Below are 57,671 nucleotides of genomic sequence, written 5' to 3'. Positions count from 1 at the left end.
AATGACAATGCAGCTTCGTGAAGAGATCGCAGAGCAACACCGTGCTCTAGGTCAAATCAAAGAAATGGCTGCAAAATACGGTTGTGATATTTCTCGTCCTGCTGAAACTGCGCAAGAAGCTATTCAGTGGACTTACTTCGGTTACCTAGCTGCTGTTAAATCTCAAAACGGTGCGGCTATGTCTCTAGGTCGTACTTCTACGTTCCTAGACATCTTCATCGAACGTGATATCGCGGCTGGTAAGCTAACTGAAGAACAAGCTCAGGAAATGATCGACCACTTCGTAATGAAACTACGTATGGTTCGTTTCCTACGTACTCCTGAGTACGATGATCTATTCTCTGGCGACCCTATCTGGGCAACTGAGTCTATGGGTGGTATGGGTCTTGACGGTCGTACGCTAGTTACTCGTACAAACTTCCGTTTCCTAAACTCACTATACACTATGGGTCCTTCTCCAGAGCCAAACATCACTGTTCTTTGGTCTGAGCAACTACCTGAAGGCTTCAAGAAGTTCTGTGCGAAAGTATCTATCGATACTTCTTCTATTCAGTACGAAAATGACGACCTAATGCGTCCAGACATGAACTCTGACGACTACGCGATCGCATGTTGTGTATCTCCAATGGTTGTTGGTAAGCAAATGCAGTTCTTCGGTGCTCGTGCGAACCTTGCGAAAACAATGCTTTACACCATCAACGGTGGTGTGGATGAGAAGCTAAAAATCCAAGTTGGCCCGCAAATGCCTAAGATCGAAGGCGATGTTCTTAACTACGATGAACTGTGGGAGAAAATGGACCACTTCATGGATTGGCTAGCGAAACAATATGTGACTGCACTAAACGCTATCCACTTCATGCACGATAAGTACAGCTACGAAGCGGCACTAATGGCTCTACACGACCGTGACGTTAAACGTACTATGGCTTGTGGTATTGCTGGTCTATCTGTTGCGGCTGACTCACTATCTGCAATTAAATACGCAAAAGTTAAGCCAATTCGTGACGAAGACGGTCTAGCAATCGACTTCGAAATCGAAGGCGATTACCCTAAATTCGGTAACAACGACCCACGCGTTGATGACATTGCATGTGAACTTGTTTCTGTATTTATGGGCAAAATCCGTAAGCTTAAGACTTACCGTGATGCAATCCCTACTCAGTCAATTCTTACTATCACTTCAAACGTGGTTTACGGTAAGAAAACTGGTAACACGCCTGACGGTCGTCGTGCTGGTGCTCCATTTGCTCCAGGTGCAAACCCAATGCACGGTCGTGACGAGAAAGGTGCTGTAGCATCACTAACTTCAGTTGCTAAACTGCCGTTTGCTGACGCACAAGATGGTATCTCTTACACATTCTCTATCGTACCTAACGCACTAGGTAAAGATGAGGGTTCACAACGCGCTAACCTTGCTGGTCTTATGGATGGTTACTTCCACCACGAAGCGGGTATCGAAGGTGGTCAACACCTAAACGTGAACGTTCTTAACCGTGAAACTCTAGAAGACGCAGTTAAGCACCCAGAGAAATACCCTCAGCTAACAATCCGTGTATCTGGTTACGCTGTTCGCTTCAACTCTCTAACTGCAGAGCAACAAGCTGACGTAATCGCGCGTACATTCACTGAGTCTCTATAAGACTATAGCGAAATAACGTTCTAGTAATACAACAAAGGCTGATGCTAAGTAGCATCAGCCTTTTTTTATTTCTTGAATGAAAGTTGTGATATCGCGAAAGACTTTTGCCCGCATTCTTACGTATGATGCGAAAAAAGTTAGCAAATAAAGTCTATGAGATTTAGTAAATTAATTATTCTTACCCTTCTTTCTCCAGTTGCAATAGCATCCACTAAGTCTACGGTTTCTTTTACCATCGACAACGATGGTATTTTTGGCGTCGATCAAGACTATACGAATGGTGTTTTCCTTTCTTACGCGACAGACCAACTGACACAAGAAAGCCAATGGAAATGGCTGAGTCTAGCTAACTCAGAGCACGCCAATATCGATAAAATAGAGTTGGTTCTTGGCCACAAGATGTGGACTCCAAGCGACATTGAAGCCGATTATCCACTAATCAATGATCGCCCATATGCCGGTTACCTACACACCGAAATCAACTACCTTTCCCTAACGAGTGACAAAGCTGTACGGTACAATTTCACCATAGGAACTACGGGTGAAAGTTCGCTATCAGAAAAGGCGCAAGAAATCGTTCACGGCATAACAGGATCGACGGACCCTCAAGGTTGGGATTACCAGATTGAAGATAAAGTGGCGTTCAGCCTTGGTTACCGCGTATTTAACAAATTGATGCGCAGCGAAGAACAAAAAACACAATGGGAGATCACCAACATTAACGACATCAATGCGGGTAACTTCCGTAGTGATGTCTCTCAAGGCGTCATGTTTCGTTGGGGTACAAACCTAGCGAATAGCATCGGAGCCGCCAATATCAGTGTCGAAAGCCCTTTCTCAGCAAGTATGATCGCTCAGAACACGTCGAGTTGGTTCTTGTTCACCGGGTTTGAAGGTCGTTACCGCTTTAATGACATGACTATCGAAGGAGATCGTCCTGGCATTCCTGAACCGTCAGCGCCATACGACGTCACACTGCAAAATTGGCAAGCAAGTGCCGTCGCGGGAGTATCTTGGTACAACCAAAATTACGGTGCAAGCATCACCTTTACAATTAAAACACCGGATTATGAAGAAGCCCAAACCGATGTTTATGGGACAGGCTCGTTCTCCGTGTTCGCCTTTTTCTAAAAACTGGATTATCCCAGCATCGAAGTCAATCTAGATACACGGCAAGTTCTCGGGGTAGGTATTAACCACCTCGTGTTCAAGCGTTTATGCAGATTGGCTCCATCTATTTTCTTTCTTCAAATAACCTTGCCTTTAGTACCGACAAAGCTGTTTTAACCCTGCTTTTTGTAATAAAATAACAGCTAGAATTTACTAGTAATGAGAGCAAAAGATGTCAACAGCTGGTCGTATTCACTCATTTGAGTCATGTGGTACCGTAGACGGACCTGGTATTCGATTTATCGTCTTCTTGCAAGGTTGTTTAATGCGCTGTAAGTATTGCCATAACCGCGATACTTGGGACACGCATGATGGCAAAGAAGTCACGGTTGAAGAAATCATTTCCGAAGCGAAAAGTTACCGCCACTTCATGAATGCATCAGGTGGTGGCGTTACTTGTTCTGGCGGCGAAGCGATGCTTCAACCGGAATTCGTACGTGATTTTTTCCGCGCAGCTAAAACCGAAGGCATTCATACATGTCTAGATACTAACGGTTATGTTCGTAAGCACACTGATGTTATCGATGAAGTACTGGATGCAACAGACTTAGTCATGCTTGACATCAAACACATGAAAGACGAAGTGCACCAAGATCTCATCGGTGTATCCAACCGACGCACATTGGACTTTGCTCGTTACTTGCAAAAAATCGGAAAGAAAACATGGATTCGCTATGTCGTCGTGCCTGGTTACACAGATGACCCAGAAGCAGCACACATGCTTGGTGAATTTATTAAAGACATGGATAACATCGAAAAGGTCGAGTTACTTCCTTACCACAAATTAGGGGCTCATAAGTGGGAAGCGTTAGGCTTAGAATACCCACTCGAAGGCGTAAGCCCGCCACCGAAAGAAACCATGGATGAAATTCAATCCATTCTTGCTCAATACAACGATAACGTAAAATACTAAGTGAACCGCAAGACTAACCTCTTTAAAATACCAGCTTATTGCTGGTATTTTTTTGATTATATCTAAGCCTTATCAGTGAGTTTCTCTGCGGTCATTTAGGTATAAAAAGAACGATAGAAATGATTGCGTCATGTTCGCATAGGAAGGAAGTAACATGGATTTGTTTAACTTAGGCTCTCTTGTTGTCTCAATTTGGATAGTAGTAGTCTACTGCCTACCAGATTGGAAAAAAGTCGTTTGGCTCAAACTGGAAAAAGAGAAAGGATTTCAGCACCTCGTTTTTGCAACGCTCTTCTTTTTCAGTATTTTATGGGCCGCTCAAGCAGGTGTAAAAGAAGGATTACAGATTCATTTTCTTGCACTAACAACGCTGACGATGATGTATGGTTGGCGCATGGCATTTCTACTCAGCATTCCCGCTATGTTGGTCAACCACCTACTACATGATGTGTCCTTGCTACTCTTACCCACGTCGTTAGTTCTATCTGCCCTAATTCCGATTTTCATTAGTTACTTAGTGTTTCTTCTGAGTTACCACTACTTACCACGAAACATTTTTGTTTTCATCTTCGTTGCTGGATTTTTCAATGGCGCGATAACAGGAAGTCTGCACCTCATCATTAACTCTTTTTATCACCTATCAGTTGGTCACTACGATTGGGAAACCATTCAACATAACTACTTTGTTTTTGTGCCGTTGCTCGCCTTTCCAGAAGGTCTATTAAATGGTATGGCACTGGCGGTTTTAACCGTATTCAAGCCAGAGTGGCTGAGAGTATTTTCAGACCGAGACTACATATACAATCATTACCATAAATAAGTGTTTTCAAACTGGTCAAAAGTGACAGTTCTTGCCATTTTTTAGTATTAAATATGTGTTGAGATCATGTTTCACTCATGTCTTAAGCGTTAACCTAAGCACATTAAAAATGTATTAGATATCTAGTGAGGTCACCATGGAAATGTCAAACGCTCAACGTTTGATTCTATCAAACCAATACAACCTTATGTCTCAACTTGATCCAAGTAATGCAGCCAAATACAAACGCTTACAAACGATCGTTGAACGTGGTTATGAACTACAAATGCGAGAGTTGAACAAAGATTTCGGCTGCCTCTCAGAAGCAGAATGTCGTGAGATCATCGACGTTATGGAGATGTATCATGCGATGCAAGAATCTTACAACATGCTAGACGATGAAGACCGCAGCAACGTAGATCAGCGCCGCTTGAAGTTTTTGGGATTTGATATCGCTTCAGAAGCGCAACAAGTACATTACGTACGTTTTCTCATCGATTCTGAAGGTTTGTACCCTCAGTTTGACAAGGCAGATCATCACTTTAACAGCCAAATGCCGATGCTAGATAAATACCGCCGCATGCTGCAAACTTGGCGTAACTGCCCTCGTCAGTATCATTTATGTGAAAACGAACTAGCGCAAATCTTAAGCGCATAAAATGGTCGTCTAAGAATGAGGAGAGCGCCCGCTCTCCTTGTTATTTACCCTGTCACAAACTTATCTAAGACTTTGCTCTCTTCCTACCTCTTTCACTTACCTTGCTCAATGTAGAACAACGAATCACTGAGACTCTTCTGTCTTTGCCAAATATTTGAATTTCTATTGCACCTATTCACGACATAAATTCGTCCTTAATAAAAGAGTGATTCAAATGTCACTTTTACAATAAATTCATAATTGTTAAGCAAAATTGCAAATCCCCGACTAGGCTTAAGTAGAGAAAGGCTGTGATTGAAAAATTCATATCCACCGCTCACCGTTGTAACGAAAAAACCGTCCATAAAGCAAAGTCTTTGGTGTCGCCAATCTTACATTCTGTACGAACCAAATGTGATAACAGGACGTATATTCAAACAACAACGAGCATAACTGTTGGTGGAAAGCCTGAATCAACGTTCGTCGGTAGACTGACTATTAAAGGGGAAAGCGACATGAGTATTTTCGACCACTATCAATCAAGATATGAAGCTGCAAAAGATGAAGAGATGTCGTTACAGGAGTTTTTAGCCCTGTGTAAAGATGACAAAAGCGCTTATGCTAATGCAGCAGAACGCCTACTGATGGCGATTGGTGAACCAGAGATAATCGATACGGCAAAGGATCCGAGACTAAGCCGAATCTTCTCGAATCGTGTTATCTCTCGTTATGAAACCTTTAAAGACTTTTATGGCATGGAAGATGCCATAGAACAAATTGTGTCTTACCTAAAACATGCGGCGCAAGGCCTAGAAGAGCGTAAGCAGATTCTTTACCTACTCGGCCCTGTAGGTGGCGGTAAGTCTTCGCTTGCAGAAAAGCTTAAGGCTCTGATGGAACAGATGCCTATTTATGTTCTTACTGCTAACGGCGAACGCAGCCCAGTGAATGACCATCCATTCTGCCTATTCAAAGCCACAGAAGATGGCGATATTTTGAAAAAAGAGTATGGCATCGAGCACCGTTATCTTCGCTCGATCATGTCTCCTTGGGCCGCTAAACGTCTTCACGAGTTTGGTGGTGATATCACCAAATTTAAAGTAGTGAAAGTACGCCCTTCTATCCTTGACCAAATCGGTATTGCCAAAACTGAACCAGGCGATGAAAACAACCAAGATATCTCATCATTGGTTGGTAAAGTCGATATTCGTAAGCTTGAACACTATTCGCAAGACGATCCAGACGCTTACAGCTACTCCGGTGCGCTGTGTAAAGCAAACCAAGGTTTAATGGAATTCGTTGAGATGTTCAAAGCACCAATCAAAGTGCTTCACCCGCTGTTAACAGCAACGCAAGAAGGCAACTTCAACGGTACAGAAGGCCTTTCTGCGATTCCATTCGACGGTATGATTCTGGCTCACTCAAACGAATCTGAGTGGCAGACCTTCCGTAACAACAAGAACAATGAAGCGTTCTTGGACCGTGTTTATATTGTGAAAGTACCTTACTGTCTACGTGTTTCAGAAGAAGTCAAAATCTACCAAAAACTTCTTGAAAACAGTGAGTTGTCTCAAGCCCCTTGTTCACCAAGCACGCTCGAGACTCTGGCACAATTCAGTATTCTTTCTCGACTTAAAGAGCCTGAAAACTCGTCCATCTTCTCTAAGATGCGCGTATACGACGGTGAAACGCTGAAAGATACGGATCCAAAGGCAAAAAGCTATCAAGAGTATCGTGATTATGCTGGTGTCGATGAAGGCATGAACGGTCTCTCAACACGTTTTGCCTTTAAGATTTTGTCACGCGTATTTAACTTCGACCAAACCGAAGTGGCAGCCAACCCTGTACATCTATTCTATGTGATTGAACAACAGGTTGAGCGCGAACAGTTCCCTGCTGAAACAGCAGAGAAATATCTCGAGTTCTTGAAAGGCTACCTAGTACCTCGATACGTTGAATTTATCGGTAAAGAGATTCAGACCGCTTATCTTGAGTCTTACTCTGAATACGGCCAAAACATCTTCGACCGATATGTCACCTATGCAGACTTCTGGATTCAAGACCAAGAGTACCGAGATCCAGAAACCGGTCAGCTATTTGATCGCTCTTCACTGAATGCTGAGCTAGAAAAGATCGAAAAAACAGCTGGTATTTCTAACCCGAAAGATTTCCGAAACGAGATCGTTAACTTTGTGCTTCGTGCGAAAGCGAATAACAATGGTCAAAACCCGGTTTGGACCAGCTACGAAAAACTGCGCACAGTAATCGAGAAGAAAATGTTCTCCAATACCGAAGAGCTACTTCCGGTTATCTCATTTAATGCGAAAACCTCTTCTGAAGATCAGAAGAAGCACGACGACTTTGTCGCTCGCATGATGGAAAAAGGCTATACCGAGAAACAGGTTCGCCTACTTTCTGAGTGGTACCTACGAGTACGTAAGTCATCCTAACCCAGTATTGAGTTAGGTCGCTTGTGAAACATGAAGAGGGCTATTTCATGGCGCAATTTATAGACCGAAGGCTCAATGGCAAGAACAAGAGCGCTGTTAATCGACAGCGCTTCTTGAAGCGCCACAAAGAGCAAATAAAAGAGTCGGTAGCAGACGCAGTGAATCGACGCTCGATTACGAATACGGAAACGGGCGAAGACGTCTCTATCCCTCACAAAGACATCAATGAGCCTATATTTCATCAAGGCAAAGGTGGTGTTCGCGAACGAGTTCATCCCGGTAACGATCAATTCATTACTGGTGATAAAATTGAGCGTCCCAAAGGTGGCGGTCAAGGTAGCGGCTCTGGAGAAGGGAACGCCAGTCCAGATGGAGAAGGCCAAGACGAATTTGTATTCCAAATATCAAAAGATGAGTACCTCGATATTTTGTTCGAAGATCTCGAGCTGCCTAATCTAGAAAAAAACCAAATTGCCAAAATCACAGAATGGAAAACGCACCGTGCAGGCTTTCAAACTGCCGGTATCCCTTCCAATATCGCCGTAGTACGCTCTCTGCAACAATCTCTTGCGCGCCGTACTGCAATGACTGCTGGTAAGAAACGACTTCTCAAAGAGCTAGAAGACGAACTTGCTCGCATCAAAAATATTGAGCCTGCTCAGCAGTTTGAAGAGAACCGCTTGAAGGCTGAAATTGAAGAACTGCGCAAGAAAATCGAAAGCGTGCCGTTCATCGATACCTTCGACTTACGCTTCAAGAACTATGAGAAACGCCCTGTACCATCGAGCCAAGCGGTCATGTTCTGTCTAATGGACGTATCCGGTTCTATGGATCAGGCAACGAAAGACATCGCAAAACGCTTCTATGTTCTTTTGTACTTGTTCTTAACTCGTACCTACGAGAATGTCGAAGTCGTCTTTATCCGCCACCATACCCAAGCGAAGGAAGTGGACGAGCACGAATTTTTCTACTCACAAGAAACCGGGGGTACCATTGTATCTAGCGCGCTCAAGTTAATGGATGAAATAGTAAAAGAGCGATACCCGATTGGTCAGTGGAACATATATGCAGCTCAAGCATCCGACGGTGACAACTGGGCAGATGATTCGCCAAGATGCCGGGATCTGTTAGTGAACAAATTACTTCCAAACTGTCAGTACTACTCTTACATAGAGATCACGCGGCGCTCGCATCAAACTCTATGGCATGAGTACGAAAAACTCACTGAAGAGTTTCCTAATTTCGCAATGAAAAACATTCGCTCTGTGGAGGATATTTTCCCAGTCTTTCGTGAACTATTCCAAAAAGAAACGGCGTAAGGAGGCTAGCGATGAATACCGCAACGAGAAACCTCTCAGAAGAGGCGCCTAAGAAGCGTAACAGTAAAGTGTTGCCAGATGGACCAGATTGGACATTTGAGCTGTTAGAGCGATACCACAAAGAAATTAAGCGTGTCGCGGAGCATTATCGCCTAGACACTTACCCTAACCAAATAGAAGTGATTACTTCAGAACAGATGATGGATGCCTATTCAAGTATCGGCATGCCAATCAATTACAATCACTGGTCATTTGGTAAAAAATTCATTCAAACAGAGCAGAACTATAAACATGGTCAAATGGGGCTAGCCTACGAGATTGTAATTAACTCCGACCCTTGTATTGCTTATTTGATGGAAGAAAATACGGTAACAATGCAAGCACTCGTTATAGCGCACGCGTGTTACGGCCATAACTCTTTTTTCAAAGGTAATTACCTATTCCAAACGTGGACTGACGCCAGTTCTATTATCGACTATCTGCTGTTCGCCAAAAAGTATTTAGCCGAGTGTGAAGAACGATATGGCGTAAAAGAAGTGGAAAAACTGCTCGACTCTTGTCACGCGTTAATGAACTTTGGTGTAGACCGCTACAAGCGTCCAGAGAAAATCTCAATTACAGAGGAAAAAGCAAGACAAGAAGAACGCGAAGCATACCTACAATCTCAAGTTAATGAGCTTTGGCGCACGGTACCAACAGCCAAGACGAAAGAGGAAGACATTAAAGAGCGATTCCCAAGCGAGCCTCAGGAAAACTTGCTCTACTTCTTCGAAAAACATGCGCCGTTGCTAGAGCCGTGGCAACGTGAAGTTGTTCGGATCGTCCGTAAGATCAGTCAGTATTTTTATCCGCAAAAACAAACGCAAGTCATGAATGAGGGCTGGGCAACGTTCTGGCACTATACCATACTCAACCATCTTTATGATGAGGGCTTGGTGTCTGAAAAGTTCATTCTAGAGTTCTTACATAGCCACACCAGTGTCGTGGCTCAGCCGCCTTATAACAGTCCTTACTTTAATGGCATTAACCCCTACGCGTTAGGCTTTGCCATGTTCCGAGATATTAAGCGTATCTGCGAAGAACCAACTGATGAGGACAAGGAGTGGTTTCCAGACCTAGCAGGAACCGACTGGTTAGATGCAGTGCATTTCGCGATGCATAATTTCAAAGATGAAAGCTTTATTAGCCAATACCTTTCTCCGAAATTAATGCGTGATTTCAAGCTGTTTGCGATAAACGATGATGATCATAAGAACTTTATTGAAGTCGCTGCGATACACGATGAGATGGGTTATAAACGCATTAGAGAAACCTTAGCCGCTCAGTATAACTTATCTAATCTTGAACCAAACATTCAGGTGTTTAATGTCGATGTCCGTGGTGATCGCTCACTTACGTTGCAGTACGTTCCTCACAACCGCATCCCACTTGATGATAGTTACGAAGAAGTTCTAAAGCACGTGTACCGATTATGGGGCTTTGATGTCATTCTCCAAGAAGTGAAAGACACCGGTCACCGAGAGGTGTTAGCGACCTGCCCTAAACGGAACCAATACGACACTAACATTTAACTAATACCGCGATACGAGTAAAACAAAAAAGGCTCCTAATTCAGGAGCCTTGTTTATTCTTAAATCTATATGAGCATTTGTTACGCTTGCTTTGCAACAATCGCGCGCACGGCTTCTAGGTCTTCGGGCGTATCAACCCCTGCCGCTGGTGCTTCTTTCGCTACCGCCACATGAATTTTTTCACCGTACCAAAGCACTCGCAGTTGCTCAAGACACTCAATCTGCTCTAATGCACTTGGTGCCCAGTTGACATACGTATTAATGAAACCAGCTCGATAAGCATAAATACCAATATGACGCATTAATGGGTTGGCAATAGTTTTGTCTTGTTTAGCAAAGTTATCGCGATCCCAAGGGATGGTTGCTCGACTAAAGTACAACGCATAGCCTTGCTCATCTGCGACAACTTTAACAGCGTTCGGGTTGAACACTTCCTCTTCCGAGTCTATTTCTACAGCTAACGTCGCCATCGGGGCTTCACACCCAGATAAGTTATCAGCAACCTGACGAATGATGGACGGCGGAATCAAAGGCTCATCCCCTTGCACATTAACAATAATGTGGTCTGACGGAATAGCCATCTTTTCAACAACTTCGGCAAGACGCTCCGTACCTGATTCGTGGTGGGGAGAGGTCATACAAACTTTACCACCAAATGACGAAACCGCTTTCGCAACACGCTCGTCATCAGTTGCAACGATGACATCTTCCGCACCCGCTTGTAGCGCTTGTTCATAAACCCACTGAACCATAGGCTTACCACCAATATCCGCTAGCGGTTTACCAGGCAAACGGCTCGATGCGTAGCGCGAAGGGATGACAACCGTAAAAGACATTAGCGTCCCTCATCCATGCTCATAGTGCGAGCTTCAGGCTCTAGCAGAACTGGAATACCCTCTTTGATCGGGTAAGCAAGGCGATCCAATTTGCAGATCAACTCTTGATTATCTTTATCGTACGTCAGCTTACCTTTGCAAACAGGGCAAGCTACAATCTCAAGTAGACGGTGATCCATAAGCCGCTTTAACCTCTTTTATTCTATTTAAAATTTGCTCTGCATCGTTTGATTCAAACTGGGCAGATACAGGCAGATACCACCAATTATCTTGCGCATAATGGCTGCACTTGACGGCATCTTTCTCGGTCATAATCACATTGGTCCCTTGTTGAGCCAATGCTTCTAATTCTTGTTGATCAAAGTCTTGATGGTCAGCAAAACCTTTTGTGACTTTAACATCTGCGTTCATCGAGTTTAGTGTATGAAAAAAACGCGGAGGATGCCCAATGCCCGCAAATGCGACGAGATCTTTCAACTCCGAGACATCCACATGTTGCTTAGTCTTAAGATTAATAGCTTTAGAGGGTGCTAAAGCCATTGCGATTTCGCCCGTATGCGCTTGACCGCCATTGGTGATGATAAAGTCGACTTCTTTAAGTCGCTCAATACCTTCACGTAAAGGACCTAATGGAATCAGGCTTTCATTCCCAAACCGGCGATTCCCATCCACAATCACTAACTCAATATCACGGCCTAACGCATAATGTTGTAATCCATCATCCGTAATTATGATATCCACATCCAAATCTAGCAGTGCTTTCACTGCATTTGAACGCACAGGATCTACCGCAACAGGTGCTCCTGTACGGCGATGAATCAACTTAGGTTCATCGCCACAATGCTTCGCTGGCGTATCTTCTTTTAGCACTAACGGATAGGCAGGAGCCTTTGCCCCATAACCACGAGAAACAACCCCCGGCTTAAAGCCCATTTGCTGTAGTTGCTCAACAAGCCACACAACAACTGGTGTTTTACCATTGCCACCAGCAGTGATATTGCCAACCACAACAACAGGTATAGGCGCATTATAAGCTTGCTTGCGGCCAGTTTGGTATTGCTTTCGCTTTGACTTGCTTATCGCTCCAAATAATAAACTCAGTGGCCACAAAAGCGGCCACAAGAGATATTTTATTGGATGGCTTTCAAACCAGATTTTTTCAATCACCGCGCTTATTCACCAAACTGAATACGGTGCAATTGTGCATACGCACCATTTTTCTCAATAAGCTCAGCGTGGTTGCCACGTTCAATGATGGCACCATCATCAACCACAAGAATTTCATCGGCTTTCTCGATTGTGGATAAGCGGTGCGCTATTACAAGTACCGTTTTGTCTTTTTGCAGCTCATCAAGTGCAGCTTGAATAGCTCGCTCGGATTCGGTATCCAAAGCCGAAGTTGCCTCATCAAGAATCAGCACTGGAGCATCACGCAATAGAGCTCGCGCAATCGCAACACGTTGGCGTTGACCACCAGACAAGCTAGCACCATTTTCACCAATCATGGTATCAAGTCCATCATCCATTTTGCCGATGAACTCCATCGCATGCGCGAGTGTTGCCGCTTTCTCGATATCACTGCGCTCGTATTGGCCATCCGTTGCGTACGCAATATTGTTTGCTATCGTGTCATTAAACAAATGAACATTTTGCGATACTAGTGCAAATTGCTGACGTAAATTCTTTAGCTCGTAATCACGAATATCATGCCCATCTAATGTGATAGATCCACTGTCAACATCATAGAAGCGGTTGAACAAGTTCGCGATGGTACTTTTACCTGAGCCAGAACGGCCAACTAGCGCCACCGTTTTTCCTCTTGGAATATCGAAGCTGACATTTTCCAATGCTGGTTTTTCTGCACCAGTGTAAGTAAAGCTTACGTTTTTAACTGAAACATCGCCATTTGCGCGTTCAACTGTCAACTTACCTTCGTTTTTCTCAGGCTCGAGGTCAATTAACGCGAAGAGCGTTTGGCTCGCGGCCATACCACGTTGGAACTGAGAAGTAACGTTAGTCAGCGCTTTAAGTGGGCGCATCAGACCAAACATTGCAGAGAACACAACAGTAAATGTACCTGGAGTCAGTTGCTCTTTAATCGAATCAATACTTGCTAAATAAAGAACGGCAACAATTGCAAGTGATGCAATCATTTGGATGATAGGGTTAGCCGCCGCTTGAGCCGTCACCAACTTCATGCTTTGTTGACGCATTTGGTTGCTGACTTTTTCAAATCGTTTACGTTCGATGTCTTGGCCGCCATAGCTCAACACAACTTTATGGCCTTTCAGCATCTGCTCTGCTGATGCAGTTACGTTACCCATCATGGTCTGCATATTTTTGGATATTTTTCTAAAACGTTTAGAAACAACACCAATACCCCATGCCACAACGGGAGCAACAGCAAACAGCACTAGCGACAATTGCCAGCTGTTGTAAAACATCAAGACTAACAGACCAATGATACTTGCGCCTTCACGCACAATGCTCACCAACGCTTGGCTAGTTGCCGCTGATACTTGCTCTGAGTCGTAGGTTATACGCGACAATAAGTTGCCCGTCTTTTCCTTATCAAAGTAAGACACTGGCATATGCATAAAGTGATTGAACACCATGCGACGGACTTGCATAACTACGTTGCCAGATACCCAGCTCAAACAGTAGGTGGAGACAAATCCACTTATGCCACGGATGAACATCATGGCAAAAATAATCAATGGAAGCGTGCGTAAAAAATCAGATTCAGCGTTCCCAAAACCTTCATCGAGTAGTGGTTTTAGCAGGGAAATCATATAGGTATCTGATATAGCATTAATAACTAATGCAATGACTGCAACGACAAGACCTGACTTATAAAGGCGAATAAATTGCCATAGACGCTTAAACGTCTGCCAAGTCGTTTCATCAGTATTTATCGACATAGAAGTGCTTTATTTTCTTACATTAAGACTCTCATTCTACTCCCTTACGCAGCATCTGCCTATACCAAGGCTCAAATGTATCGCTACGTTTGGTTTCTGAGCGCCAATTATCACGGTGAATAAAGAAGCTTACCTGACCACCCTCACCAGTATCAAGCCAAGTAACGCCAAGCTTTCGGTATGAAGCAACGACATTTTCCGCTGGCATTCCCCATCGATTGTTTTTTGCTAAAGAAGCAACCGCCACACTCGGGCTCACCGCCTCGATAAATCGAGGATTCGATGAACTTTTACTCCCGTGGTGAGGGACTAGCATCACATCGCTTTGTAACTTTCCGGGTTCTCTAAGCAAAATCCACTCGCTAATGGCCTCAATATCACCAGTAAAAAGCATACTAAAGTTAGAAATAGGGTCAGTAAGTCGTAATACACAGGAGTGCGGATTATACGCACGTTGAACAAGTGCAGGAGGCCAGAGCACTTCCATGTTTAATCCTTGCCATTTCCATTGGTCGCCTCTAGTGCAAGGCTCATATTCGATAAAGAATTGACTACTAAGTTTACGCTGTGGAGAAAAGGCATCTTCAATGAAAAAGCGGCCGCCTGCGTGATCATTATCGGAATGGCTTAGAATCAGTGTATCTATGCTTTCATAACCTCGTTGATGCAAAACCGGAGTGACGACCTGCTCTGCGATACTGCCGCTTTGCCATGCTTTACCAGTGTCATACAGCAACACCTTGTCGTCTTTTTCTACAACCACTGCAAGGCCATGACCTACATCTAATACATCGATACGCCAATGCGGTTCATACTCCGCTGCAAACTTGATACTAATAACGATGCCGAGTAACAAATACCACGCGTACTGAGACATGAACCGTTGAAATATTAAGCAAACCACTATCACCATAACCAGCATTGTCATTTCCATGCTAATGGGTTGCCAAGAACCTACTGCGTACTGTATTGACGTGCTCAATGGCTGTAATGACCAGTCCACCAAATGCCACAGAGGCTTCGCTATCATTTCAAGAAACAAAGATGAGAACAGGGCTAGAAACATCAAAGGTACAACGATAAATCCGAACCAAGGAATAAATACCAAGTTGTAGGCTATTGAGGACAAACTAAAACCGGAGAAGAAATGGCCACTAACAGGTACGATTAAAGCGCTCAACATCAATTGAGTAAGCAATAACGCTTTTAATCGCGCTTTCCAACCTCCCCTTTGATGTCGAATCAAATTAATTGCGAACAATACCGCACAAACGGAGAGGTACGATAACCAAAAGCTCATACTGTAGGATGCAAAAGGTTGGACAAGCAGTTGTAGAGATACTGCAAGCAAAAGAACTCGCCAAGAAGTCCAGTGCACCAGAGTATACTTCAGGAGAACGTAAACAACGCATACCGACACTGCTCGCGTAGTAGGCAGAGAGAAATCCGCTAACCAAGCGTAGGCAACAGCGAAGATCAGCCCATATAAGCTAGGTAACAACTGGTATTGGGGTAATAGATAACGAACGGTACCGCCCACGACTAGCCCAAAAGTAAACGCCATACCAATATGTAAACCAGAAATGGAGACCAAATGCAGTAAACCACTGTCCCTGAGCGCTTGCCAATCTTCCTTAGACAACCAAGAACGGTCAGCAAAAACTAACGCACTTATTAACGAGAAATGATGAAGGGAAGACACATCATCAGCGACATCGGCAATAATGGATTGACGCAGAGATACATTAGAACGAACAATCCACTTAGCATCTTTGTTAACAACCGCTCGGGCGATAATATTTTTACCCATCGCGTGCTTTTCAGCATCAAAGCCAGCTTCGTTGCGTAGACCTGTAATCGGCTTTAACGAGATGGATGTCGTAAACTCACTGTTAACATCGAGTGGAAAAGGCGTAATAAGACGGATTTTAGGTTTAAGAAAAGGTAACAGAGTTTGAGAATTTACCGCTTCTATAGCGACAATACCTTCATAACCGTGACTTATTTGCGTAAAAGGGCTGTCAACTTTACCAATTATGGTAATATTCTCCCCTGCTTGAAAAAGGGCTTGTCTCTGAGACTCCAATACATTGCCGTGGACGATGACAACCATAAAGCCCGCAATTGCGCCTATGCTAATTAAGCCACGACGTAATTTGATTATTGAGCCAGTGGTTATTATTCCCAGCAGCAACCAACGCCAATCTGGTATTGTCGGCCACCAAGCTGACGAGATTACGCTCGCTACAAATAACGCCAAGGTCCAACTTTTTTCTGAGAGAGTCATGCTGTCCTATGCCTAGAAAGCTGATAAAACGCTTCATGCCAGATCATGAATTGATCAAACGCCAAAAAGCATTGAAGGTCTTCGGCAATGTGTTGTACAACCCAAACTTGTGGTGCTTAAACCGCCGCTCGGCATCAGGGGCTTTTGCTGTCGGGTTATTTATGGCTTTTGTTCCGCTGCCGAGCCAAATGATCATGGCCGCTGGTTTGGCCATTATGTTGGGTGTCAATCTGCCCCTCTCCGTCGCTTTGGTATGGATCAGCAATCCTATCACTATGCCTGTGCTATTTTACTTTGCGTACAAGCTAGGTGCTCTAGTGATGCGTCTTCCCCCGCAACCTTTTCACTTTGAACTATCGTGGGAATTCATCATGCAGCAAATGAGCACCATTGGACCTCCATTTCTATTGGGCTGCGCAATTTGTGGGGTTGTATCCGCGATTATTGGCTACTTCGGAATTCGAGGGCTTTGGCGCTACTCGGTGGTACGGAGCTGGCAAAAACGCAAAATAAGATAAGACCTTACTGCGTAAAAATCAGCATTTGAGCTATCAGTTGAGGGGCATCTAACAGTTAGAATGAAACGCGATGTTACTCAAGTCGGATAAATACAAAAAAGGACCGAATTCGGTCCTTTTTGTTTTTCGCATATTGTAAAATAATCAGCTATTTAGAACTCAGTACAGCCGCCGGATTCAACCTTGCGGCACGAGAAGCAGGATACCACGTCGCAAGTAAACTAAGCACTATCGCCGTCACTGACACCAATGCGACATCTGGCCAGTGTAGTTGTGATGGTAAGAAGTCAACAAAGTAAATATCACCCGATAAAAACTGATGACCGATTAAGCTCTCTAGCCCTTTAATTAACGGAGTCAGGTTTAACGCTACTAAGACACCGATAACACTGCCGACGAGACTACCAAATACACCAGAGAATACACCTTGCCAAACAAAGATCCGTTTGATTAGGCTATCTTTTGCTCCCATTGTTCGCAAAATTGCAATTTCCGCCGCTCGGTCTTTCACTGCCATCATCAACGTAGACACAATATTAAAACATGCCACGCCAATCACCAGTACCATCACCAAGTACATAATGGTGCGCACGAGCTGAATATCGCGATACAAAAAACCAAACTTTTGCTGCCAGCTTTTCAAATACACGTAAACATCAACCATGCTACCAACCTCGCGAACAATAGAAGGCGCATTGAGAACATCGTCCGTTTTTAGTGAGATGCCAGTGACCCCTTCCCCTAACCTCGCGTATTGCTGAGCATCCGCTAATGGTACTAACGCTAGAGAGTGGTCGATTTGGCCATTCAACGTTAAGAACCCTGACACTTTCACGCGCACACGCTTAGGAGCCTGCACTTTATTTGCGCCGCCTGTTTGCGGAATCATCAACGTAACGTAATCCCCCACGGCGACATTTAGCTCGTTTGCTACACCTCGGCCTAAGATCACTTGCTGCTGACCAGCATAAAAGTTTTGCCAAGCAGCTTGGTCAATAAAATTCGACAAGCTCGACACCGCTTGCTCGAAAGTAGGCTCTACACCACGAACTTCTATCGCTTTTAGCTTACTGCCTTTTTCTGCCAAACCCGTAAAACGAACATACGGTGCTGCCGCAACAACATGTTCATGTTTTAGAGCTTGATTCATCGTTTTGGTGTAGTCCTGAAGTGGTCCATTAACACCTTCTAACTCGCCGTGTGGGATCACAGACAACACACGCGATTGCAGCTCGCGCTCAAAGCCATTCATTGCAGACAAACCGATAATGATCACAGCAACGCCAACCGCAATACCAATAGTCGAAGAAAGCGATATGAAAGACACCATCTTGTTGCGCTTTTTCGCTCGACTGAAGCGACCACCAATCATCAAAGCTAAAGAGGTAAACAAAACTAGCCCTCCGCAGATGCTGTATCAGTCACAAAACGATCTACGAGCAAACCATCTTGCATGTGCATTTGACGATCCATTTTTGCTGCCAGCTCTTTGTCATGCGTGACAACCAAAAATGCAATGTTTGACTCTTTATTGAGCTCGCGCATCAAATCATAGATAGACAGTGCCGTATTGTGATCTAAGTTCCCCGTAGGTTCATCAGCCAAGACCAGATCAGGTTTATTCACCAATGCACGCGCAATCGCAACACGCTGACGCTCACCGCCCGATAACTCGGAGGGTCTATGTTGCATCCGATGACTCAAACCAACTTTATCTAACAGCGCTTTAGCCGCCTGTTTTGCATCCGCTACTTTAGCACCGCCAATCATCAGTGGCATCGCCACATTTTCAAGCGCAGTAAAGTCAGCCAACAAGTGATGAAACTGGTATACAAAACCAAGGTGCTTGTTGCGTAATGCCGCCTGTTTGTTCGAGCTCAAAGCTGATAGGTTTTGCCCTAGAAAATCAACTTCACCATGAGTTGCGTCATCTAACGCACCTAAAATATGCAATAAGGTACTTTTTCCCGAACCAGAAGAGCCAACAATAGAAACCAACTCCCCTTTGTCGATATCGAAACTTACGCCTTTCAACACTTCCGTATCTAACGAACCCTCTCGGTAGACTTTACGAATATCACGACATTCTAATAGCTTATTCATAGCGAAGTGCCTCAGCAGGTTTAACAGAAGATGCTCGATAAGAAGGATAAAGCGTAGCAGCAAGGCTAAGAGCAATCGCCAATACCACCACTAAAAGAATTTGCAGTGAATCAATCAAGATGGGTAGATGACCACCAAAGCTGAATAGCGCCACACCAGCAGATTCAAGAATCGCATTTAGATTAAGTGACAAGATCACGCCCGCAGCGCCACCAACAATCGCGCCAATTACACCACTGCTTGCACCTTGCACCATGAAAATGGTCATCACTTGAGATTGAGTCATGCCTTGAGTTTTCAATATTGCAACTTCTGATTGCTTCTCCATTACCACCATGATTAAAGCGGAGATAATATTGAATGCAGCGACACCCACAATTAGACCTAGCATAAGTCCCATCATGTTCTTTTCCATTTTCACCGCTTGGAAAAGCTCACCACGCTGTTCGCGCCAATCACTCCATTCCCATCCATCAGGCATGGGTTGGTCAGCAAAATCCGTTACCATAAATGGGTCAGAGAAAAAGACACGCCAACCAGAAACCGTGTCTTTAGGGAAACGCATCAGCTTAGATGCATCCGTCATGTTCACAATCATTAATTGACCATCAACGTCCGATCCCGTATTGAAAATGCCTGAGACAGTAAAGTTTCGCTGGCTAGGAATACGGCCAAGTGGGGTAAACTGCGTTGCGTTGGTCACCATCAAGCGCACTTTATCCCCGATTGAGACCTTTAGTGAACGCGCCAAACTGTGACCCAAAAATACATTGTAGTCACCTGCTTGAAGTGACGATAATCGTCCGGCAATCAAATGGTTGCTAATCGGATCGCCTTTCTTAGGTTCAATACCGATGAGGTAACCAGCCGTCAGCTGTGCAGAACTCTGAATAACAGCCTCTCCTCTAACGATAGGCTCCGGCTGAGATTCACTCGACATCGCTTGAACAAATGGAGGGGCAGACTCGGTCATAGGCGTTTTTCCATCGTGTTGCGAAACAACGGCATGAGGTAGCACACCTAAAATGCGTTCTTTTAACTGCGATTCAAACCCGTTCATCACAGAAAGAACCGTCACCAACGCCATTACACCGATCGTAATACCCGCCGTCGACATATAAGAAACAAATCGGCTGAACCTATCTCCAGAGCGTCCCCGAAGATACCTTAAGCCAATAAACAATGAGATAGGATGATACATATAAGACAAACCAACTGGTTGTTTTGATATAAAGCTTTAGCGGATTATCTTACCTTACTCTTCTCATTAAGAAGACAAGAGAATCGCTAAATTTGTCAACGACATGCAATAAGTCTGTATTTAGGGCAAAAAGTTCAAGGACAAATCAGCTAAACTTGATAACTTCATTCAGTTAGCGATAATCAGTGCCCTATTTCTCTTTGTTTGTTGAGTGAACAGGGAGCGCTCACTGGCAAAAGGATCGACTATATGACAGAGCAAGAATACTTTACCGTCCATCATAACCTCACCATCAACGTCGAAACGTTGAGTGCGGACTTTGCTTTGCCAGATGAAGAAACATTTGCCTCCGAAATTCCAGCACCATTTATTGTCGCCAGTGAATTTAGTCACTTAGATATGTTGGCAGACAACGCGCGTCTAGAGCTGAAAAACAAAGAGTTAAAGCATGTGATCAACTTGCTTGATACGCAAAACGCGAAACTTAACCTCTTGTTGAGCTTTATGCTTTCACAACAAGATGACGCCTCCATTCGATATCAAACGACGCAGTTTGGTGCTAGTCAACTCAGTTTCCGCTCAGATACAGCGTTAACTACTCAACAACTCGTTCGTGTTAAACTGTTCCTCGATCACCCTGCTGCGGCGATTTACTGTTACGCTCAAGTAGAAGAATGTGATGCTTCAGAGCAAGATTTCATTATCACGCTTAGATACAAGATGCTCCGAGAATCTGATCAAGATTTACTGATAAAGGCGGCACTGTATCAACAACAAAAACTTTTACGTCAGCGCTCGATGGAGCGAGATAAAAAATAATTCCTATGACAAAAGCAACGATTCTTTCCGTCACCAACCCTTCAGAGCGTGGCGACAAAAAACAGCTAGGTAATTTGCCGGGCGCAGCTCTACCTCTAGCCATTGCAGAGCTAGCCAAGCAGCATTCGAGTCACTCTCTACTCGTTGTGCCTGACCCGCAAATTGCTTTAAAGCTTCAGGCAGAGATTGAGCAATTCACCGACCAAACGGTAAGCCTGTTCCCCGACTGGGAAACGCTGCCTTACGATAACTTTTCTCCGCATCAAGAAATCATCTCTGAACGTATCGCACGCCTATACCAACTGCCAAGTCAACGTGATGGCATAACCATCGTCCCGGTCAGTACAGTATTGCAACGCCAATCGCCACGTGATTTTTTGTTGCAACACACTTTAATGGTGAAAACTGGTGATCGAATCTCGCTAGAGAAGTTACGTGTACAACTTGAAAATTCAGGCTACCGCCATGTAGATCAAGTATTTGGGCCAGGTGAATATGCAAGTCGTGGGTCTATTCTGGATCTCTTTCCTATGGGCAGCAATGACCCGTACCGCATCGACTTCTTTGATGATGAAATAGATACCATTCGCACGTTTGATCCAGAGAACCAACGCTCTATCGACGATATTCAGCAAATCCAATTGCTGCCTGCACATGAGTTCCCAACCACTAAAGAAGCGATTGAAGATTTCCGTACACGTTGGCGCACCCAGTTCGACGCACGCCGCGAGCCTGAATCAATCTACATGCAAGTGACCAAAGGCACGTGGCCCGCTGGTATTGAGTATTGGCAGCCGCTGTTTTTTGACCATACCGAGACTTTATTTGAATATTTGCCAGAAGACTCTCAAGTCATCACATATGGTGATATCGAATCTGCGGTCGATACTTTCTTAACCGATGTCGAATATCGATACGACCAGAAAAAAGTTGATCCGCTACGTCCTCTTTTGACTCCTGAACAGCTTTGGTTGAAAAAAGACGAACTTTTCAGTCAACTAAAACAGCTCCCTATCGCTCAATTGAGCCTAGATAAAGTGGTTAAGCGTGCCGGTCGTCAAAACCTACCAGTACAATCGTTAGCCGAGCTTGGCGTTCAGCAACAAAATAAAGAGCCGCTCTCGCTCCTTCGTCAGTTTAGTGAGCAATTCAGCGGCAAAATCGTTTTCTCGGTAGAGTCAGAAGGTCGTCGTGAAGCACTAACGGAGCTGTTGCAAGGCATCAAAGTTCGGCCAGTCGTACATGGCTCACTTTACCAAGCTCTAGACTCGGGTGATCGATTCAGCTTGGTCTTAGGCGCAGCAGAGCATGGTTTCATTCACGAAGAGCTGAACTTCGCTCTGATCTGTGAAAGTGATCTACTCGGTGACCGTGTTATCCAGCGACGCCGCAAAGATAAAAAAGCCGTCAACAGTGACACCGTTATTCGCCACCTTGCGGAACTAAAACCCGGCCAACCTGTGGTTCATATTGATCACGGTATTGGCCGCTACATCGGTTTACAAACACTTGAAGCCGGTGGTATGAAAACGGAATACGTCACCCTTGAGTATCAAAACGATGCCAAGCTCTACGTGCCAGTTTCATCACTGAATCTTATCAGCCGTTATTCTGGCGGCACTGAAGAGAGTGCGCCACTGCATAAATTAGGTGGTGAAGCGTGGGCAAAAGCACGTCGTAAAGCGGCAGAAAAAGTGCGTGATGTCGCGGCAGAATTGCTGGATGTGTATGCAAAACGAGAATTAAAACCTGGCTTCAAATTTGAGCTAGATCGTGGGCAATACGCAACATTTAAAGCAACATTCACGTTTGAAGAAACAGATGACCAAGCGATGGCCATCAATGCCGTATTGTCAGACATGTGCCAGGCAAAAGCGATGGATCGCTTAGTATGTGGTGACGTGGGCTTTGGTAAAACGGAAGTCGCTATGCGCGCAGCATTTGTCGCAACGGATAATAGTAAACAGGTCGCCGTACTCGTACCAACAACCTTGCTTGCTCAGCAGCATTTCGAAAACTTCCGTGACCGTTTTGCCAACTTACCAATCCGAGTTGAAGTACTGTCTCGTTTTAAATCTGCCAAAGAACAAAAAGTCATTTTGCAAGACGTTGCCGATGGTAAAGTCGATATTGTCGTTGGTACGCATAAGCTGCTTTCGAGCGACATTAAATTCAAAGATTTAGGTTTGTTGATCGTTGATGAGGAACACCGCTTCGGGGTTCGTCAAAAAGAAAAGGTCAAAGCAATGCGTGCGGATGTGGACATTCTTACCCTCACCGCAACACCAATTCCACGCACACTGAATATGGCAATGAGTGGCATGCGAGACCTGTCGATCATCGCTACACCTCCTGCACGCCGTTTAGCCATTAAAACCTTTGTTCGACAAAAAGAAGAGCCAGTGGTCCGTGAAGCGGTACTGCGTGAAATTATGCGTGGTGGTCAGGTTTACTTCCTGCACAATCAGGTTGAAACCATTGAAAAAACGGCAGAAGACTTACAGAAACTCATCCCAGAGGCACGCATTACCGTGGCTCATGGTCAAATGCGCGAGCGCGAACTTGAGCGAATCATGAATGACTTCTACCATCAGCGCTTTAATGTGTTGGTGTGTACAACCATCATCGAAACCGGTATCGACGTACCAACGGCAAATACCATAATCATGGATCGTGCGGACAATCTTGGCTTGGCGCAGTTGCATCAATTGCGTGGCCGTGTTGGACGTTCACACCATCAGGCCTATGCTTACTTATTAACGCCACATCCAAAAGCCATGACCAAAGATGCCATCAAGCGTCTTGATGCGATTGCTTCACTGGAAGACTTAGGTGCTGGCTTTACGTTAGCAACCCACGATTTAGAAATCCGTGGTGCTGGTGAGCTGCTTGGTGATGAGCAAAGTGGGCAAATTCAATCCGTTGGTTTTACACTTTATATGGAAATGCTGGAACAAGCAGTGCAAGCATTAAAAGAAGGCAAGGAGCCATCTTTGGATGAGCTGCTTCGTGAGCAAACTGAAGTGGAAATGCGAATCCCAGCGCTCTTACCAGATGATTACATTCCGGATGTAAACACACGACTGTCGATGTACAAACGCATTGCGAGTGTCACAAGCAGTGATGAACTATCAGAGCTAAAAGTGGAACTGATTGATCGCTTTGGTCTGCTTCCAGACGCAACAAAGAACTTACTTGCCGTCTCAGAATTGAAAATTTCGGCTGGTAGTTTAAAAGCGAAAAAGATAGAAGCCCATGATAAAGGTGGATTTATCGAGTTTTACCCTGATGCTGACATAAATCCAGCGTATTTAGTTAAACTGCTGCAATCACAGCCGCAAAAATTTGCAATGGAAGGTCCAACTAAGTTCAAGTTTAGCGTACCATTGGTGGACCGACGTAAACGCATTCAGTTTGTTCAAGACTTACTGAATGATTTTAAACAGAATTTATTACCAACGAGCTAATAGTCGAATGAGAATACTGATCCCGTTATTGCTTCTATGTGTCTCAATGCCCTCTTGGGCACAGCGCCAATTTGATATTGAAGTGATCATTTTCAAGCGAGCAGTCGACGCTGAAAGCACAACAGAATCTTGGCCGAATCAACTGCCAAAAATCGATATGGAAAATGTCGGTAGCCTAGAGAGTGAATCCTACCGCCGCTCTAAAGGCGTGACACTTTTGCCAAGTTCTTCTTTCCGTCTCAACGCGCAAGAAGCGGCACTAAATAATCATGCCGGCTTTAAAGTGCTTAAACACGTAGCCTGGCGTCAAGGTGACCGAGGTAAATCTAGCGCCCCAATTTTCCGCATCGTTGGCGGGCGAGATTTCTCTGATTCTTATCAAGCAGATGGCCGCCCAATCAATGGCAATCAAACATTTTCCAGCGACGGTTACAGTGAAGAGACGGTCAATGGTCCTTTATATGAACTAGATGGTCGATTCCAAATATACGTACAGCATTACCTCTTCGCCGAAACAACACTAGATCTGCGCGAACCAAGTGTTAGAGAGGTGCGTTTTGAACCAACCTCAACAGAGCAATTGGCGGATGACTTAGGTGAAGTAGATGGTAACGTCCAACTCGGTAACTTGGCAGAAATATCGCCGACAGTAACCGAAGAGAAATTCCTGAAGAGTTATCGAATGGATCAAAAACGTCGTATGCGTAGCAGCGAGACTCATTACCTAGATAACCCGTTGATGGGTATGATCATTCAAGTTCGTCGGGTTCGATAAGCACGAGCGGTTCGACAAAGCGCAGCAAAGCTGCGCTTTGTTTTTATCTGCTATACCTCAGTTATTCCTAACCAACGCAGAGCAAGGAAAATAGCTGCGTTCACGTATAAATAGACAGCTTTCAATTTACTTACACTCAACATGGAAGTCGTATTAGTTCATGAGTCCAGACTTTGAAATCATTGCGCCCCGCTTAGCGCTCAAGCTCATCCCTGCTGAAGAAGCACATTCACTACAACGATTACTTGCAGAATCCCCTTCGCTGCACCAATGGCTTGACTGGTGTGATAAAAACGTCACATTGAAAACCGCGCAGGACTTTCTGTTGGCAACCCGTCTTAACTGGGTCAAAACTGAGGCTTTTGGTTTCGGTATCTATGAGCGGCAAAGTAACACTTTGGTTGGAATGGCAGCGGTTAATGAGTTATATCATACGTTTAATATGGCGAGTATTGGTTACTGGGTTGCCGACCGCTATCAACGGCAAGGCTATGCCCAAGAAGCCGTTAAAGCCTTAGCAGAATTCTGCTTCGCAAAGCTAAGTTTAACTCGACTAGAGATTGTTTGTGACCCCGACAACGAAGCTAGCCAAGCCTTAATTGAGTCCGTCGGTGCACAAAAAGAAGCCATCGCCAGAAACCGGTTTATTTTTCATGGTAAGCCTAAAGATGGCGTTGTGTACTCACTTTTACCGACAGATCTAACATAAACAAAAAGCCACCGACTTGCGGTGGCTTCTGCATTTTTTAAGATACAACACATCCACACAGAGTGGATTTAAAACCTTAGTGCAGCTTAAGGTTTGGACGCAGCACGCGATTAATGCGGCCGACGAGCATCATCAGACCGGTTTTGAATACACCGTGCAACGCCATTAGGTGCATGCGATACAATGAGATGTAAACGACACGAGCAATACGGCCTTCTACCATCATCGACCCTTTAGTTAGGTTCCCCATCAGACTACCAACGGTTGAGAAGCGACTTAGAGACACTAATGAACCGTGATCTTTATATACGTAGTCTTTCAACTCGCGCCCGTTGATCTTCGCGACGATGTTACTAAATGCCTGGCTTGCCATTTGGTGTGCAGCTTGAGCGCGTGGCGGCACGAACGAACCGTCAGACTGGGTGCATTGTGCTAAGTCACCAATAACAAAGATGTCATCATCTCGTGTTGTCTGTAGTGTGTTTTTCACTACAAGCTGATTGATACGGTTCGTTTCTAAGCCAGCGATATCTTTAATAAAGTCTGGAGCTTTGATACCCGCAGCCCAAACCATGATTTGAGCTGGGATCTTCTCACCATCTTTTGTAGTAAGGCCATCTTTTTCAGCTTTAGTCACCATAGTGGCGGTGCGCACGTTTACGCCCAACTTCACCAACTCTTGATGAGCAGCAGAAGAAATACGTGGAGGTAACGCTGGTAAAATACGCTCACCTGCTTCAATCAGATTGACGTTCAACTTGCTAGAGTCAAGATCACCGAAGCCATAAGTGCGCAGCTCTTTAACAGCATTATGTAACTCAGCTGATAGTTCAACGCCAGTTGCACCAGCACCAACAATCGCAATATCGACCGTACCGTTACCGTTTTTCGCGTGCAGCTTTAGGAACTCGTTGTTCATTTCTGTACGGAAACGGTGTGCTTGCTCAGGGCTGTCTAGGAAAATACAGTTTTCACGAACGCCAGGCGTGTTGAAGTCGTTTGATGTCGAGCCAATCGCCATCACTAGAATGTCGTATTCTAGCTCACGGCTTGGCATAAGAAGTTCACCGTGTTCGTCTTTAAGCTCACTTAAGATGATCACTTTACGTTCACGGTCGATGTCTTGAAGACTACCCATTTGGAAGTCGAAGCTGTGGTTTTTTGCATGAGCTCGATAGCTCAGTGCATCTACTCCTTCGTCCAAAGAACCTGTAGCAACCTCATGCAATAATGGCTTCCACAAGTGGCTCGCTTTTCGATCGACTAGCGTAATTCGCGCACGGTTTTTGCGACCTAGAGTTCGACCAAGCTTAGTTGCCAACTCAAGACCACCTGCACCGCCGCCTACAACGATAATGCGTGTCACAATGATTTTCCTCTACAAAAATGAATATATGGGGTTCAGCTCGATGCACGACTCACAAACATTTGTGGCATCCATCCAACCGATGAATTCTTGGTTCTTAGAGGTGTCTCAATTACTTGGATTAAAAAACTACCACCCACTTTGATTCTTTATCTATCAATGACTTGTCAGGGTTTGGCATGTTTATCTGGTACGCATACGACGCCAGAAGTTTTTGGGCAAGTTTATTACTCGCTCTCAATTTTTTTTGATATTTATCAAATTATTTTAGTCCGGTTCATTATATAGAGACCAACTTTGAAGGCAACCAAAATCCGTGTAACGAGTACGGATTGACTACTTTTCGACTACTCTACAACAAGGTGTTCGTGCTACATAGGAGGGAAGTAAGAAAACGGTAAGGAGAACACAATATTCAAAGCGTTAAACCAAGAAAATGTGCCTTTCAAAGAGACAGTGGCTCGGCATACTCAAGAGAAGGAATCGCAGCAAAGCAGCCGATAAAAACGCCGCTTTACTGTCTACACTCAACATTAATAAGTATTTTTAAATGCCTTTATCGCTTGTAAATGATGAGAGATTTTTTTGAACTTATGAGACTGAGTTTCATCCCAAATGATTTGATAGTGTTTTTCTAACTCAGCTGCCGTTTTCGAATTGTCATGCACTTCATCATCTTTAGAGAGAATCACTAAGCAGTGCGCTTGATTTTTCGCTCGGAACTGATCAACACATTTTGTTGCGATATCTTCGTACTCTTCTGGGCGATCGATTCGACCAGCCATCGTTTTTTCTGGGTGCAAGTTCGGGTTGAACATCACTTGCTTGATACCGCATAGAAAACCAATTCGCTCAGACCAGTAACCACCTAAACCTACCCCACAGATTAACGGGTTTGGGTCATCAGATTGATCGATAACTTTAGACACTTCTTTTAACAAGTGTTGCATGTCGTGCTTTGGGTGAAGGGTGCTGTAATTGATAAAACGAACGTCGTCGTCGATAAATTGCAGTTGAAGAACTTTTTCGTGGTTACCCGGGCTTGTACTGTCAAAGCCGTGTAAGTAAATAATCATGTGTACCTCTCCCTGTGTGTATCTGGTACTTTTATTAAAACTACCACTATTTCCTTACTGTTAAAGGGGAAAATATCACGAGTTCTCAAAACAGTGATCTTCCATACACAATGAGCCTTTCAACTCATACGCACTGTTTAAGTATTGTTCATCTCCCCACAATTTATAGGCAAGTAGATACCAGAGCATCGCCATCACCAAGGTTCTTGGTTGCCAAGCGTGTACACCTCTCAGCCAAAGAGACACATCTTCGATACCTCGAATTTGGCAATACTGCTTTACCGCTTCTTCCACAGGCGCATTCGCGACCTGAATAGTTAAGGTCAAATCAAGCCTAGGGTCAGCAATCCCGGCATACTCCCAATCAATGACTTTCACCCCATTCTCTCCTCGCACTAGGTTATAACACCCCAGATCGAAGTGACATAGGGCAAGCGGAACAGGTGCAACGTTCGGTTCCGTGCGCCACTTCATGTACAAAGCCTCAAACTCCGTACCCACATACTGACCATCAAGCTCAAGCCAATAATGATCGATGCGAGAAATATATGAAAATGGAACCAAAGGAATTGCGCTTATCGGATATTGATGAATCTTCGCCGCAATGGATAATAAATTGCTTAGTGCTAAGCCTGACTCCGTCAGAGCCTCTCCTTCTATCCATTCCACCAGCAACCCTTGCTCATGAATAAAAACTGGCTTGGGGCCAATTTCCAATGAAGAGACTGCATTCAGCACTTGATATTCACTGTGACGAGAAATTGAAAAAGCCTTGCAGACATGACTGGTCGGTCGCCAGATGTATGCAAGGCCTTGAGAAGATTCCAACCGCCAACAACGGTTGGTGAGCCCCCCGGTAACAGTTTGTACTTTTACCGGAGGCTCCGTAAAGAAGCCATCGAGAGCGTTAAGACTCGGATCTAACTGTTTTGCTTGTTGCCAAGAAAACCATGCCATTGATGACTTCTCCACCCTGTTCGATTAAAGACCGAATAGGCTCTTAGATTGCGCTTTACGAATTTCAGTTTCATCCGCCCACTCAATCAAACCTGTTTCTAGGTCCATTAGGCGCATGGTCATCTTGTAGTATACATCTTTATCGCTACCTGCATTTTTCACAATGCTAGATAGGTTGCCGTAAAGCATGTATTGAGCACCAACCATTTTACCAAATTGGATCGCTGTGCTTTGGTTAACAAGCTCATCCGTGTTTTGGAAGTTAAGTTGTTCACGCACAGACTCAACACGATCCATATCAACAAAGCGGAACTTACCTGAGTTCAACATCTTAGTTGAGATCGTGTCGGTAATGGATTCAGTGTCAATATGTTCACTGGTTTTGTTCTTAATTCGCTCAACAAAAACGATAGGACGTTGGTCACGAGTAATTGCTGCTACAGAGCCCGACATCATCATGCTATCCACCATTTCAGCCGCGATTTTTTGTAAATCTGTTGAGCCAAAATCGATAGTCGTGGTTTCTGTTGCTTGCGCATCGCCGTAAGAGACTTTGTTAGAACAGCCACCTAAAATGACGGCAAGACCTAAAAGAGCAATAATACTTTTTTTCATGAGAGTTCCTTAGTTTTTCAATACCAGCGCATCGTTAGCGCGGCAGCTTCGGCAGAGCCGTTAAGATTAATCGTCTTGTGCTTCTCTAATTTGCACACGGAATTTTGTGCCATTTGGATTCACAGTAACTTCAGATAACGTGACTTGCTCAAATCCTCGCACAATCATTTTTCGCCACGGACCAGGTTTGGTATTCACTTCTAAACCATTATTGTCATACCAATAAAATCGGTAAAGAATGTGCTGATCACCTTTGTAATTGCTACTCAGCAGCACGACTCCTCGTGGGCGATCATCAACGTAAGTGGTGGTGATGTTGTCAACTAATAAGCGACTACCTAAAACGTTATCATTAAAAAATACTTTTTGCGTTTGGCCATCAATTCGAATACCAGCCGTGTTTTCGGCGCATCCAACTAAACCAATAGCCATTGCTAAACAAACAAGCCATGCTTTCATTACAGTCTCCCTAGCTGTTTATGCCACACGGTTGAGTGTGCTCCCTGACGAGATACCCATACCAATGTAGTCTGCTGTGCAGGCACTTCAAACTGATAGGTTTGATCACCCAAGTTTAAACTTTGTGTTCCCGGTTTCACGATTTTTGAAGCCGTTTTCACTTGCGCTGGCAATGTTTGCCAACTTCTTGTATCTGGCTGTTCGGTCAATGTGTTCCATACATTGAAAAGTATGTTGCCCACATCATCGCCTTTTTTCGCCGCCTCTTTTCGGATTCGATCTTTTGCCCAAACACGAAGAGCTTGACGGATCACTATTGTAGTAAGACGTTCATTAAGATCGTTTTGCGCCATCGCATTAACATCAGTCAGCGTACTGGAAGGCAATACCTGACCATTTAAAACAACATCGCTAAAACGTTGAGCACCTCGGTTCTGATAATAAGGAAGCGCCAACGAATAAATCGCTCCATTATCGCGACTGTCGTAAATCGGTAAATCAATACGCCACCCCTTCATCGCCTCAACAACACCCTGCTCATCAATAACGATGACTCGCCCTTGTGACTGAGTTAATCCAGAAGGTGCTTTGCCATACCGCTTCTCTAGCATGCGCAAGTCTTCACGCATGCCCAGCTTCTTAGCAGCGTATAAGGTGCTTTCCACAACTTGCTTGTTGTCTGGCATTACAGCGAGTGCTCGTCGGTAATCAACATAAGCACTGTTTAAGTCTCGCGACGCTTCATATAACAAGCCAGAAAGATAGAACAGATAACCATTTTGTACCGCGCTTAGTTTTTTACCAGCATCAGGGTAGTTCGCTAACACACTGCCTAAATTGGCAGACATGCCTTGCTTGTTAAGGTCTTTCTCTGCTGCTTTTAGCTCTTTTTCACGCGCCTTTCTTGCTGCTTCCTGAACTTGATTAGCTCGACGCACTTCAACTAGTGCCCCTTCTAAATCGTTTTTCTGTAAGTAATTTAGTCCTAGATACAGGTGCAAAAAGCCAAGTTCGTAATCGGCGGGATGATAGTCTTGGAGATTGTCGTTCACTGCGAGAGAGCCGACGCTCGTTGCCGTGTCTGACACAGATATCGTCGCACGATCTTGTTGAACACGTACAGCACGATCGCTGCTTTCTAGCGCATTTAAACTTGTTGGGTAATCTTCAGCAAGAAAAGAGATACGACCTTTTTCAAAATTGCCAAGTATCTCGCCACCCACTTCACTTGATTGAAGTTGTTTTGCTTTGGCATATTCCCCTGCAACAACGGCTTGATAAACTTCTTGATTCTGGTTGCTGTAATGGCTAAACAGATTGCCCGCAGATAAATTCGCGCAGCCAGAGGCCATTAAAGCCCAGCTCATCAGCCCTAACAGCTTTACACCTAGTTTCACATTTATCTCCACAAATGTGTCATTCGACAGGAAAAAGAAGTGGGTGAATCGCCACCCACTTTTAAAAGCTTAGCTCAATACCATTGGACCTAGAGGGCGGCCGCCTAGTAGGTGCATGTGAATATGGTAAACCTCTTGGCCACCATGTGGATTACAATTAACGATTAGGCGATAGCCGTCTTCAGCAATACCTTCTTCTTTCGCTAACTTTCTAGCAACAGTGAACAAACGCCCCATCATTGCTTCATCTTCAGCTTCTACATCATTCGTTGTTGGGATCAGTTTATTCGGAATAATGAGAATATGGCTTGGTGTGCGAGGGTTAATGTCGCGAAACGCAGTCACCAAATCATCTTGATAAAGGATATCGGCAGGGATTTCCTTGCGAATAATTTTACTAAAGATCGTTTCTTCCGCCATGAGGACTCCATTTTATAAACGTAATTAGACCCCAATTAGTATGCGCCAACCAAAAGCGGAGCTCAATAAAAACAGTGTTCACTTAACATTATTAATCAAATGCTAATTAACGAAGCTTTTTTTGTCGTGTGCGTCATAAAATGCGCATCACAAACTGAATACAATCCAATGAATTTTGTTACTTTTTTAAGACAATTATTATTTTTATACCCAAGTAAATTCAAAAATACTTGGGTAGCTTGTCTATTTTTGGGAGAGGAAGCTCACTTATGCGAGGTTCAGTTATTAAAAGGATGTATGCCGGCTTTGCACTGATCATCATCCTATTTGCCGTCACAATTGCCATTATGATGGGAGGAATGAGTGATATTCACGGAAAATTTGGCACGGTTTCTAAATCATCCCTACCGTTGGTATCGTTATCTAATCAAACCAGTGTTGAGCTGCTTTCTGCCGACAAATCATTTAAAGACTTCCTGACGACAGAGAATAAACAACGCATGGATGAAATGCGTCAGGAATTTGCTAGATCTCAACAGCGCTTCGAATCCACATTGGCTCAACTGAAAACCGCAAGCCAAATCTACCCTTCTCTTGCCGAACCGTTTTCAGAGTTAAAAACGTTAGAGCAGAGCTATTTTACAGAAGCTCTAGAGGCCATGGACAACTACGAAGCAATGTTCGCGGCTCAAGAAGAAGTGCAAAAATCCTCACGCCGCTTCCAAAAACTGAATACCGAACTGTCGGTTGGTCTTAAAGAATATGTGGCAGATCAAACCAGCATTTCTGTCAAAGTCATGGCAAAGAGCTACTTTATCAAGTTAAAAGATGCCGAAGTAATTACCTCTGATGCCCTCGCCAGTTCCAACCCTGAGTTTGTTACGCAAGCCGTAGCTAAAAACCGCAAAGCAGTAACGCACTTGAATTACGCATTCCGCGGGTTGGTGACTCAGCTTCCTGAGCTAGAAAAAGCTTTTGGCGAATCTGTAGAGCAATTTACTCGTGACGTTGGTATGCGTGGCGGTGTGCTAGACCAACATAATAATTACCTCAATGCTCGCGCCGCTTTGTATAACAATATCGCCAACCTAGCAAATAAAGTGGATTCAACCATGGCGATTCTTGAGCAATTCACGACAACCGCAACAGATAAGCTCAATGAATCATTGGCAGACGCAGGTGACATATATTCGGCGGGTGTAACGAAAGCCATCATCATTGGCGTTATTGTCGTTTTACTCGCGACAGCGATTGGCTACCACATCGCACAAAGCGTTCGCGAACCGTTGACTCGTATTCTAAAAGTGTTAGAAAGCCTGACTGAAGGTGATATGACACAGCGTATCGACATTCGCTATAACAACGAATTCAGCCGTGTGAGTGGACACATTAACTCACTCGCCGACAACCTTCACGAGATCTTGGTGAAACTCAACGAAGCGTCAGAAAACCTATCGTCAACCGCGACAACCAACGAACGCACCTCTTCGCAAGCACAAATTAAATTGAGCTCTCAACGCGAACAAACGGCAAACGTCGCTACCGCGATGACAGAAATGTCCCATTCAGTGCAGGAAGTCGCGCAAAGTGCGCAAGGCTCGCTAGAAATGGTGCAACGCGTCGAATCTGCCTCTGAAGAAGGCAGAAATGTTATGAGCAGTAACATCTCAACCATTAATCAACTAGAAACACGTTTGAACGAATCGGTCTCCGCAGTTTCTGAGCTACAAAAGATGAGTGGTCAAATTGGGTCTATCCTTGATGTGATCCGCAACATTGCGGAGCAAACCAACCTACTGGCATTGAACGCGGCAATTGAAGCGGCTCGCGCTGGTGAACAAGGTCGCGGCTTCGCGGTAGTGGCAGATGAAGTACGAGTACTCGCATCAAGAACGACTCAATCAACCACTGAAATTGAATCTATGATCAGTAATCTGCAATCTAGCTCACAATCGGCAAACCAAGTCATACAAAGCTGTATGAGCGATATGGAGATGTCGGTTGAGCAAGCGTCAAAAGCGAACAGCTCAATGGAAGAGATCCAGGCGCTAATCATCGAAATCAGCCAAATGAGTACGCACATTTCACAAGCAGCAGCAGAGCAAAGTGAAACATCAACAGACATTGCTCGCAGCATCGAAGATATCAACAGCATCGCCGATGAAAGTTTCCAAGCCATGTCGAATATCGCACAAACCAGTGAATCACTGACCCACTTGGCTCATCAGCAAAATGAATTGGTCCACCGATTTAAGTTATAAATACTTTATAATTAAGAGCATTAATTAGTGCAATCAACTGTATAAGGGCGACTTTTTGTTAAGTCGCCCTTGTTTTTTGTCGGCCATGTCTACATATGATTAATAAGGCCAGCTCATCCCCTTGCACAACTCTTTTCGAGCGGCCTCATAAAAAGGAAAATCTATGGCTGTTCATGTTGGTATTATCGACCAAGACCCAGTGAGATTGGTCACTCCTCTATTAGATAATCGTACGCTAAGCACACATATCGTCTTCATCGGAGACAAGAGCCAGTTAGATATATTTGACCGACTGAGTGCCGTTTTAGATCAACGAGAAATTACTTCTGAATTTTTTGAAATTCCATCCGCTGTTAATACATCTCTGATCAAACAAGCAATTCAAAAACTGGCAAAAGATCTCCATGAACGCGGCGAAGATGTAAAATTGAACGCGAGCTGTGGTCTTCGTCATCGCTTGTTGTCGGTGTACGAAGTTTTCCGTACCTATCGCTGGCCAATTTTTGTGGTTGAGCCTAGTAGCGATAAGCTTTGTTGGTTATACCCTGATGGCAAAGAAGATACCCAAGTCGAAGATCACATTACGATTGCAGATTACCTCACTATCTTTGGTGCACGCGGCGAGTTTCACCACGTTGATTTACCACCTCTTCTTGATAAAAAATTGTATGAACTTGGTGAACGATGGGCCTCAAATGCGCTTGAGCTTGGGCCAGGTCTAGCAACACTTAACTACCTTGCAACCACATGCCGCAAAGAACAAAAGCTTGATGTCGAGCTCTCCGAAAAACAGCAGGGCTACCGTGAGCTCAACATGTTGCTTTCAGATTTAGTAGAAGCAGAAATCGCCACCTATGAGAATGGCGTTTTAACGTTTGCAGATGAAGATGCTCGACGCTTTTCAAACGGTGAGTGGTTAGAAACTTTGGTTCACAGCACCGTGAAGCAAATCCAAGACACCATGCCGACGATCCAAGATCGATCGTTAAATGTTCAGGTTTATCGCAAACTTGGTGAAAGTGAAGTACGCAATGAGTTAGATGTCGCAACAGTTGTAAACAACAAGCTGCACATCATCGAATGCAAAACCAAAGGCATGAGAGATGACGGCGACGATACTTTATATAAGTTAGAATCGCTTCGCGATCTATTAGGTGGCTTACAAGCGCGCGCAATGTTGGTGAGCTTCCGTCCTCTTCGTCACAATGACATTACTCGTGCTGAAGACTTAGGGCTAGCCCTGATTGGCCCTGATGAGCTTAAAGATTTAAGAACGCACTTAACGGCTTGGTTTAAAGACGCGGGCGGTTCAGACGAGATATAGTGCCATTAAGAAAAGCTAAAGTTCACAACGATAAAAAGCAGCATTAATGCTGCTTTTTTTATACCTAAATTTTAGCTGTACGCATTTCTATAAGTAGAAAAAAACCAAAGGTTAGCCTCTGGTTTTTTCTGTTTGTTTAAATGCCAACTATAGCGGCTTAAAGCATTTTACGCGCTGCTTCTACAACCACTTTAATTGAACGCGCTTCCGTTTCTTTCAGAGTTGAATGATCTGGAATCTCTTTTTGTGTACGGTTGATGATAACACCAGCCACACAACCCGCTTTTAAACCAGAGCTCGCACACATTGTTAGCAGTGTTGCAGACTCCATCTCGAAGTTAAGTACGCCCATGTCTTGCCATTCTTGCATAGAGCCTTGGAAACGCTTAACAACACGACCAGAGAACGTATCGTAACGTTCTTGACCAGGGTAGAACGTGTCGCTTGATGCAGTCACACCCATGTGAACTGTAGCGCCAGACTCTTCTACCGCTGCTTTCATTGCGGTTGCTACTTCAAAGTCAGCAACTGCTGGGAATTCCATAGGAGCAAAGTGTAGGCTCGCACCGTCAAGACGAACTGACCCCGTCGTTACGATCATGTCACCCACGTTTACATGCGGTTGAATTGCACCCGTTGTACCAACACGTAGGAAAGTGCGAACACCAAGCTGTGCCAATTCCTCAACTGCGATAGAGGTAGAAGGACCACCAATACCTGTAGAACAAACCACAACAGGTTTACCGTCTAGCTCTGCACGGTATAGCGTGTATTCACGATGGCTTGCTAGAAATACTGGATTTTCCATTTGTTCTGCGATTTTTTGAACACGCGCTGGGTCACCAGGAATGATCGCTAGAGTCGCACCATTAAGATCAGCTTCAGTAACACCTAAATGGAATACAGCTTGAGACATAAGTCGCTCCTTATTGTGGCTTATTTTATGAACAATAAGCTCATTAATCAGTTATTGGGTACAGATGCACTGTAGCGAACCTTTCACCAACATAGAGTGATCACAATCACAATGACAAAATGTAATGAAAATGAAATTTCAAACAAAACTGGTATTGATCACACTTTAAGGGGCGTTAAATCATTTTGTTGCATAGCAATGCGTGATTTCAAGGACGAGAAAAACGTCTGATCGCATCAGGTGAATACGGTTAAAAAAAGCCCGATACACGAATGCCTCGGGCTATTAATGAGTGGGATCATTGGTTAGGTCAGTTATTTGATCTGTTTGGACTCAAAACGAAGTAATCTCAACGCATTCAATGTCACCAGTGCTGTTGCACCACTGTCAGCTAATACTGCAACCCACAACCCAGTAACCCCAAGTAAACTTGTCACTAAGAATACACCTTTCAAACCTAGCGCTAACGCGACATTCTGACGAATGTTACTTAGCGTCGCACGCGACAGTTCTATCATGGCAGGTAGCTCAATCAACCGGTTGTGTGTTAACGCCGCATCAGCAGTCTCGAGCGCAACATCCGTACCGCCTCCCATCGCAATACCAATGCTCGAAGCTTTCATGGCTGGAGCATCATTGATACCGTCTCCCACCATCGCAACGGTATGTTGTTGTGATAGCTTCTCGACGTAATGCACCTTGTCTGCAGGTAACAAACTCGCTTTATAATCCAAGCCTATTCTATTTGCCATTGCTTCTGCACTTCTCGGGTTGTCACCCGTTAGCATCACCGACGTGACCCCAAGTTCCTTCAACATTGCGATGGCTTGCTGGGCATCTGAGCGCAATGTATCTTGCCATGCGATCACGCCAATGACCTCGTCATCGAAACGCACAATGACAACCGTTTTACCTTGTTGTTCCAACGTAACCACTTGCTCTTTGGCTTGTTGAGAAAGTGGAAAGTCTGCCTTTGAAGGCGTGACCACTTGGACCATTTTTCCATCGACGTAACCTGTGACACCAGAGCCTACTTGCGCGGTTTTATCCAACGCTTCAGGAATAGTAAGCCCCTGCTCTTGCACTTTGGTAACCAAAGAAACCGCTAGAGGATGACTTGAACCAATCTCGATTGACGCAGTTAGGCTAAGTAACTTGTCTTCATCCATATCAAAAGCAAAGACGTCGGTCACTTCTGGTTTACCTTGCGTCAGTGTCCCAGTTTTATCAAATGCGACAGACTCAACCTTGCCAAGCAACTCAAGCGCCGCTCCACCTTTGATCAATGCGCCCCGCTTAGCCGCTGCCGCCAAGCCAGAAGTGATCGCCGCAGGCGTTGAAATGACTAATGCACATGGACAAGCAATCAACAGCAGGGCGAGTCCTCGATAGATCCACGTTTCCCACGGTTGGGCAAATAGTAATGGCGGAGTAACGATAACCATCAGAGACACCAACATCATTAGTGGCGTATACCAACGGCTAAATTTATCAAGAAAGCGTTCTAATGGTGCCTTACGGGATTCTGCTTCTTCAATCAAATGAAGAATTCGATCTATCGCATTCTCGCCCTGACGGGAAGTCACCTGTAAACGAACCACTTTATCGACAACCACAGCCCCGGCCATCACTTTGCCACCGGTTTGATGTTCAACGGGAACAGATTCTCCCGTTAACGCACTTTCGTCAAAACTCGCAAGCGCATCTTGCAAAACACCGTCGGCAGGCAAACGACCTCCGGGTGCGACTTCTATGATATCCCCTGGTTTAAGCTGCGCAGCTGGTACTTCTTTGCGTTCACCATCAATAATTAAAATTGAATTTTCTGGGACTAAGTCCATTAACGCCTGGACACCGCTTCGCGCGCGAGATGATGCATATGCTTCTAACTTTTCACCAATAAGGAAAAGCAATAACACCATTGCGGCTTCGGCGGTTTCACCTAAATATAAAGCGCCGAGCGCCGCTACACTCATTAACGTTTCAATCGCAAAAGGCGTACCGCTACGCGCCAACTTAAATGCTTTGAGCGCGATTGGGTATAAACCAAGTAAACACGTCAAAGTGAATAACCAAGCGCTTATTTGAGGGTCGATCTTAGAAATTACTGCCGCAGTAGCCATTGCACTAGCAATCGAGAGAATTTGGATGTTGTCTCTTATGACGCCAAGCCAGCCTTTCTTTGTAGTGCTTGGTTTTGGAGCATCCAGTGAAGAGAGCGGAAAACCCGTTTTTTGGGCTGTCTGCTCTATCGTAGCTATCAGCTCTCGATCATCAAAATCGACGACCAGTTTTTCTGTTGCAAACAAAACCTTGGCTTGGCTGACGCCTTGTAAAGACGTAATGGCTTTCTCAAGCTTTTGCGCACAAGATGGGCAATCCATACCTGACACAAGCCAAGCGTTCCGAACGGAGGAATTACTCTCCCTTGTGGGATCGTCTTCCTCGCCTGTGTCAACGCTGCAGCCTCCTCCACTACAGCAAGAGCTTTCAGAAACATCAACACTGGCCTGAGAGATATTGAGCGAAGATTTTACTGGCGCACAGCATGACTCGCTTGCACCAAGCGGCACCGCAGTTTTGATTTTGCTAGATTGGCAACCTTGATGTTTTGTACACATAATTTTTTCCTTATTGGTATCGGTGATTTACCTATTGCTAAGGATAAACCTTAGAGTAAGCTCCAAGGTCAAGATAAATTTGTACAGTTCGGCGATAGAAAATAAAAAAGACGCCGAAGCGTCTTTCCAAACCAGTTTAAAAGCAATATTCCGTAAAGTTTAAACAGAGAGGTTAAACGGGATGCTTAAAACACTCATTTAATGTCATTCCTATGGCACGCAGCACGTCTCTTCTTGTGATAACACCAACCAACTTACCTTTGCCATCCACCACTGGATACATTTTCGGCTTTCCAACTTTCATCATGTCAGCCAGTTCAATTACTGACATTTCTGGAGAAACAGATAAGACATCATCATGCATACACTCTTGTACCGTATGTGTATCTTGGCAGTGATAACTTGCTTTCACCAACTTATCTAATAAGTCTTGCTCCGATAAAAACCCAACCACTTTTTCATTTTCATCAATGACAGGGCCACCTAGTGTGACACTTTGCATTACTTTGTTTAAAGCTGCCGAAAGTGACATATCTTTCGTGAAAGTCACCGCTTGCAACGTCATGTAATCTTTTACTTTTAATGAATGCATTCTTATCTCCTTAAGGGCATTTTATTGCGGCCTTTAGATAAGTGTCGCCTAATTTCCTGATTTTACTAAATGGAAAGGAGTAATTTTATTTATAGGCACAGCCTATTGAACTAAAACAAAATTAACTCACCGAACAACATTCACTGTATTTCGTTAAACGCAAGATTCAGCCAGGCTGATTTTTCTAGGCAAAATACAACAAAGCCAGTCAATTGACTGGCTTTGTTATTATGTAATTGTTGCGTTAGCTATGTTGGCGGCGCATGTTGTCTAAAATAATGCCAGTCGCCATCGCGACATTCAGTGATTCGGCACCGCCAAACGCCGGAATCGTGATCTTATCTGTCACGAATTTTGCTGCGGCTTCACGCACACCATGAGATTCGCTGCCCATCAACAAAATACCTTCAGCAGCGAAATCCGTTTTATGAACGCTCTCTCCTTCCAAAAACGCGCCATATACTGGCAATTTGGCGTGTTCCAAGTAACTTGGCAAATCCACCAAACTCACTTGTACGCGGCCAAAGCTGCCCATGGTCGCACTGATCGTTTTAGGATTATAAGGATCAGCACAATCTGTACTCGCAATAATGTGCTTGATGCCATACCAGTCTGCAACACGAATAATCGTACCTAGATTACCAGGGTCGGATACACCATCTAGCGCAATCATCAAGCCTTTCGCTTGAGGCTCTTTTACACTCGGAATTTCAACCACAGCAATGGCCGCATTATTGCTCACAAGCGTGCTCGCTTTGGTCAATTCATCAAGCGATGCTTCAACACAATCAAAACGATTTAGCGTACCAGCATTTTGTTCGAGAAATGCCGCTGTTGCAAAAACCTGCTTCACCTTCAATGAACTACTTGCTAGCTCTAGTACGTTCTTTTCACCCTGAACTAGGAATAAGCCATGCGCTTTACGCTGTTTCTTTTGACCTAAAGCACGAAGCAGTTTTAATTGGTTTTTTGAAATCATTAAAGTATCCCAGGTGAAAATGGTTATTCGGCGAGTGTACCCTAAACAATCTTCACGAAAGTTCGGTATCGAGCGGATGAGATTATAAATTATACCTAAATAACCTCAAGAAGCTTGATCATCAGAAGACGTTGAACACCAAGCGTAGCCAAAATAAAAGAAGGCTCAAAAACGAAAAAAGCCCTGCGATAACGCAGGGCTTTCAAAGGGTGGGACCCCAGCCACATCCCGGCACACAAGTCACACGCTGCGGCTGCTTCCTTCCGGACCTGACCGAGTTCACGAGCTATTGTTGCGAGAGGACCAGAGCCCCATAATTCTTTTCGAGAGGTCTTGCCTCAATCGATGGGGCGATTATTCAGTATCAGCTCTCATAATGCAAGAGCAAAAACCTTGAATTTCATCATTTCATTACCGTTTGAACAAAACTCGATCAATTCATTCCTTTATGATGAAACCGTGCAGTCACGATAAGAGGAGTCGTGCCGTGAGGACTGCTTACTCATGTACATGTCTTCATCAGCCAAATGCATCGCTTGCTCTAAGCTCATGTGCCGTTCCCTTTTTGCAGAGAAACCAATAGAGATACTTATAGACTCCAAATCACTACATAATTTGCCTTTCACATCGATTCTACTGAGCTCTCTCATTGCTCTAGTTAACTCGGCTTGCGTAGGATAACCCAGTAATATGAACTCATCCCCTCCAATTCGATAACATCTTCCCGACCAGACATAATGAATTTTTAGCGCCAGTAGTTGTAAAACTTCGTCCCCAGCGCGATGACCATAAGTGTCATTGATTCGTTTGAAATGATTAATGTCTAAGTAAAGTATGGATAGATCTTTGTTTACTCCTTTTCGATACTTTACTTGCAACGCACGACGATTCCTTAACCCTGTTAAGTTGTCAGTGTTCGATTGACGGTAAAGATAAAGCGAAACACAAATAGCAAACAATAATACAAAGATAAACACAGCTTGTGTTTGCGTCGCTAATCGAATCTCATATTCAAGTGCGGTACGCCAATCTGGGCGTACATCGTACTGAGCAATGATCTTATCAACTTCTAACATCGCTATCGCTCGACTGAAGAAAGGCGCAAGCATGGCTCCTTTTTCATTCGCGACCAATCCAACAGAGAGTTGTGACTCATAAAACTCGCCAATAGCGGTATCCTGCTCTATCGGAACCAATTCACTGAGACGTAAAAAATGATTGAGCATCGCCGTATCCATCGGAATGTAATCGACTTCTTCATTTAGTAGCCCCTGAATGAGCTCTTGTTGGGTACGATAACGTTTGAGTTCTTTTAGCGGTAACAGTTGCGTCATCATTTGATCGAAAAAGTCATCCTTAACTACGCCAATCCGCTCAGATATCAACTGTGAAACATGAGAGTATGTGCTCGGTTTGTAACCTAAACGCTTGACCATCACCGATGCTGGCGCGTAATGGGGCTTTGGAAAGTAGCTAAATGCGCGCCGCTCACGGCTGACCGTTAACGGCGCCAAAATTTCGAAATTACCTTGGATAAACTCATGGTACATAGAACCCCAGCTTTCACCAGGCTCACTAATGATCAAGCAGTTTAAAGCCAAGATCTCACAGCTTCTCAGGACTACATCAGCCGTCATCCCTTCGACACTACCATCTGCGTTGTATACAACATATGGAAAGATAGATTCGAGCTTAATCCGTATTGGTTCATTAAAATCAAGGGGTAATAAACGAATAGAATCACGCAACGCTGCTCGCCTTAATTCAAATTGATACTGGGAAATTTCTTCGCGAAGCTGCTTTTGCACCGCTTCCCCGTGAATAAACGTAGCGAACGTGTCCAACTCTTCAAGATGATGATCTTTTTTACTGATGATGGATACGGGCTTTATCGAAATCTGATCATTGAGCATCTTGGCGTCAAACCCCTCCATCAGCATCGGCTTGAGCTGGTTAATGGCATCGACAACGCCATCCACAGCACCTGAACGTAGCAGTGTTACTGCTTGTTCGTGACCTTGATAAGAGATCTGTTCTAGCTCAGGGTAGTGTTGTTTAAGTAATTGGGCATAAACTGTATCTTTGGGGACGCCAACACGCGAAATGTCACTCAACGTCGAATCTTTTAAACCAAAGAGGTAGGTATATTCGATATTTGTTGGGCGGGAATAACTAAAACGTTGAGCACGTTCTTGTGTGTAAGTGATATTCGCAGCAAAGTCCGCTTCCCCATTCGCTACTGAATTTAGAATGGCATCAAAGCTGGAGTAGTTCACGTATTGAACGGTAAAGCCAAACTCCTTTGAAGCAGCATTGAAAAGAACACGAGTGACGACATCATCCGCTTCAGTCGCGACTTTATAATGAGCAATTAAAGGGGCTTCGGCTTTTACATTCAAACTCAAGAGGCAACATGCAAAAAGCAACAGTGTTCGAGCAAAAGTTGTCATGACAAACTTATCTTAAATCAACCACTTATATTGTGGTTATTATTATTGGAAGTGTAGTAAATATGAAATGAAGAACATATACTAATCTCCATTTTGTTCCACAACCAATTCGATACTCTGCCGCACATGTCACTTTTTACCTGACTAAAAACTCATAATTCAGCCTGTTCATCGCTACTACGTAAAATATAGTCAGTCATCCAAGCCGTCCCTAACAAACAGATCCAAACCACGAAAACAGGGTTTGGCACATCCGTGGTCGGGCTGACGACTAAAGCGGCAAAACCCACAGTCGGCAATGTCCAACATAATAATTTGCTCCAACGAATGGTATGTTGAAGCTTCGCAAGTGCTTCCATTGACGCTAACATTCCCGTCAAACTTAACGCCATAAGAACGGCGTACGGTAGGCCTGCAATCCACAATGGGAGCAACAAAAACAACGGCCACCAGCTGTGTTTATTGGATGGCGTCCAATGCGCAGCCGACCACCACATCGCCATAACCGCAATGGTTTGAACCACTGTAACCCAAGCAGAACCATCCAGCTTACCGCCTTGCTGTGTGACCATAAGACCAACTTGCAGTGTAAGTACAATAAGACCAGCGGTGAGCAACACACCTAAAGAGCTTCTACGAGAAAATACCACCATTAAAAGTGGGAAAAGGATCAAAACACCAACCGACAAAGCAATTGGCTGCATTGAGAGTGTCGCACCAAAAGCCATCATCGCGCCCAGCAATACTAAGCCAGCGAACCCACCTTGTGGCAGAACCCACAGCGCGGGGATCATAAGTGCAAGAACGGGAATGTCACCCTCGCTCAAACTCATCGCCCGAACACAGACAACAGCGAGTAAGGTCGTAACGAAAAATTGAAGTGTCGATAAAATCATAGCGCCTCCTGGCTTCCCCACCTACTTGGTAACTCAACGGCAAAAACTGGGATTGAAAGTCGTTGAGAGGGTCTAGATTCAAGCTTAGCTTGCGTTTGCTTCATGCTGTTTAAGGCTCATCAACCAACGACACTAAAGAACAGAAAATGTAATTCTTCAAAGTGAGTCGCTGGCAACACAAGGGTTAAGAACCGTTAGCAATATACAAGTCCAATGGTTTACCATTCCTTAGTAACCCAAAATAGACACTTTTGAGTATGGACCAATTTTTAGCGCAAATCTTTGCTGTAATTCACCAAATTCCAAAAGGAAAAGTCTCCACCTATGGGGAAATTGCCAAAATGGCCGGTTATCCGGGCTATGCGAGACATGTTGGTAAAGCACTGGGCAACTTACCAGAAGGCAGTAAACTCCCCTGGTTTAGAGTGGTAAATAGCCAAGGAAAAATATCTTTAAAAGGCAGAGACTTAGAGCGACAAAAAAAGAAATTAGAAGCAGAAGGGATTGAAGTCTCGGAAGTTGGCAAAACTTCACTTAAAAAATACAAATGGCAGCCTTAAGCTGCCATTTTTTGTTCTCAGTACGTCGTATTAACGTGTTCCAACTAGACGAATATCTAATTGGTGAGTTTGTGCTTCATCTGTAATAACACCGTTATGTGTGTCGCTGATAAAACGCAGCTTTCCATCTACCTCAATGCGAGCACGAACGCTGTAACGATGGTTTGGTTTGATTTCATTGCTGTCGTAACTCAACTCAAAAGAAAGAGGAACTTGCTTACCTTCTGTTTCGAATGTCTGTTTCGCCAACACTTTTGCTGGCGCATCCGCCAAGGACACATCTTCTAACGCAATAGTAACCACTGCGTTTGGTGGCAAGGCAATCCGCTCGCGATAAGCCACTGTACCTGTAATCGTCTTCATTGACGCCTCTGTAGATTCCATTTCTGTATTTTGAGAAGTTTGGCAACCCACTAACGCAGCCCCAAAGAGTAGAGAAGTAACAAGTAGTAGTGTTTTTTTCATATATTCCTCGAAAAGAGCATTAAACCGAAGCAATTATAGGTGTGGAATATAAAACTGTCTGCTTCCTGTCATTTTATTTGACAATAGTTTGACTGAGTTAGAATTTATCAAACAATTGATTTTGTTTCATAATTGGAACAATACTATTTCTAAGTTACTCAATAGTTCTTAACTATGCCACTTCACAAGAGTGAGGCTGTTGAGGTAACTTGGAATGAAAGACAACGGTGAGGAGACACAATGAGTAAACCACTACGAGAATTGCTCAGCCTACTACAACTCGAAAAATTAGAAGAAGGCTTGTTTCGTGGCCAAAGTGAAAACCTAGGTTTGCCTCAAGTTTATGGCGGTCAAGTAATTGGGCAAGCACTTTCTGCTGCGCGCTACACCGTTGAAGAAACACGCACGGTACACTCCTTCCATAGCTATTTTTTGTACCCTGGCGATCCAGAAAAACCTATTATTTATGACGTAGAAAATCTGAGAGATGGCCGTAGCTTTAGCACTAGACGCGTAAAAGCAATTCAAAATGGACGCCCTATTTTTTACCTAACCGCATCCTACCATGGCGATCAACCTGGGTTTGATCATCAAAAAGAAATGCCAGATATCCCTGGTCCAGAAAACTTTGCCTCAGAGAGTGAGCTCGCAAGCCATATTGCAGAATTTCTACCCAAACGCTTACGCAAAACATTTTGCGGGGAAAAGCCAATCGAAACTCGCCCCGTTACGGTTATCAACCCTTTGAAGCCCAAAAAAGCAGAACCCAAACAGTACCTTTGGATTCGTGCTAATGGTGAAATGCCAGAGAATCAGCTAATTCACCAGTACCTTCTGGCCTACGCATCCGATTGGGGATTCCTTGTGACAGCAATGCATCCACATGAAGTCTCATTAATGACGCCTAACTTTCAAGTGGCCACCATTGACCACTCTATCTGGTTCCATCGTCCGTTTAAGATGGATGAATGGCTTCTATATGCGATAGAGAGCCCAACGGCGAGCAATACTCGTGGGTTGGTCCGAGGCGAAATATACAACCAGCAAGGTCACTTAGTGGCGACCGCCGTGCAAGAAGGGGTGATGCGCTACACGAAATAGCTCGTGTTCGTTACACGAAAAAAGGAGTGCTGTTCCGCACTCCTTTTTTAATGGGTATCAAACGATGATTAATTTGGTTGATACTTCATGTTAACAACCGACCATTCGTAAAGTGATTTCGGGTAACCATATTCGCCTTTCCCGTAAATGACATTTGGGTCGGCATAGAATCCACCTTTATTCGTTGCTAAAAATTCACGAACCCCACGACGGTAAGTAATCACAGGTGCTACTAACTCATACTCTACCTTTTCCATCTTCGAGTCATCAATTACTAAGAACCGAGTCATACGAATCGTGCTGCCGTTGGTGCAGTACCCTGGGTCATCATAGTCAATTGCTTCAAAAGGCTTGAGATCATCTTCGAACAGCTCTGATGTACATCCATCAAATCGAGCTAAGTGTACCCACGCTCCTTTTATTAGAGTTTGGTCATCGTTACCCACCGGCTTGAATGCAAGTAGTGCAATCTTACCTTTGCCGTATAGTTTCAATTCTTCGTCCGTTGGCTCACGCACTGAACGAACGTTCATCAAACCAAACTCACTTTCTTCTAAGTTAGAAAACTCACGTGCATTTAGCGTGCTAAACAATACTGTTTGTTCAGTTTCAAGCAATGTATATTGATCCGCAACACCTTCATCTGCAAAGCTTAGATACAGCTGGACTTTCTTACTTTCCAACGCTTTGTAATCTCGAGATTCTCCTTCAGAAACGTCGAGAGAAATCCAACGTCTTTTTACTGGCGGGAGGTCAAGTAACGTCAGCTCTTCCTTATCAACATCTAATGAAGCGACTCCTTTAATTGTTGAGCTGGATATTTGATAGCTGCGGTTTCCTATTGGTGTACCAAAGTCTAGCTTAACCTTTTTAAATGGTTCAAATTCCACCTTCATTGTAGAAGCACTTAAACCAGGGTGATTCGCTTTGTTAATAGTGCCATTTACGACGATTGTTTTAGCTTTGTAGTTGCGTCCAGTAAGAGTAACCTCTACTTGGTACTCGCCTGCGTGCAAAATCTTCAAACGCCCCGTATCAGGGGAAACTAGCTCGACCACAGGATCTTTTTGGTTAATAAGACGGTAACTTGCCTTCGCAGTCCCACCACTCATCACTGGTGAGATAACACTACCAGCGGAGAATTCTACCGTTGGGTAAGTAACCGATACAGGGTTTGTGCCTTGTTTAATCGTGACCGAGAAGCTACTTTCACCCGGATCCACTTTGTCGTCCCCCGCATCCGAAACAATAATTTTTGTGCTACCCGCGTTAAGAATTTGCATGGCACCCGTTTGGCTGTTTAAGGAAACTACATCTGTTGCTGCGTTGTCTGCAAATCGGTACGTAACTTCCCCAACCGTACCAGAGATTTTCGGCGCAACAAATGTTTGGCCAACCTTCCAAATCTCTTCCACATCGGATTGAACTTCAATTCGGCTCGGCGCACTCAAAATTGTCACGTAGACTTTTTGATCAGGACCAACAGTATAATTCGCGCTCTCTTTTCTGCGCACAGTTAGCGTCGCTTTACCCGCTTTATACACATGGAGACGTCCTTCACTAAAACCACCGACAACATCTGGTGCGGTGTTATCTACAATCTCAATTTGCTCGTCAGCACTCAAACCAAAATCACGATGAAGATCAAAACTGTATTTGTTGCTGTATACAACGTCATAATCGTGCGTTGCCATGGGTTGGCCTTCAGCCTTTGCAACTTTAATGACGACATTAAATTGAATAGGTTGGTAGAACTCCCCACCATCGTCTTCAAACTTAAGGTCGTACTCACCCGCAGTCACTACCTCCAACTTGCCGTCAGTCATTCGTAAGCCATTAGGTAAGCTGCTAACTAGATTTACGTTACCTTTTTGCCCTTTAAACGCCAGAGGGATTGAAAGATTTGGTTGATAGGTAAGCGGCATTTCAATGTCTTGTATAACGGGATGAGGCGCGCGATTAACTTCAAGATCAAAACGAGTTTTGCTTGCAGGATAATTACGCATGTCATGCTCGTAAATTTCCACTTCAGCAGCACCAACACCTTTGATCAGTAATGCTTCACCATTTTCAGTTTTAGCGACAACGTCTTCACCACGAATGATTCTCAGCTCATAGTCACCGTAGGCGTTCGTCACCTTAGGGAAAATTCGTCCACCTTCCTCATAAGTTGTGACAATATCCGCTGCGCTGATTTCTTGACGCTTGCCTTGTTTTATATCCACAAAAAATTGCGCTGTTTGCTGTTTATCTAGAAACGCGTCGCTGTAAGTTGCAGTCGCTTCAACCGTTAATCGCCCAACATTATGAACAAGAAGCAAACCCGTTTCAGGGTCTAGCAACTCGGCCACCTTGCTGTCTGGTACGCTATTTATGATTTTGTAAGAAATACGTTGCGTTTGAGCTTTATCTAAACGCACTGGTTCTAACGTCAACCCTTCTCGATACTCGTCTTCAAGCAAAGCGAACTGTAATTGCCCCGGAGCTACTGCATGCAGTTTAACCGTAGCGCGAACTTGTTTCGGCAAGTAAAAGTCGTTACCTGAATCAGTAATCAGCACCGATGCCTGACCAACTGAACCTAATGAATATACCGAACCGTTCTCATCAACACGAATCAAGTTATGACCACTTTCTACCTCATAACTCAGTTCGCCTTTTTGGCCACGGACGATCAACGCTTTTCCTTCTGACTCAATCGCATTGAAATTCAGATCACTCACTGAAAGTTCAGTATTGATGCCTCGCTCTACAGTGACAGAAAATCTTGCTTCAGAAGATTCATAAGCAGAGCTACTATCTGTAGCAAGAATCGTCGCCGTTCCTGGGCGCAGAATTTGTAGTATTCCTGAGTCATTAATTTTCACGACATTTGGCGGATTAGAGTCAATGACTTGGTAAGATACCGACCCATGTACATTGCTCAGTTTTGCTTCAGTAACCGTTCCCACTCCTTCAAACTTCAACACCGTGTCTTCCACTTTTAATTGCGGACGGTTCTGCTTTGTTACCGTAGTTGGTGTCTTCGTATTGTTCGGCTTAGAGTCTCCCCCACCGCCACAGCCAGCGAGTAAAGCTGCGAGAAAAAGCAAATAGTAATTTCTGTTCATTTTTAGTAATACTTTGTTACATACAAGATGGGGCGATAATAATACGATGTTTTATTAATCACTATCCCCATTTTTGAGTACTTTATTACTTAAGTAATTGCTACTGTATTAATCCTAAAAACAAATACTCAAAAATAGCGACCAAATTACATGAAAACACAAAAAGCAAACGTTTAAATCAAACTCTTCCATTAATTTAGTAAAAATTAATATTCAATAAAATAAAACATGAAAAAGAAAGAGAAAAAATTGCGTTATTTTTTCTTTCATTATGATGTATAGGACTAATGGACTGTAAAAACAAATGGTTAATGAAAAATAGAAGAGAGAATAAATATCGTTTATATTTATAAAAATCTGGTAGGAAATAGTTTTAAAAGCATAATCAAACTACCTTTTAACATTTAAAATACTAAAAGGTAGAATTAACATTAGATAGAATTCTTATAGGGCGAGTTATTTTAGGATTGGTAACTCTGTTGTGTATTTAATGGACTCCATAGCAAATGTTGAAGTCACATTAGATAGCCCTTTTACACTATTAACTAACCGCTTATAGAATTCGTCAAAACACTTCATATCTTTGACTAGTACTTTCATCATGTAGTCATACTCGCCAGCCATACGATAAAACTCCATTACCTCAGGAAAGTCACTCACAGTTGTAACAAAATGGTGATACCAACCTTCGGAATGATCAATCGTTTTTAACTGAACAAATGCAATGAAAGATAGCTCGAGCTTTTCTGCACTTAACAACGCCACGCGTTTTTCGATGTAGCCCTCTTCTTCCAACCTTTTCAAGCGCTTCCAGCATGGTGTTGTAGTAAGATTGACTCGCTCAGCCACGTCATTTAATGACAAGGTGCTGTCGGTTTGTAGTAAAGCAAGCAGCTGCTTATCTATTCGATCTAAACTCATTTCTATAAAACCCATAAAATGTAGAAAATTTTTCTACAAAAATCTTTATTAAGAGTAACAATAGCAAAGTTTTTCTCGAAAATTATAGATAAATTATCCCTATCTAATACTTATCTATCGATTTCCCAAGGAGAGACGCCATGTGTACTGACCACAATTGGATCAACAATGCAGTGCGTAAAATTGAAGCAGACTTCCAACGTTCTGCTGATACTCACTTATTTAAACTCGAACTACCTTCTCTTGATGGTATCGATATCTATCTAAAAGATGAGAGTACGCACCCTACAGGCTCTCTTAAGCATCGATTGGCGCGCTCATTGTTTCTTTATGCTATTTGTAATGGATGGATTGGTCCTGAAACCACTGTAATCGAGGCGTCCTCAGGCAGCACTGCCGTTTCGGAAGCGTATTTTGCGCGTTTACTTGGCTTACCGTTCATTGCTGTTATGCCGAAAACCACCGCACGTAAAAAGATTGAACAAATTGAGTTTTACGGTGGTAAAGCGCATCTTGTAGAGCGCTCAGATCAGATTTATGACGAGTCTCGACGCTTGGCTCAAGAGCTAAATGGTCACTACATGGACCAGTTTACTTATGCTGAACGCGCTACTGACTGGCGCGGTAACAACAACATCGCGAACTCTATCTTTAGCCAAATGGAGTTAGAAGATCACCCGATTCCTAGCTGGGTAGTGATGAGTCCTGGAACAGGCGGCACATCAGCAACCATTGGCCGTTTTATTCGTTACCAAAAATACGACACTAAGCTTTGCGTGGTAGACCCTGAAAACTCAGTGTTTTACGATGCTTTCCAGTCAGGAAATCACTCATTGAAAGGCGATACTGGCAGCAAAATTGAAGGTATCGGGCGACCACGTGTCGAACCAAGTTTTATTGCTGGTGTCATTGATGAAATGCGCAAAATTCCAGACGCAGCCAGTGTGGCAACCGCCCATTGGGTATCTCAGCTGATTGGGCGTAAAGTCGGCGCATCAACAGGCACCAATCTTTACGGTGTGCTGCAATTGGCTTGTGAGATGAAACAACGCGGTGAGAAGGGTTCTATCGTGACGCTTCTATGTGATTCTGGAGAGCGTTACCTAGATACGTATTATGACTTAACATGGGTAAAAGAGAACATCGGCGATATTCAACCTTACTTAGCTCAACTCGAAGTCATTCAAGCAAAAGGTTGCGTTGAGCCAGCTTGTTGCGGCTCAACTAACGCTTAACGTGCAAACTGGACTTTAAAAAACAGCCCAACTTCATGTGGGCTGTTTTTATCGCTGGGTTTTACTTTTTCTGGCGCGCTTCAAACGCAGCCAATTGTTCTGGCGTTGCCGCTGGTTGATGATTTTGTTTCCATTCATCGTAAGTCATGCCGTAAACACGTTCGCGAGCGTCATCAATATCTAAATCCAAACCGAGATTTTCAGCCTCAGATTTATACCATTTGCTAAAGCAGTTGCGACAGAAGCCCGCAAGGATCATCAGGTCGATGTTTTGTACGTCTTTGTTAGCATCTAAATGCGCCAATAAACGGCGAAATGTCGCCGCGTCTAACTTATCTTGTTCTTCTTGAGTCAAGTTTTTGTATTTGAATTCAGCCACTTTCCTTTCCTTCTCTCTTATTTAGCTAGCTTTCGTCACCATATCTAGTTAGTCGGTAGTCATGAGTAAGAAGTATGCTTTAGCGCAACAATTCCCATTCTAAAATCACTACCTTTGATAAAAGCTGATATGATAATTACCATCCATCCTATTGATTAAATTAACATTTAAACAAATCATTACAACGGTCTTTTACCAAGGTTATCGTCTAGTTATGAAAAACGCCATTCTATTATTGTCTGCCTTGACCATTAGCGTGCCAACTTTAGCTGCTCAAGAACAAGCTCATCAATCTTATTTTTATCTGGGTACTGGTAACGTTGGTTTTGATACACCGTATTTCGGCTCGGATAGAGACAATGAGTGGTCAACACCACATATCACAGTTGGCTGGGGTTACCATATAAACCAATACCTCGCGTTTGAAGGGGTTCTGCGCTATTCACAAAATGAACTTAAGAACGATGCTCTAAAAACTGACTTAGATCTTCACTATTACCAAGCAGGTATGTCTGCTGTTGTAACAAGTGATAACTTAGGCGATACGCCGCTGTCACTGTTTGGTCGCGTAACTGCGCTTGGCACTCAAGCTGAAATGTATGTTCCAAACGAACAAAAAGTCACAGATGATTCAGGCGCGCTATTCAACATCGGTGCTGGTGTCCATTGGGATATGAGCAAAGATATCTGGTTACGCGCAGAGTACATTTATAATGTCGCGGATATGGGTTTTGAAGATTTTTACGACAGCTACGAAGGTGTACAAATCAGCCTAGGGAAACGCTTCTAATCGAACGCTTCCGAGCTAACTTTAAACCGATAAAGAGAAGCCGAGGTTATTACCTCGGCTTTTATGTTTTAACGTTTGATTTAAGGGTGCGCTATACGGCCCTTCGTATCATGGCTAATTGCTTTGTTTAACTCTGCTTCTACATGACCTGGTGCTTGTGTTTTCGCCGAAATCAATCGGTACATTGCCGGGATAACAAACAAGGTCACCAATGTCGCAAACCCCATCCCGAAAAAGATTACCGTACCCACGGCAATACGGCTCTCATAACCCGCCCCTGTAGATACTATCAACGGAATTGCGCCAGCAAGTGTGGTAAACGCAGTCATCAAGATTGGACGTAGACGTCGCGCAGCTGCATCAATGATCGCTTTTTCAAACTCAACGCCACGATCACGTAGCTGATTGGCAAATTCTACGATCAAAATACCGTTTTTCGTCACCATACCAATCAACATGATCATGCCGATCTGACTATAAATGTTCATACCTTGGCCCATAATAACCAAACCAAGAAAGCCACCAAATACACCCATCGGCACCGTAAACATGACCACTAACGGGTTTACGAAGCTTTCAAACTGAGCCGCCAACACGAGATACGCCACTAGCAGTGCCAATGCAAACACAACAGCAACACTCGCTTGGTTCTCTTTAAAGTCTTTCGACTCCCCCGAATAACTCACCGAAATGTCACCCGGTAAGTTGTCGATGGCTTCCTGGTCTAGGTAATTCAGCGCATCTCCTAATGTAAAACCTTCCGACAGGTTGGCAGTAATAGTGATGGACTTCTGTTTGTTGTAGTGAGAAAGACGAATAGAGGCCGCCACTTCTTCAATTTTTGTGACCGCATCTAACGTCACTAGCTGACCGCTATTCGTGCGCAGATAAATCTGACTTAAATCTGCAGCATTATTAAAGCTATTTTCATCACCGCGAAGATACACATCGTACTCTTCGCCACGCTCAACATAAGTCGTTTCGCTTTTACCACCGAGCATGATTTCTAGGGTGTCAGAAATGTCTTTAACACTGACTCCTAGCTCTGCGGCACGCTGTCGGTCAACTGTAACCAATAACTCAGGCGTTTTTTCCGAGTAATCTATCTCTGCTCCTTCCATCATTGGTGATTCTTCTGCTTTGTTCTTTAGCATTTCAGCCCAAACAACGAGCTCATCGTAATCAGAGCCGCCTAATACGAACTGAACTGGCTCACTCGAACCACCTTGGAAACCTGGCATAAATGGGAACACTCGAACATCTGGGATACCTGCCAATTCTTTCCGTACTTTGTTAAGGGCTTGCTGAGCCGTGATATCACGTTCGTTCCAATCTTCTAGAATCATGATCACAAAGCCTGTCTGGTCTCCTGCCTGGCCACCAAACGCTGGCGTTTGGATGCTGAATGACTTCAGATAACCTTGCCCTAGTAATGGCATCAATCGGTCTTCGACAATATCCATATTGGCTGACATACGATTGTATGACGTAGCATCTGCACCGCGCACAAACGCGAATATCACACCGCGATCTTCTTGTGGGGTCAGCTGGGCCGGTACCTGATTCATCAAGAAATAGCTACCGCCCAAACAAGCTAGAATCACCAGCGGAGCAGCCCAACGTACTTTTAATGCGCCTTTCAATAATGCGCGATAGCCACTCTCAAGCTTGCTAAACAAGCGATCAACCGCTTCATTGAATCGATTTGGTTTTACATTCGCTTTCAAAATCTGACTACCTAATACAGGAGTCAGCGTCAGGGCAATCAAAGAGGAGAATATGACCGACATAGCCAGCAATACAGAAAACTCTGTAAATAGTAGACCTACCATGCCATCCATAAAGGAGATCGGTAAGAACACCATCACCAGCACTAATGTTGTTGCTATAACAGCAAAACCAACCTCTCTTGTGCCTTTATATGCGGCGAGTAATGGCGATTCACCGCGTTCAATATGGTGGAAGATATTCTCTACAACCACAATTGCGTCATCAACCACCAAACCAATCGATAATATCAACGCCATCAAGGTGATCAAGTTGATAGAAAACCCAAAGTAGTACGCGGCAATGAACGACGAAATCAGAGAAACAGGTACAGTAACCGCAGGAATTAAGGTTGCACGAGCTTGGCCGATGAAAATGTACAATACCAAAATCACCAAGCCGCCCGTGATAAATAGCGTGCTGTACACCTCTTCGATTGAACGCTCGATAAACACTGTCGCGTCGTAATCTATCGCAAGACGTGTACCTTCTGGTAAGAACTTCTGGATGTTATCGACTTCAGACCTAACCAGCTTCGCTACTTCTAACGGGTTTGCGTCTGACTGCGGTACCACACCAAGACTGATGTTTACTACACCATCACTTTTGAAGGTTGAGTTTTCGTTTTCTGCACCAATGAAGACATCTGCTACATCTTTTAAATAGATAGGTGTATTGTCGCTTGCGCGTTTAATGACAAGATATTGAAAATCTTCAGGCGTGTTATAAGTACGAGCCGTACGCACGGACATTACTGTTGAGTCGTTGCGAACTTCACCACCTGGGCTTTCTAGGTTCTCACTTCGTAAAGCTGATGTAATGTCCGAAGCTGTAACTGAACGTCCAGCCATTAGTTCTGGCTTAAGCTTCACGTACATGACCTTGTACAAACCACCGGAGAGATCAATGGAGCTAACCCCAGAGATCAGGCTAAAGCGGTCCATCAATACACGTTCGGCATAATCGGTTAATTGAGTACGGTCCATCTCTGCAGAACTGAGATTGATGTAGAGCGACGCCTCTCCCGAGCCATTGTTCTTATAAACAATAGGGTCATCCGCTTCATCAGGTAGCGAGCGCTGAGCACGAGCTACGGCATCACGCACGTCGCTCACACCTGTGTTGAGATCGTAACCTAACTCAAACGTGATCGTGATACGCGACATGCTGTTACGAGTAGTGGAGCTAATTTCATCAACCCCACTGATCCCAGAAAGCTGGTCTTCCAAAACGGAGGTAATTTGGCTTTCAATAATAGTCGCCGATGCACCCTCATAACGCGTACTGATAGAAACGACTGGGCTTTCTATATCAGGCATTTCACGAACGGCTAATTTGGTGAATGACACAAAGCCAAACACACACAACAGCATGCTCAGAACCAACGCCGCGACAGGGCGTTTAACTGAAACGTCGGACAGTAACATTAGTTTTCTTCCTCATCCGATTCACTGTCATTGCGTGTCACATCCGTGGTGTTCGCTTTTAGTGGCGCGACAATTTCTTTCACTTCGACACCATCACGCATGTTAACAATGCCTTGAACCACAATCTTGTCACCAATCTCAACACCAGATTCGATCACCACCTCGTTGCCAACACGAGCACCTAGCGACACTTCTTGACGAGTAGCTTTGTTATTTTCATCAATTACATATACAAAACGTTTAGTTCCGGAGTATTCAAGTGCTTGAACAGGAATGATTGGCGCCTTAATAGCAGGAAATGCTAGTGAAGCGTTCATCAACATGCCCGGCTTCAATTGATTTTCTGGGTTATCAAACTCAATACGCACGCGAAGATTCAGTGTTTCGGCGCTGATCCGCGTATCAATACCTGTGACTTTACCAGTAAAGGTCTGGCTACCCCATGCACTGGTTTTAGCGATGACTTCCATACCAATAGAAAGCATCGATAAATAGCGCTCCGGTACTTGTAAATCCAGTTCCATGACGGAAAGATCATCCAACGTCAAAAGTTCAGTACCGGCACTGACCATTTTGCCGCGGCTAAAATCGATAAAACCAACAGTGCCAGAAAATGGGGCAGTAATATGGAGATCAGCTAAATTGGCTTGAGCAGCATCAAGCCTCGCTTGTGCTATTTCAACACTGGCTTTTTGTGCATCGATTTCAGTTTGAGTAATCGCATTCCGCTTAACCAAACGTTGGAACTCTTTTAACTTACGCTGTTCATCTTTAAGGTACGCCTTTGCCTCAATCAAAGCGGCTTGAGCCTTATCGTCATCTAACTTAATTAATAGCTGGTCTTGCTGGACATTTTGATTCGCTTTAACAGCGATTTGATTCACTTTGCCGGCGACTTCCGATGCGACAACCACAGACTCCGCTGCCTTTAATTTGCCGATAAGAGTTAAGGATTGATTGATCTCGTGCGTTTCTACTTGTTCAGTCACAACAGTAACCGCTGAGCCTCCTCGCATCGCAGCGCAAACCGATGGAGAACTCAGTAATATAGAAAGCGTTAAAACAGATAACGATAACGTGGCTTTCATGCTCATGATATTGACTTCTAAACGAATAAACTTATGTCATTAAACTGCTTACAGTTTATCAGTAGATACGGTGTTTAACGTCAAGTAGTGTAAATTCAAGTAAAAAGTGCGCTTCTCTTCTGTTCAAAGGACAAACAAAACGCTGACTTTCTACCATCTTTGCCCAAAAAGACAGCATTCAACGTAAAAACGTAAGAAAAACGCTTTACAGCCTGAGCGAGTTTGCTATGATTCGCTCCGCACTTGGGAGATGAGTTGGGAAAACATCTTACTAAGTATAAAAATCCTCTGGAGGGGTTCCCGAGTGGCCAAAGGGAGCAGACTGTAAATCTGCCGGCACTGCCTTCGATGGTTCGAATCCGTCC

The 57,671-nt window shown here is 44.1% G+C and carries 46 protein-coding genes, 1 tRNA gene and 1 other RNA gene (1 of these 48 running past the window's edge); 20 read left to right on the top strand and 28 right to left on the bottom strand.

All coding sequences use genetic code 11. From position 1 onward, the window contains the following. From pflB to R7Z50_RS03730, 8 genes are all read left to right on the top strand, one after another. On the top strand, positions 1–1,639 hold the 3' portion of the coding sequence (pflB, locus tag R7Z50_RS03765) for a formate C-acetyltransferase (RefSeq protein ID WP_170897179.1). It extends 638 nt beyond the left edge of the window; 1,639 of the gene's 2,277 nt are visible here — the last part of the coding sequence; its start codon lies beyond the left edge, outside the window; it ends in the stop codon at positions 1,637–1,639. 153 nt (positions 1,640–1,792) lie between these two features. Continuing rightward, positions 1,793–2,770, top strand: coding sequence for a lipid A deacylase LpxR family protein (locus tag R7Z50_RS03760; protein ID WP_005378443.1), 978 nt, complete (start codon positions 1,793–1,795; stop codon positions 2,768–2,770). Positions 2,771–2,981: 211 nt separating this feature from the next. After that, on the top strand, positions 2,982–3,722 hold the full coding sequence (gene pflA, locus R7Z50_RS03755; protein WP_170897180.1) for a pyruvate formate lyase 1-activating protein: 741 nt from the start codon (positions 2,982–2,984) through the stop codon (positions 3,720–3,722). A gap of 154 nt (positions 3,723–3,876) precedes the next feature. Next, positions 3,877–4,542 (top strand): energy-coupling factor ABC transporter permease, encoded by a 666-nt coding sequence (locus tag R7Z50_RS03750; RefSeq protein WP_065274297.1) that lies wholly within the window; start codon positions 3,877–3,879, stop codon positions 4,540–4,542. Positions 4,543–4,678: 136 nt separating this feature from the next. Beyond that, positions 4,679–5,179 (top strand): YfbU family protein, encoded by a 501-nt coding sequence (locus tag R7Z50_RS03745; RefSeq protein ID WP_065274296.1) that lies wholly within the window; start codon positions 4,679–4,681, stop codon positions 5,177–5,179. A gap of 494 nt (positions 5,180–5,673) precedes the next feature. Further along, positions 5,674–7,608, top strand: coding sequence for a PrkA family serine protein kinase (locus tag R7Z50_RS03740; RefSeq protein WP_005378447.1), 1,935 nt, complete (start codon positions 5,674–5,676; stop codon positions 7,606–7,608). Between the two features lie 47 nt (positions 7,609–7,655). Further along, a complete protein-coding gene (locus R7Z50_RS03735) occupies positions 7,656–8,927 on the top strand; it encodes a YeaH/YhbH family protein (protein ID WP_005378448.1) in 1,272 nt (423 codons plus the stop codon). Between the two features lie 11 nt (positions 8,928–8,938). Then, entirely contained in the window at positions 8,939–10,498 is a 1,560-nt protein-coding gene (locus tag R7Z50_RS03730; protein ID WP_213915092.1) for a SpoVR family protein, read from the top strand. 80 nt (positions 10,499–10,578) lie between these two features. Here the strand turns inward: R7Z50_RS03730 and kdsB are convergent, their stop codons facing one another. From kdsB to R7Z50_RS03705, 5 genes are read right to left on the bottom strand one after another with little or no spacing between them, the layout of a single operon-like run. After that, positions 10,579–11,334: a 3-deoxy-manno-octulosonate cytidylyltransferase gene (gene kdsB / locus R7Z50_RS03725; protein WP_005378450.1), complete on the bottom strand. Its 756-nt coding sequence runs from the start codon at positions 11,332–11,334 to the stop codon at positions 10,579–10,581. Continuing rightward, complete coding sequence (locus R7Z50_RS03720) at positions 11,334–11,513, bottom strand: Trm112 family protein (protein WP_005378451.1); 180 nt, start codon at positions 11,511–11,513, stop codon at positions 11,334–11,336. The genes kdsB and R7Z50_RS03720 overlap by 1 nt, the downstream gene beginning before the upstream one ends. Next, positions 11,494–12,501, bottom strand: coding sequence for a tetraacyldisaccharide 4'-kinase (lpxK, locus tag R7Z50_RS03715; protein ID WP_054729263.1), 1,008 nt, complete (start codon positions 12,499–12,501; stop codon positions 11,494–11,496). The genes R7Z50_RS03720 and lpxK overlap by 20 nt, the downstream gene beginning before the upstream one ends. A gap of 5 nt (positions 12,502–12,506) precedes the next feature. Further along, positions 12,507–14,255 carry a lipid A ABC transporter ATP-binding protein/permease MsbA gene (gene msbA / locus R7Z50_RS03710; protein ID WP_042522131.1) on the bottom strand — a complete coding sequence of 583 codons (1,749 nt, stop codon included), beginning with the start codon at positions 14,253–14,255 and terminating at the stop codon, positions 12,507–12,509. Positions 14,256–14,286: 31 nt separating this feature from the next. Next, on the bottom strand, positions 14,287–16,542 hold the full coding sequence (locus R7Z50_RS03705; protein ID WP_042522133.1) for a DNA internalization-related competence protein ComEC/Rec2: 2,256 nt from the start codon (positions 16,540–16,542) through the stop codon (positions 14,287–14,289). Between the two features lie 8 nt (positions 16,543–16,550). Between R7Z50_RS03705 and R7Z50_RS03700 the strand changes: the two genes are divergently transcribed. Further along, on the top strand, positions 16,551–17,060 hold the full coding sequence (locus R7Z50_RS03700; RefSeq protein ID WP_005387834.1) for a DUF2062 domain-containing protein: 510 nt from the start codon (positions 16,551–16,553) through the stop codon (positions 17,058–17,060). A gap of 148 nt (positions 17,061–17,208) precedes the next feature. Here the strand turns inward: R7Z50_RS03700 and lolE are convergent, their stop codons facing one another. The 3 genes from lolE to lolC are packed head-to-tail and all read right to left on the bottom strand — an operon-like array spanning position 17,209 to position 20,364. Next, on the bottom strand, positions 17,209–18,453 hold the full coding sequence (gene lolE, locus R7Z50_RS03695) for a lipoprotein-releasing ABC transporter permease subunit LolE (protein WP_033905042.1): 1,245 nt from the start codon (positions 18,451–18,453) through the stop codon (positions 17,209–17,211). A gap of 2 nt (positions 18,454–18,455) precedes the next feature. Next, the gene (lolD, locus tag R7Z50_RS03690; protein WP_005378457.1) at positions 18,456–19,163 is read right to left on the bottom strand and encodes a lipoprotein-releasing ABC transporter ATP-binding protein LolD; all 708 of its coding nucleotides are present in this window, start codon (positions 19,161–19,163) and stop codon (positions 18,456–18,458) included. After that, entirely contained in the window at positions 19,156–20,364 is a 1,209-nt protein-coding gene (lolC, locus tag R7Z50_RS03685; RefSeq protein ID WP_031778997.1) for a lipoprotein-releasing ABC transporter permease subunit LolC, read from the bottom strand. Before lolC ends, lolD begins: the two co-directional genes overlap by 8 nt. Positions 20,365–20,613: 249 nt before the next feature. Between lolC and R7Z50_RS03680 the strand changes: the two genes are divergently transcribed. The 4 genes from R7Z50_RS03680 (at position 20,614) to R7Z50_RS03665 (ending at position 26,134) form a co-directional block, all read left to right on the top strand. Next, positions 20,614–21,183: a hypothetical protein gene (locus R7Z50_RS03680; RefSeq protein ID WP_017634743.1), complete on the top strand. Its 570-nt coding sequence runs from the start codon at positions 20,614–20,616 to the stop codon at positions 21,181–21,183. A 5-nt stretch (positions 21,184–21,188) separates the two neighbouring features. Further along, positions 21,189–24,650 carry a transcription-repair coupling factor gene (gene mfd / locus R7Z50_RS03675; RefSeq protein ID WP_318148885.1) on the top strand — a complete coding sequence of 1,154 codons (3,462 nt, stop codon included), beginning with the start codon at positions 21,189–21,191 and terminating at the stop codon, positions 24,648–24,650. A gap of 7 nt (positions 24,651–24,657) precedes the next feature. Next, positions 24,658–25,425, top strand: a complete 768-nt coding sequence (locus tag R7Z50_RS03670) for a peptidoglycan binding protein CsiV (protein ID WP_085569621.1) — start codon at positions 24,658–24,660, stop codon at positions 25,423–25,425. A gap of 160 nt (positions 25,426–25,585) precedes the next feature. Continuing rightward, on the top strand, positions 25,586–26,134 hold the full coding sequence (locus R7Z50_RS03665; protein ID WP_025766936.1) for a GNAT family N-acetyltransferase: 549 nt from the start codon (positions 25,586–25,588) through the stop codon (positions 26,132–26,134). A gap of 76 nt (positions 26,135–26,210) precedes the next feature. On the opposite strand, the gene R7Z50_RS03660 is transcribed toward R7Z50_RS03665, so the two are convergent. From R7Z50_RS03660 to hinT, 7 genes are all read right to left on the bottom strand, one after another. Further along, positions 26,211–27,500 carry an NAD(P)/FAD-dependent oxidoreductase gene (locus R7Z50_RS03660; protein WP_025766937.1) on the bottom strand — a complete coding sequence of 430 codons (1,290 nt, stop codon included), beginning with the start codon at positions 27,498–27,500 and terminating at the stop codon, positions 26,211–26,213. Positions 27,501–28,033: 533 nt separating this feature from the next. Next, positions 28,034–28,576, bottom strand: a complete 543-nt coding sequence (ycfP, locus tag R7Z50_RS03655; protein WP_005378464.1) for an alpha/beta hydrolase YcfP — start codon at positions 28,574–28,576, stop codon at positions 28,034–28,036. Between the two features lie 75 nt (positions 28,577–28,651). Beyond that, positions 28,652–29,533, bottom strand: a complete 882-nt coding sequence (thiK, locus tag R7Z50_RS03650) for a thiamine kinase (protein ID WP_005378465.1) — start codon at positions 29,531–29,533, stop codon at positions 28,652–28,654. Between the two features lie 24 nt (positions 29,534–29,557). Then, on the bottom strand, positions 29,558–30,148 hold the full coding sequence (gene lpoB / locus R7Z50_RS03645) for a penicillin-binding protein activator LpoB (protein ID WP_005378467.1): 591 nt from the start codon (positions 30,146–30,148) through the stop codon (positions 29,558–29,560). A 66-nt stretch (positions 30,149–30,214) separates the two neighbouring features. Continuing rightward, positions 30,215–30,607, bottom strand: a complete 393-nt coding sequence (locus R7Z50_RS03640) for a YcfL family protein (RefSeq protein WP_064353738.1) — start codon at positions 30,605–30,607, stop codon at positions 30,215–30,217. Beyond that, positions 30,607–32,004, bottom strand: a complete 1,398-nt coding sequence (locus R7Z50_RS03635; RefSeq protein ID WP_025766940.1) for a COG3014 family protein — start codon at positions 32,002–32,004, stop codon at positions 30,607–30,609. The genes R7Z50_RS03640 and R7Z50_RS03635 overlap by 1 nt, the downstream gene beginning before the upstream one ends. Before the next feature lie 69 nt (positions 32,005–32,073). Continuing rightward, positions 32,074–32,424: a purine nucleoside phosphoramidase gene (gene hinT / locus R7Z50_RS03630; protein ID WP_005378473.1), complete on the bottom strand. Its 351-nt coding sequence runs from the start codon at positions 32,422–32,424 to the stop codon at positions 32,074–32,076. A 269-nt stretch (positions 32,425–32,693) separates the two neighbouring features. Between hinT and R7Z50_RS03625 the strand changes: the two genes are divergently transcribed. Together R7Z50_RS03625 and R7Z50_RS03620 are read left to right on the top strand one after the other, a co-directional pair. Next, positions 32,694–34,685, top strand: a complete 1,992-nt coding sequence (locus R7Z50_RS03625; protein ID WP_158173750.1) for a methyl-accepting chemotaxis protein — start codon at positions 32,694–32,696, stop codon at positions 34,683–34,685. 163 nt (positions 34,686–34,848) lie between these two features. Next, positions 34,849–36,009, top strand: coding sequence for a DUF1887 family protein (locus R7Z50_RS03620; protein WP_005378476.1), 1,161 nt, complete (start codon positions 34,849–34,851; stop codon positions 36,007–36,009). A 157-nt stretch (positions 36,010–36,166) separates the two neighbouring features. On the opposite strand, the gene udp is transcribed toward R7Z50_RS03620, so the two are convergent. The 7 genes from udp to R7Z50_RS03585 form a co-directional block, all read right to left on the bottom strand. Then, positions 36,167–36,925, bottom strand: a complete 759-nt coding sequence (gene udp, locus R7Z50_RS03615; protein ID WP_005378479.1) for a uridine phosphorylase — start codon at positions 36,923–36,925, stop codon at positions 36,167–36,169. 314 nt (positions 36,926–37,239) lie between these two features. Continuing rightward, the gene (locus R7Z50_RS03610; RefSeq protein WP_318148884.1) at positions 37,240–39,546 is read right to left on the bottom strand and encodes a zinc/cadmium/mercury/lead-transporting ATPase; all 2,307 of its coding nucleotides are present in this window, start codon (positions 39,544–39,546) and stop codon (positions 37,240–37,242) included. A gap of 172 nt (positions 39,547–39,718) precedes the next feature. Continuing rightward, positions 39,719–40,138, bottom strand: a complete 420-nt coding sequence (locus R7Z50_RS03605) for a CBS domain-containing protein (protein WP_005378483.1) — start codon at positions 40,136–40,138, stop codon at positions 39,719–39,721. 244 nt (positions 40,139–40,382) lie between these two features. Continuing rightward, positions 40,383–41,117: an RNA methyltransferase gene (locus tag R7Z50_RS03600; protein ID WP_005378485.1), complete on the bottom strand. Its 735-nt coding sequence runs from the start codon at positions 41,115–41,117 to the stop codon at positions 40,383–40,385. A gap of 212 nt (positions 41,118–41,329) precedes the next feature. Next, an RNA gene (gene ffs, locus R7Z50_RS03595) (signal recognition particle sRNA small type) lies at positions 41,330–41,426 on the bottom strand. A 137-nt stretch (positions 41,427–41,563) separates the two neighbouring features. Next, a complete protein-coding gene (locus R7Z50_RS03590) occupies positions 41,564–43,567 on the bottom strand; it encodes a GGDEF domain-containing protein (RefSeq protein ID WP_017634751.1) in 2,004 nt (667 codons plus the stop codon). A 152-nt stretch (positions 43,568–43,719) separates the two neighbouring features. Then, a complete protein-coding gene (locus tag R7Z50_RS03585; protein ID WP_005389942.1) occupies positions 43,720–44,463 on the bottom strand; it encodes a hypothetical protein in 744 nt (247 codons plus the stop codon). Between the two features lie 257 nt (positions 44,464–44,720). Between R7Z50_RS03585 and R7Z50_RS03580 the strand changes: the two genes are divergently transcribed. Next, a complete protein-coding gene (locus R7Z50_RS03580) occupies positions 44,721–45,023 on the top strand; it encodes a DNA base-flipping protein (RefSeq protein WP_005378570.1) in 303 nt (100 codons plus the stop codon). 30 nt (positions 45,024–45,053) lie between these two features. On the opposite strand, the gene R7Z50_RS03575 is transcribed toward R7Z50_RS03580, so the two are convergent. Next, entirely contained in the window at positions 45,054–45,488 is a 435-nt protein-coding gene (locus tag R7Z50_RS03575) for a YbaY family lipoprotein (RefSeq protein WP_005378572.1), read from the bottom strand. A gap of 240 nt (positions 45,489–45,728) precedes the next feature. Between R7Z50_RS03575 and tesB the strand changes: the two genes are divergently transcribed. Next, positions 45,729–46,589, top strand: coding sequence for an acyl-CoA thioesterase II (gene tesB / locus R7Z50_RS03570; RefSeq protein WP_005378575.1), 861 nt, complete (start codon positions 45,729–45,731; stop codon positions 46,587–46,589). A gap of 68 nt (positions 46,590–46,657) precedes the next feature. Here the strand turns inward: tesB and R7Z50_RS03565 are convergent, their stop codons facing one another. Continuing rightward, positions 46,658–49,699, bottom strand: coding sequence for a cadherin repeat domain-containing protein (locus R7Z50_RS03565; RefSeq protein ID WP_318148883.1), 3,042 nt, complete (start codon positions 49,697–49,699; stop codon positions 46,658–46,660). 456 nt (positions 49,700–50,155) lie between these two features. Next, positions 50,156–50,620: an Lrp/AsnC family transcriptional regulator gene (locus R7Z50_RS03560; protein ID WP_025998626.1), complete on the bottom strand. Its 465-nt coding sequence runs from the start codon at positions 50,618–50,620 to the stop codon at positions 50,156–50,158. Between the two features lie 140 nt (positions 50,621–50,760). On the opposite strand from R7Z50_RS03560, the gene R7Z50_RS03555 reads away from it, so the two are divergent. Further along, positions 50,761–51,855: a PLP-dependent cysteine synthase family protein gene (locus tag R7Z50_RS03555; RefSeq protein ID WP_005389952.1), complete on the top strand. Its 1,095-nt coding sequence runs from the start codon at positions 50,761–50,763 to the stop codon at positions 51,853–51,855. 61 nt (positions 51,856–51,916) lie between these two features. On the opposite strand, the gene R7Z50_RS03550 is transcribed toward R7Z50_RS03555, so the two are convergent. Further along, positions 51,917–52,234 (bottom strand): DUF1244 domain-containing protein, encoded by a 318-nt coding sequence (locus R7Z50_RS03550; protein WP_005378586.1) that lies wholly within the window; start codon positions 52,232–52,234, stop codon positions 51,917–51,919. Between the two features lie 214 nt (positions 52,235–52,448). On the opposite strand from R7Z50_RS03550, the gene R7Z50_RS03545 reads away from it, so the two are divergent. Further along, on the top strand, positions 52,449–53,024 hold the full coding sequence (locus R7Z50_RS03545) for a porin family protein (protein ID WP_053307492.1): 576 nt from the start codon (positions 52,449–52,451) through the stop codon (positions 53,022–53,024). Between the two features lie 80 nt (positions 53,025–53,104). On the opposite strand, the gene vmeF is transcribed toward R7Z50_RS03545, so the two are convergent. After that, a complete protein-coding gene (gene vmeF / locus R7Z50_RS03540; RefSeq protein ID WP_017820001.1) occupies positions 53,105–56,218 on the bottom strand; it encodes a multidrug efflux RND transporter permease subunit VmeF in 3,114 nt (1,037 codons plus the stop codon). After that, a complete protein-coding gene (locus R7Z50_RS03535; protein ID WP_017820000.1) occupies positions 56,218–57,312 on the bottom strand; it encodes an efflux RND transporter periplasmic adaptor subunit in 1,095 nt (364 codons plus the stop codon). Before R7Z50_RS03535 ends, vmeF begins: the two co-directional genes overlap by 1 nt. Positions 57,313–57,604: 292 nt before the next feature. On the opposite strand from R7Z50_RS03535, the gene R7Z50_RS03530 reads away from it, so the two are divergent. Continuing rightward, positions 57,605–57,671: transfer RNA gene (locus R7Z50_RS03530), tRNA-Tyr, on the top strand.

It is taken from the genome of Vibrio sp. 1249-1, from assembly GCF_033340495.1.
Note: the sequence above shows the minus strand (reverse complement) of the source record. Positions and strands in the feature narration are given on the sequence as shown.

Coding starts and splice junctions, on each gene's coding strand:
- R7Z50_RS03760 (WP_005378443.1), top strand. CDS start 1,793: ATGAGATTTAGTAAATTAATTATTCTTACCCTTCTTTCTCCAGTTGCA.
- pflA (WP_170897180.1), top strand. CDS start 2,982: ATGTCAACAGCTGGTCGTATTCACTCATTTGAGTCATGTGGTACCGTA.
- R7Z50_RS03750 (WP_065274297.1), top strand. CDS start 3,877: ATGGATTTGTTTAACTTAGGCTCTCTTGTTGTCTCAATTTGGATAGTA.
- R7Z50_RS03745 (WP_065274296.1), top strand. CDS start 4,679: ATGGAAATGTCAAACGCTCAACGTTTGATTCTATCAAACCAATACAAC.
- R7Z50_RS03740 (WP_005378447.1), top strand. CDS start 5,674: ATGAGTATTTTCGACCACTATCAATCAAGATATGAAGCTGCAAAAGAT.
- R7Z50_RS03735 (WP_005378448.1), top strand. CDS start 7,656: ATGGCGCAATTTATAGACCGAAGGCTCAATGGCAAGAACAAGAGCGCT.
- R7Z50_RS03730 (WP_213915092.1), top strand. CDS start 8,939: ATGAATACCGCAACGAGAAACCTCTCAGAAGAGGCGCCTAAGAAGCGT.
- kdsB (WP_005378450.1), bottom strand. CDS start 11,334: ATGTCTTTTACGGTTGTCATCCCTTCGCGCTACGCATCGAGCCGTTTG.
- R7Z50_RS03720 (WP_005378451.1), bottom strand. CDS start 11,513: ATGGATCACCGTCTACTTGAGATTGTAGCTTGCCCTGTTTGCAAAGGT.
- msbA (WP_042522131.1), bottom strand. CDS start 14,255: ATGTCGATAAATACTGATGAAACGACTTGGCAGACGTTTAAGCGTCTA.
- R7Z50_RS03705 (WP_042522133.1), bottom strand. CDS start 16,542: ATGACTCTCTCAGAAAAAAGTTGGACCTTGGCGTTATTTGTAGCGAGC.
- R7Z50_RS03700 (WP_005387834.1), top strand. CDS start 16,551: ATGCCTAGAAAGCTGATAAAACGCTTCATGCCAGATCATGAATTGATC.
- lolD (WP_005378457.1), bottom strand. CDS start 19,163: ATGAATAAGCTATTAGAATGTCGTGATATTCGTAAAGTCTACCGAGAG.
- lolC (WP_031778997.1), bottom strand. CDS start 20,364: ATGTATCATCCTATCTCATTGTTTATTGGCTTAAGGTATCTTCGGGGA.
- R7Z50_RS03680 (WP_017634743.1), top strand. CDS start 20,614: ATGACAGAGCAAGAATACTTTACCGTCCATCATAACCTCACCATCAAC.
- mfd (WP_318148885.1), top strand. CDS start 21,189: ATGACAAAAGCAACGATTCTTTCCGTCACCAACCCTTCAGAGCGTGGC.
- R7Z50_RS03670 (WP_085569621.1), top strand. CDS start 24,658: ATGAGAATACTGATCCCGTTATTGCTTCTATGTGTCTCAATGCCCTCT.
- R7Z50_RS03665 (WP_025766936.1), top strand. CDS start 25,586: ATGAGTCCAGACTTTGAAATCATTGCGCCCCGCTTAGCGCTCAAGCTC.
- ycfP (WP_005378464.1), bottom strand. CDS start 28,576: ATGATTATTTACTTACACGGCTTTGACAGTACAAGCCCGGGTAACCAC.
- thiK (WP_005378465.1), bottom strand. CDS start 29,533: ATGGCATGGTTTTCTTGGCAACAAGCAAAACAGTTAGATCCGAGTCTT.
- lpoB (WP_005378467.1), bottom strand. CDS start 30,148: ATGAAAAAAAGTATTATTGCTCTTTTAGGTCTTGCCGTCATTTTAGGT.
- R7Z50_RS03640 (WP_064353738.1), bottom strand. CDS start 30,607: ATGAAAGCATGGCTTGTTTGTTTAGCAATGGCTATTGGTTTAGTTGGA.
- hinT (WP_005378473.1), bottom strand. CDS start 32,424: ATGGCGGAAGAAACGATCTTTAGTAAAATTATTCGCAAGGAAATCCCT.
- R7Z50_RS03625 (WP_158173750.1), top strand. CDS start 32,694: ATGCGAGGTTCAGTTATTAAAAGGATGTATGCCGGCTTTGCACTGATC.
- R7Z50_RS03620 (WP_005378476.1), top strand. CDS start 34,849: ATGGCTGTTCATGTTGGTATTATCGACCAAGACCCAGTGAGATTGGTC.
- udp (WP_005378479.1), bottom strand. CDS start 36,925: ATGTCTCAAGCTGTATTCCATTTAGGTGTTACTGAAGCTGATCTTAAT.
- R7Z50_RS03610 (WP_318148884.1), bottom strand. CDS start 39,546: ATGTGTACAAAACATCAAGGTTGCCAATCTAGCAAAATCAAAACTGCG.
- R7Z50_RS03605 (WP_005378483.1), bottom strand. CDS start 40,138: ATGCATTCATTAAAAGTAAAAGATTACATGACGTTGCAAGCGGTGACT.
- R7Z50_RS03600 (WP_005378485.1), bottom strand. CDS start 41,117: ATGATTTCAAAAAACCAATTAAAACTGCTTCGTGCTTTAGGTCAAAAG.
- R7Z50_RS03590 (WP_017634751.1), bottom strand. CDS start 43,567: ATGACAACTTTTGCTCGAACACTGTTGCTTTTTGCATGTTGCCTCTTG.
- R7Z50_RS03585 (WP_005389942.1), bottom strand. CDS start 44,463: ATGATTTTATCGACACTTCAATTTTTCGTTACGACCTTACTCGCTGTT.
- R7Z50_RS03580 (WP_005378570.1), top strand. CDS start 44,721: ATGGACCAATTTTTAGCGCAAATCTTTGCTGTAATTCACCAAATTCCA.
- R7Z50_RS03575 (WP_005378572.1), bottom strand. CDS start 45,488: ATGAAAAAAACACTACTACTTGTTACTTCTCTACTCTTTGGGGCTGCG.
- tesB (WP_005378575.1), top strand. CDS start 45,729: ATGAGTAAACCACTACGAGAATTGCTCAGCCTACTACAACTCGAAAAA.
- R7Z50_RS03565 (WP_318148883.1), bottom strand. CDS start 49,699: ATGAACAGAAATTACTATTTGCTTTTTCTCGCAGCTTTACTCGCTGGC.
- R7Z50_RS03560 (WP_025998626.1), bottom strand. CDS start 50,620: ATGAGTTTAGATCGAATAGATAAGCAGCTGCTTGCTTTACTACAAACC.
- R7Z50_RS03555 (WP_005389952.1), top strand. CDS start 50,761: ATGTGTACTGACCACAATTGGATCAACAATGCAGTGCGTAAAATTGAA.
- R7Z50_RS03545 (WP_053307492.1), top strand. CDS start 52,449: ATGAAAAACGCCATTCTATTATTGTCTGCCTTGACCATTAGCGTGCCA.
- vmeF (WP_017820001.1), bottom strand. CDS start 56,218: ATGTTACTGTCCGACGTTTCAGTTAAACGCCCTGTCGCGGCGTTGGTT.
- R7Z50_RS03535 (WP_017820000.1), bottom strand. CDS start 57,312: ATGAGCATGAAAGCCACGTTATCGTTATCTGTTTTAACGCTTTCTATA.